Below are 57,671 nucleotides of genomic sequence, written 5' to 3' on the forward strand. Positions count from 1 at the left end.
CCCTCAGGCACTGCTCGACAGCGGCGTTCTCGGTCGGGGAGTCGTAGGAGATCAGGATCTTGAGCGGGCCGTTTCCCTGGGGGTCGTACCCCACCGGGAGCAGGCCGGCCACCTGGGCGCGGAAGCGGGCCAGGTCCTCCTCGGCGATCCTGCCCGCCGTCTGTCCCGCGGCGTGGGCGAGCAGGTCCGCCAGTCTGGGCAGGAGGTGGGTCCTGGGCGACTTAGGGTCCCGCAGGAAGCCCTTGACCCAGGTCTTGAGCCGTTCGCGCAGGGCGCCCACGGCCTCGGCCGGACCGCTTTCCAGGACGGCGCCGAAGGCCTCCGCCCAGAGGCGCGGCCCGAGGAGCGCCTGGACCAGCTCGGCGTCGGTGGGGGAGGCGTGCAGCTGCCCAGACTCGTGCAGGTGCCGTACCACCTGCTCCCGGACCCGCGCGAAGAACGGTTCGAGGTCGCCGCCGGACGGGGGGAGGAGGTAGGAGACCCCGGTGCGCTGCCGGTAGAGCTCGCGGGAGAGCCGTTCGAAGCGGGGGCGGTCGGCACGGGCGTGCTCGTCCAGCTGCTGGACGAGCGCGGGCAGGTCCCGCGCCATCTGCGCGGTCTGCTGCTTCCACCGGGGCTCCGCCGCCGCCCAGGCCTCGCTCCAGGCGGTCCGTGTCTGCCAGTCGTACCAGGCGTCCTGGCGCGCCCGGGCTGCGGAGGGCTCGGGGTCGGCGAAGCGGATCCTGCGCAGGCCGCCCAGCCGGTCCCGCATCTCGGGCAGGGCCGGGAACCCGTTCATGCCCTCCGGGGGCGGGGGTGCGTCGCGGCGCCGCTGGATCAGGCCGAGGACCCCCAGCTGCGCCGTCGGATCGCTGCTCCGGGGGTCGCCCGAGAGCACGCGCAGCGCCTGGAAGGGGTCCAGGCCGGAGAGCAGCGCGCGTACCCCGGCCCGGTGGTCGAAGCTCCGGGCCAGGTCGGGAGCCTCGCGGGCGAGGCGGGAGCGCAGGGCCGCCAGGCTGTGCTTCATGGCCTCGCCGCGGTCGTACAGGGCCCCCGCGACCTCCTTGGCGCCGTCCGCGGGCTGCGGTTCGGCGAAGCCGATGCCGGTCCGGGCCAGGAGCGGGTGCAGCTGGGCCTCGGAGAAGAAGTTCCGCAGCGCCTCCTGGATCTGCTCCGGGGGGAGCGCGCGCATCGGCGCCTGCATGTCCTCCACCGCCGAGCGCAGCAGCCGGGAGCCGATGATGTCGGCGATCTCGTCGACGGGCACGGTCATGGAGGCGACCAGGGCGGTCGACACGCCCTGGTTGCCGATGCCCGTCTCGGCCGAGGAACCGCGCTTGCTGTCCCCGTTGATGAAGCTGTCCGCGAAGGACTGGTACTCCTGCTGCGCAGCGGGGGCCTCCTCGGCCTTGTCGTCGGGGTCGGTCCCGGCCAGGGACAGCATCAGGGAGACCACCGAGCGGTGCAGGTCCTCGCGGTCGGTCCCGGTCGGCCTGTTGAACAGGAACGCCGTCTGCATCGTGGAGGACGCCATCTGGACGCGGCCCTCCACCGGGTAGTGGACGCAGGCCTCCTCGCGGCTGCGGAGCGAGGGACGGGTGTCGTCGGCCAGCTCCAGGGAGGCCTCGCGCCCGTTCTGGTCGTCGACGAGGCGGAACAGGTCCAGGAGGGCGCGGCCCGCGTTGAGCCGGGCGTTGCGCCCGCCGCCGAACCCCTCGTCGAAGGACGAGGGCATGAGGACCAGGGGGTAGATCTGGATGCGCATGCCCGAGCGCTCGAAGGCCCGGGCGATCAGGTGCAGGTAGTCGTAGAAGATCCCGGCCCCCGTGCCGCCCGCGACGGAGAACGAGACGAACACGTCGCACGCGCGGGGCAGCGCGCCGCCCAGCGCGGCCAGGTCCCCGGCCGAGGTGGCGAGCCGGTTGATCGCCTCGTGCAGGGGGGCGACGGCCGGCCCCACGCCGCCCCGGAAGGTCTCGAACAGGGCGGCCCGGCCCACCGTGGGGAACTGCCCGGCCCCGTGGTCCAGCGGCGCCACCCGGGGTTCGCCCGCCTCGGGCGGGAGCCAGTGCCCCACCGTCTCGCCCGCGCTCAGCCGCAGGCTGCGCGCGGCCTCCGGGTAGGTGCGGACCTCGGGCAGCAGGTCGCGCACGTAGTGGGCGGTGCGCTCGACCGCGGGGAAGTACTGGCGTCCGGGCACCACGCTCGAGGGCATGGCGTCCAGCTGGCTGCGGCTGACGTCGGCGTAGACGAACTGCACGCAGGACGGCAGCTGGTAGGGGAGGAGGTCGGCGCCCGGGCGGCGCCTCTGGAACTCGGTCCCGTCGGGGCCGCAGAACTCCTCGCGCATACGGCGTTCGAGCTCGGCGCCGATGCGGCAGCCGGTGCCGCCGAGACCGACGTACAGAAGCGGCTGGTAGAGCTTCATCGTCATGGAGAGGGGAACCCTTCGGCTGTGCGTCGTTCCTCGGGAGGGATCAGTCGAGCTGGATGCCGCCGGCCGGCGGTCCCTGCTCGGGGGCGGCCGCACCGGGGCCCGGCGTCCGGGGGTGCGCGTGCTGCGCGGGGGGAGGGGAGGGTTCCCTCCGGCGTGTTCGGCCGTCCTCGAAGGAGACGGTCAGGCCGCCGGACAGCGGCTCGCCGGCCTGGCCGAAGCGCAGGAGCCGCTCCCGGCCGTCGGCGGTGCGCAGCAGCACACCGCCCGAGCGGTGCCGCCGGACCTCGTGGACGGGGGCCGGACCGGAGCCGCGGGGGTGGTCCGGCCGGGGGTCGAACCCCTCCTCCTCACGGACGGTGAAGGCGAAGACCGTGCTCCGCCTGGCAGGGGCCTTCAGGGGCGGGAGGAGGGCGACGCCGTCGCGGTGGAGCGTGACGGCGATCCCCCTGACGTCCCGTCTCTCCTGTGCCTGCCTCAGGCCCAGCAGGAGCGCGCCCCCGCCGAGCAGGGCCAGAGCGGCCAGCGGGGCCCATATCCACCAGTACCGCTCCAGGGCGCCGGGGGCGGCGCGCACGGTCGTCGTGATCGTGGGGGAGGTGTGCAGGACCTCGCCCCGGGCGTCGACCGCCAGGACGTTGAGGGTCGCCGTGCCCGGTTCGGAGCCCTCGCCGACGCGGACCGTGAAGTCGCTGCGGCTGCTCCCGGGCGCGAAGCCGGAGGTGTCCTGCGCGATGGTGGCGAGCAGGCCCTCCGAGGGGGCGAGCACCAGCTCGACGGTCTCCTCCCGCGGCCCCTGGTTGGCGACGGTCAGGGTTCCGGCCACCTCCTGGCCGGACCAGACCTGTTCGGGGAGTTCCCCGAAGGAGACGCTGGGCCGGAGGCTGCTGCCCCCGGGGTCGAAGGTGTACACGTACTCGTGCACGTCGTCGGGCACGCCGGGCCCCTGGACCCGGCTCGTGAAGGTCACCTCGCCGGTCCCCTCGGGGACGGAGACCGTGCCGGCGTACTGCCCGTCCCCGGCCGCGGAGTCGGGGGCCTCGCCCCCGTCGCCGATCTCCACGGGGGTGGAGGAGCCGTCGGGGAAGGCCGCCTCGGCGGAGAACTCGAGGTCGGCGAGGGCCTCGGGGGAGGTGATCGGGCCGCGGCGGGTGCGGATGTCCACCCGGACCACCAGCTCGCCGGGGTCCTGCCCGCCCTCCACCCGGAGGAAGGTGTTGATGAAGCCCTTCCACTGGGCGCGCGCCGTCACCAGCTCCTCGGGGGTCCCCTCGGGCGAGGTGAGCCGGACGCTCCAGGTGCCGGGCATCGGGTCGACGAGGCGCAGCACCTCGACGGGGCTGTTCTCACCGCTGACGGTGATCGCGGAGCCGCGGTGCCCGGCGGCGCCGGTGTCCACCGCCTCGCCCTCGGGGTCGAGGTACTCCACGCGGATGGCCGGGTTGTTCTTGGTGACCATGAGCGCGCCGTCGGTCGCCACGAGCGGGATGTCGACCTCCAGCGTGGCCCGGCCCCCGCCCGCCAGGGTCTCGTCCGCGGGCTCCCCCACCTGGGAGCAGGACGCCGCGGCCAGGGCCTCCTGGAGGGAGCGCGCCACGTCGGAGGAGTCGTCGGCCACGCGGGCCACCGGGGCGGAGACGTCGAGGTCGTTGCAGGTGTCCTGCGAGCCGCCCGCGGCGAACGCGTCGAGCTGGTCCCGGTCGATGGCGCTCCCGAACCCCAGGGGCCAGATCCGCACACCGTTCTCCGCCGCCTGTTCCAGGTGCTCCCCGACCAGGGCGGCGGCGTTGTCGTTGCGGCGCTCGGCCGCGCCGTACTGGGGGCTGTCGCGTACGTCGAGCGCGCCGTCGGTGAGCAGGAAGACGATCTTGGACGATCCGTCCGGTGAGTCCGCGCCGGTCAGGTGGCCCAGCGCCGCTCCCAGCGCCTCGGCGTGGTCGGTGTCGTTGCCCTCGGAGTCCTCGCGGCGCTCCAGGCCGTCGACGCAGTCGGCCAGGTACTGGCGGCCCCCGTCCTCGTCGACGAGGGTGGGGCGGCACACCTCCCGGGCGGCGATCTGGCCCGACTCGCCGTTGTTGCTGCCGAAGCCGACCACGGTGACGCGTGATCCCGGGTCCAGGACGCTCTGCGCGATGGTCGAGGCCGCGTTGGCCTCCGCCTCGACGTCGTCCCGGTCCAGGGAACCGGACTCGTCCACCAGGACCACGATGTCGAGGGGGACCGGGGCGCTCTCCCCGGGCTGCGGCGCGCGTGCCCCGGAGTGGGCGGGGAGCGGGACAGCCGGTCCGAGGAGCAGGAGAAGTGTCGCGACGAGGGCCGTGCGGCTCCCGGCCGGCTTCACGCGGGGGGTCGTGGCCAAGCCACCTGTTCCCTTCTCGTCGAGGTGGTGAGAGAAAGCGATCCTTTTTTCACGTGAACAAGATGCTTGTCAATGGAAAACTATAGGGGAGGCATACTGTACTGCTTTCCGAGAGGTGCTTCAACGGATTCCGGTGCGGTTTTCTGTTCCATATATGTGGCCGATGGGATCTCTGGGGTGTTTCTTTATTTGTGGTGTTCGGGTGTGTCTCTGGGGCCGTGGTGGTCATTTTTATCGGGGTTGTGGCTTGTTCGGTGTTTTCCGGCGGGGGTTTCGGTTTCCTTCTCGATCGGGTCTCGGCGGCCCCTCTGGGGCGTTCCCCCCGCGGGGTCGGGTTCCGTGTGCGCCGGCGGCGGCCGAACGCCGCCCATCTGCTCTTCGGTGGGGGTTGCGGCGTCGCCGTCCGGCGCGGGAGACCGGCCGGGGGCGACGGCGTCCAGGCGTCAGGGGCGTTTCAGGTCCTTCGGCCCAAAGGGAAAGGGGGCGACGGGCGGTCGACGCCACGGAGACGCCCACGCGGGTGGATTCGGCCCGCGCCGCCGCACACGGGAACCCGTCGCAGGGGGCGGGGTGAAGGGAGGAGAGGGATCGGGCGGCGGATTTCCCGCTCCTTTTTCCGAGGGCTCGCCGGGGCGGGCGCGGCTTCATCGGTGGATCGACCGGTCCTGCCCCAGTGCGATTGACAGCCGATTTCCGGTGTCGAATATTCGGGGGACAGCGCGCCTGAGGCCGCTGTCCCCGCACCCCCTGAGGAGACACGAGATGGAACCGCGCACACCCGGCCGCCGGACGGCAGCCGTCCTCGTCGCCCTGCTGGCCGCCGCCCTCCTCCCTTCGGCCCCCGGCACGGCCGCCGCCGACCGCGTGGAGGCCGCCGGCGGAACGGGCCCCTACGACGCCGGGTACGTCACCACCCTCCGCCTGCGCGACCACACCGTCTACCGGCCCGTCGACCTTCCGAGGAACGAGACGCTGCCCGTCGTCGCCTGGGGCAACGGCGCCTGCCGCGCGGACGGGACGTGGTTCGAGAACATCCTCACCGAGTTCGCCTCGCACGGGTTCCTGGTCATCGCCAACGGCCGCCCGGGCGGGACCGGCAGGACCGACCCCGAGATGCTCACCGAGGCCGTCGACTGGGCGATCGCGGAGAACAGCCGCCTGTTCAGCGAGTACCGGGGGAGGATCGACACGGAGAACATCGCCGTCATGGGCCAGTCCTGCGGCGGGCTGGAGACCTACGAGGTGGCCGACGACCCCCGGATCACCACCACCGTGCTCTGGAACAGCGGGCTGCTGAGCGACTCCGACAACCACCTGCTCGACGACCTGCACGCCCCGATCGCCTACTTCGCCGGCGGGCCGACCGACATCGCCTACGAGAACGCCCTCGACGACTGGGAGCGGATCCCCTCGGACCTGCCCGCGTTCATGGGCAACCTCGACGTCGGGCACTTCGGGACCTTCGCCGAACCCAACGGCGGCGAGTACGGCAGGGTCGGGACCGCGTGGCTGAAGTGGCGGCTCAAGGGGGACGAGGAGGCGGGGGGCGAGTTCGTCGGCGAGGACTGCGGCCTGTGCTCCACCGAGTGGGACGTCCGTCAGCGCAACCTCTCGTAGACGGGGAGCCGGCCGTACGGAGCCCCGTGCCCCGTCGCCCGCCGGCCCCGGCCGGAACCCCGGCTCATCGCCCCGAGAGCTGCGTCGATGCGTGACTCCGCCGTCACACTGTGCGAATTTTACGGAACCGGCCCGCGCTCTTCCCGCGGGCCGGTTCTCGAACGGGGGCGGGGCACATGGGGGACTTCCTGACCGGGGTCGAGGGCGGCCTGACGATCGACTGGGCGACCATGCCCACGTACAACACCGTGATGTCCGTCGCCGCGGGCGCCGGACTGCTGCTGGTGGTCGCCCTGGGCCGCGCGCTGCTGCGGGGCGGGCGGATCGTGCCCGACGGATGGGCGCTGGCCTTCGGGGCGCTCGGCCTGCTGCTCGCGACCACGGGACTGCACATGACCCTGACCTGGCCGCTCGCTGCGGGCGGGTTCCCGTTCGACAACATCGTCTTCGGGGAGCCGAGCCTCGTGTTCGGCGTCCTGCTCCTGGCGGCGTCCCTGTACCTGTGGAAGCGCGGCGAGGCCCTGAACGGGCACGAGAACCCCGCCGCGCACGCGGCGCAGGTCGCGGGCCCCCTCTCCGTCCTGGTGTTCGGCATCGGCCTCGCGGCGTTCGGCATCGCCGCGGCGGGGTGGGCGTTCATGCTCTTCGCGGCCCCTCCGCAGGAGCCCATCTCCGGGGTGTTCGGCGCCTACCCCTGGCTGGAGGCCACCTTCATCTCCGGCCTCTACGTACTCGTGGGGGTCGGCGCGGTCCTGTTCCCGTTCGGACTCAGGTCGCTGGGCTCGGGGCTGTGGACGGTGATCGGTGTCGCGTGGGGCGTCGCCGGGGCGGCGTTCCTGCTGTTCGGGGCGTTGAACTACTACACGCACATCGGTCTGGTCATCAACACCATGTGACCTGTCGGCCCGCCGGGCGCCCGTGGCCGGGGCCCTTCGGTCGCCGTGTTGGAGCCCGCGCGTCCGGGACCGCCCACGGCCCGGACCGGCCACAATGGGGGGATGTCGCAGCGAAACCCACGCACCAGCCCCCGACCGCGCACCACGGCAGCAGGCGCCCCCTGCCCCTGCGGGAGGCCGGAGTCCTACGGGGACTGCTGCGGCCGCCTGCACAGCGGGACGGCGGCGGCCTCCACCGCCGAGCAGCTGATGCGCTCGCGCTACAGCGCCTTCGCCGTCGGCGACCGCGACTACCTCCTGCGGAGCTGGCACCCCCGGACCCGGCCCTCCGGCCTCGACCTCGACGCCCGCACGCAGTGGGTGCGGCTGGAGATCCTGTCCACCGGCGGGGGCACGCCCTTCCACAACGAGGGCACGGTCGCCTTCCGCGCCGTGTACCGGGAGAACGGCCGGGAGGGCGAGCTCGTCGAGCACAGCCGCTTCCTGCGCCACGACGGGGCCTGGGTCTACCTCGACGCCCTCCCGGAGTGACCCCGCGGGGCCGGAAGGGCCGGAGGCCCCTGCACCCCGGACGGCGGGCCCGGCGACCGGTGAACCCCCGGCGACGGGCGCGCCCCGCGGTGCGCACCGCCGCCCCGGCACGGTAGGAAGGGTGCGCGAACGTCGCCGAACGGACACGGAGAGCACCATGAACGCCTCGACGCCCGGCCCGCTGGAACAGGGCCCCCTCCTGCAGGACCTCGCGGGCCGGCTGGTCTCGGCCGTGCCCGAGGGGTGGCAGCAGCTCACCTACCTGACCAGGGTCATCGGCGCCCACACGGACGAGACCCTCGCCGTCCAGGACGCCGACGGCCAGGTGAGCCAGGTGGAGGCCCCCGAGGGGGTCGGCGAGCTCGTCGGCGCCCTCAAACGCGCCGGGTACCAGGAGGGCAAGGGGACCTGGCTCTCCATGATCGTCTCGGTGCACCACACCCACCAGCTCAACGTCGAGTACAACCACGACACCGAACCCGAACTGGCCCCCGGAGCCGCCCCCCTCGCCTACGCCCAGGAGCTGGAGCGCTTCCCCCGCGACGAGGAGGCCGTCCCCGCATGGCTGCGCGCCAGGCTCGCGGAGGCGCGGGAGCTGCCGACCGAACAGATCACGGCGGACTTCGGCGCGGCGCTGGTCGAGGCGTGCGCCGCGGAGGGGCTGCGCGCCGAGTACCTGCCGCCGACCGGCCTGCGGGTCTCCCTCCCCGACGGCGGGGTCCTCATGGACAACGACCTCAAGGACACGTTCGACCAGGCGGCCGTCCTGCCCCCGGAGCAGCGCCTCGGCCTGGCCACCCACTTCGGCGGGTACATCGCCCGCGCGGCAGGGGAGCGCGGAGCCCCCGCGGCGGACTCCGGCGCGGACGACGCGGTCGCGGGCGCCCTCGTCTCCGCCTTCCGCGAGGAGGGCGTCGAGGTCTCCTTCGAGGAGGCGGACACGCTGGTCGTGCCGCTCCCCGACGGCAACCGGGCCACCACCGACATCAGCGGATTCCGCTCCGCCCTGGCCGACGCCGCCCCCGACCAGCTCGCGCACCACGCGGCCGGGTTCGCCCGCGCGGCCGTCGACCAGCTGGCAAAGGCCACCCGGCCGGACGGCGCCACCGGGGCCCCGGCGCCCGACGGCGACCCCGGGGCGGACGGGGCCGGGCGGCTCCGGGTCCGCCTCTACCCCGCCTCGGCCTTCCCCGAGGGGATCCTGGAGGAACTCCTCGCCCGGGAGATCGCCCCCGGCCTGTGGCAGACCGTCGTGGTCGACAGCCCCCAGAGCCTGCAGCCCCTCTCCCGCAAGGCGCACGAGGACACCGGCCGCCCCGACGACGAGGTCTTCGCCGAGGCCGTGGCCGGCTCCCTGGACGAACCCGTCGAGGTGAGCGAGCACGACCTCGACGGGGTCCGCCTCGTGCACATCGGCGGACCGCACCCCTACGTGGCCGCGCAGGCGCACGCCCTCGGACGACACATCGGCGAGGCCCCGCACGGAGCCCTCGTGGCCTTCCCCGTCCCCGAGGTGCTCATCGCCCACCCGCTCGGCCAGGGGCACCCCCTCGCCGCGATGGAGAACCTGCAGGAGATCGCCGGGAAGTTCGCCGCCGACGCCGCCAAGCCCATCGGCGCCCAGCTCTACTGGTGGCACCCCGGCTCGCTCGCCGCGGGACAGGACGCCGTGCCCGACCTGCGGGCCGTGGGGATCGAGGTCGACCACGAGGCGAAGTCGGTCTCCGTCCGCACCTCCGACGAGGAGTTCGGCCCCGTGCTCGACTCCCTGCTCGGTTAGCCCGCGCCGCCAGGGCGCGGACGGCCTCAGGGGCGGTCGCGGTCCTGGGCCCGGTGCCTGCCGCGAACGCGCCACGGGTTCCGGGGGCGCCGCCGGAACCAGTTCCGGACCCGGAACCGCTCCCTCCCGGCGTCCCGCCCCGTATCGGGGGCCTCCGCGGCGCCGCCCTCGTACCCGGGGTCCGCCGCCCCTCTCGACCAGGGCCGGAACGGGTTGCGGTGGGCGGGAGGAGAGAGCCCGGGCCGCCTCCGCAGCTGGGCCGCCGCCCGGGCGCGGACGGCCTCGCGGGCCCGGGCGGCGGTGGACGTGTCGGGGTGGTGGCGGCCGACCGCGTCCAGGACGGGGAGCGTGTCGGGGTGCTCGGGGCTCCAGAGGCGGTCGGTGTCGTCCAGGACGAGCTGCTCGATGTCCGGAACCCCGTCGGCGGACAGGAACCCGGGCAGGTCCTCGGGGCTGCGCTCCGCGGCCGCCGCGATCATGTCGATGACGACCCAGTGCCCGTGCCCGGCCATGACCCCGTCCACGTCCTCCGGGGACAGCGTCCCGGAGGTGAGCAGGACGACGGCGGCCAGGCTGACCACGGACGGGCGGTCGGAGGACAGGAGCGCGCGGAGCTCGGGCCCGATCTCCGAACTGGTCGCGTCCAGCACCTTCGTCCCCGTCCAGCGGCGCAGCGCCCGGCCGGGGCCGTCGGTCACCGCGACGATCTGGCGCAGGGCCGCGGCGGGGGTCCGCTCGTCCAGCCACGGCAGGACCTCGGCGATCAGGCGCTCGGGCGGCAGTGTCCCCAGGGCGTCGAGGAACCCCGCCGCCCCCGCCCCGGCGAGGCTGCCGACGAGCGGCGCCTCGACGCCCTCCTCCTCCAGGAAACCGCGCACCCCGTACCGGCCCAGGGGCGTCAGCTCCACCGCCGGGTGACCGTGTCCGGCGCACCGGGGGGCGGCCCCGTCGGGGCCCGCGTCCTCCGCGGTGACCAGGGCCACGGCGCCCGTCCCGAGCAGCTGCCGCAGGGTGCGCACGACCCTGCCGGTCGCCCGCCGCCGGTCCCGCGACGGAAGGGGGAGGTCGGGGCCCGGCCCCTCGGCCGGTTCCCGCAGAACCGCCCCGACCAGCACCGGGAGCGGGACCCGGAACCCGTCCGGCGCCTCGTAGAGGAAGCGCAGGACGGCGGTGACGAGGCAGGGCTCGTCGACGCCCGGCCAGGGGGACCCCGCCGAGAGGTCGTCCCGCGCGCGGCCGACGGAGGCCTCGAACACCCCGGTCCACCAGCGCAGGACCTGGTCCGGGTCGCGGACCCGCTCCTCCAGCCCCGGTTCGGGCCCGGCCCAGTCGGCGGTCGCCTCCAGCAGGCCCAGCCGCACGGCGGTCCGCCACGGGAGCGCGAAGCGCGCGGCCTCGACGGACTCGGCGTCGACCCAGTCCGGCCCCTCGGAGGCGGCCTCCGCGTCGAGGCCGTGCGACCACAGCCCCAGCGCCTCGTCCGCCGCGCGGATGTCCGTCGCGTACGGGAGGCCCTCCGGGGTGAGCGGGGTGGCGGGGGCGCTCCAGCGCGCCAGGCGCAGGGCGTCGCGGAGCAGGGGGGTCGTCAGGGCGGCACACGCGAGGACGTCCGCGGGGAGGAGCGACACGGGCCTCGCGGAGGAGGGCTCCCGGCCCGGGGCCGACCGGTCATGAGAGGGCATGTTCGCTCCCGGGTCTCCTGGTGGTGCGCGGACATCCCTTCTACCCCTCCGAGGCACGGCCGTGGGGCGGTTTCGCGAACCCGGTCGGTCCGGTTTCACGGCCGCGGACGCCACCGCCGCCCGGGAACCGGGAACGCGGACCCCGAAAGGCGCTGGTGGGGGGTGGCGCCACCGGTCCGCGGCGCCCGGCCGCCGCCCGGCCGGGCATTCCCGGTCCGGTCCAGGTGCACGAGCGCCGCGTCACGACTCGGGAGGGGTTTTCCCCAGGGGTTGAGCGGTACCCGGCCGGGTCTGCCACCATGTCCGGGGAGGTACGGATGGGCACGGACAACAGGAACCGCCGTCAGGCCGCGCGCAGGAAGGAGCGTGAACACAGGCGCCACCGCTCGGCGGCACAGACCGGATCGGCCACGGGGCCGCAGACGGGTTCCCAGCCGGGGTCCCGGACGGGGCCGCCGCCGTCCGGACAGTACCGGCCCGGCGACGCGGAGCAGGTCCTCGCGCTGGTCGGCCAGGCCGTCCAGGCCTTCCACCACGGGCGCCCCGGCCCCGCCCAGCGCGTCGTCGGCCTCCTCGCGGACGGTCCCGCCGGGTGGCGTACGACGGTCGACCGGATCCTGTTCGCCGAACTCCAACAGGCCGTGGCCCAGGTGTGGCCCCGGGGCTGGCAGCCCGCCGAACTGGTCCGAGGCGCCCGCCGGGAGACCGGGACCGTGGGCTCCGACCTCACCGCCGACCTGGTGGTGGCCCAGTACCGCAGCTACGCCGCCGCCCGCGTCGCCCCGGAATGGGCCGAACAGGTCCGCGCCCTGGGCGAGCCCTGGTGGGGGCGGGACGCCGACCACCCGCAGCGGTTCGCCGAACGCCACAGGCTGCGGCGTCCCGCGGCCGTGGACACCGCGCTGCGCGTCCTCACTTTCCTGTACGCCGTCCCCGCGCTACAGGTGCTCTGCCCCCTCCCGGGCCACGCCCGCACCGTCTCCGCGGGCGCCGCCACCCGGGCCGACCCGGCCAAGCTCGCCCGCATCCGCGCGCTCCTGGCCAAGGCCGAGGCCACCGAGTTCCCCGAGGAGGCCGAGGCCCTCTCCGCCCGCGCCCAGGAGATGATGGCCCGGCACAGCATCGACCACGCCGCGCTGGCCGCCCAGGCGGGGACCACGGGCGACACCCGGGGCCGCCGCCTGCCGGTGGAGGCGCCCTACGAACAGCACAAGGCCTCCCTGCTCTCCGTGGTCTCGGAGGCCAACCACTGCCGCTCGGTGTGGCACAAGGACCTCGGCATGTGCACCGTCATGGGCGCCGCCGGGGACGTCGACGCCGTCGAGCTCCTCTTCACCTCGCTGCTGCTCCAGGCCACCAGGGCCATGCGCCAGGCCGGCGCCACCCGCGACGCCTACGGCCGCTCCACCACCCGCTCGTTCCGCACCTCGTTCCTCACCGCCTTCACCGCGCGCATCGGTGAGCGGCTGGCGGAGGCCGCCGTCACCGGACGCGACCGGGCCGTCGACGAGTACGCCGAGTCGGGCACCGACCTGGTCCCCGTCCTGGCCCGCAGGGAGCGCGAGGTGGAGGAGGCGTTCGCCGAGGCCTTCCCCGAGCTGGTGGAGGTGCCCGTGGCCAGCTCCTCCAACGCCGAGGGCTGGACGGCGGGCCGGGCGGCGGCCGACGCCGCCGACTTCGGCGTGCGGGACCGGTTGGGCGGGTGAACCCGACGGTTTCCGGGCCGGGGGCCCGTGCGGTGGGGATCGCGGTCCCTCGGGCGGCCTGCTTCGTGCTCACCGGCCCTGGTGAGGCAGGGGGCGGAGCAGTCGATCGCTCCGCCCCGGGGGCCTTCCGGACAGGGTCCGGCCTCCTCCAGGCGCCCTGTGGAGGGGGTGCGTCAGTCGCTGGGACAGGTCTTGCACCGCCTCTGCGCCGAGCGAGAGGTGTCGCCCTCCGTCGCCTGGAGCGGTTGGCCCTCACCGATCCGCAGCCACTGCTCGGCGGCGGCCTCGGGGATCCAACCCCATCCGGGGTGCTCCCCGGAGCGGATACGGGGCTCGTCGTTGTGCCAGCACCCGACCTTGTGGGCCATGTCGGTCGGGGAGATCAGGATGGCGTTCGGTCCGAACGGAAGGGTGTCCATGTCGACATGATGTCGATCGTCCGCGGGGTCTGACCCAGGACCAAGGTCCTCTTCTTCCACGGAGTCCGGCGATCGTCCCGACAACCGGTGCGGGACGAGGCCTCGTGGCGGACCGGGAGGGGCGCCGCGCGGACAACCGGACAGAGAACAGGGAGCGCCGGCCCGGAGGTGCGCTCGCCCCCTGCGCCGCGGCCTCCTACAGGCCGGCCCGGTCCAACTCCGTGAGGAACCGCCGCTTGCGCCGGTGCTCCCGGCGCAGCCCGGCCACGAACTCCACGGCGTCCTGCGGCCGTCCGAGGCGCCCGTACAGTCCGTGAACCCTGCGGGCCAGCTCGGCCGCCCGCGGGTAGAGCACCGTACTGGTCAGTGCGACCAGCCGGGAGACCTCCCGCACGTACACGTCGAGGGAGTCACCCGGATGCTCGTTCTCCCTCAGTTCCGCGAGCCTCAACCACTGCTTGTCATCGCAGCCGTGTGCCGTGGCGGCCTCCCACGCCTCGTCCCCGCTGCCCTCCCAGAGCAGTACCTCCACCAGGGGGCACGGGAAGTGCCGGGTGCTCCGCCTGGCAGCCGACCTCCGCAGCACGGCCAGGGCCTGGCCGCGGACACGGGGCCATTCCCCCGGCGCCTCGTCGTCGCGCAGCGCGCGGTAGCTCTCCACGTCGGGCGAGCGCTCGAACACCTCCCAGCGCACCCGACGCAGGTCCTCCCACCTCTCCGCGGCGCGGTAGGCGCCCACGACGTGCTCCACGAGCTGCCCGTCGGGGCGTCCCTCCTTCTCGGCCAGCCCCTGCTCGGCCCACTCCAGGGCCTCGCCGTCGCGCCCGGCGGAGAGCAGGGCGTCGACGATCGCCGCGTGGTACACCCCCTCCCGGCCCTGGGAGTACACGCGCACGAGCAGGTCCACGTCGCCGCTGACCCGCGCGAACTCGGCCATCAGGAAGCGCGAATCCCAGTCGTCGGCGGGGCGGTCCGCCCCGATGCCGGCCAGCCTGTTCCCGTAGTGCTCCAGCCCCGCTTCCCCCAGGACCCCGGCGTAGGACTCCAGCAGGAGTTCGGGGACGCCCGATCCGTTGAGCTGCCGGTCCAGGAGCCACTCCGCCAGCTCCACCGGATCCGGGGCCGCGTTCGCGCACGCCTCGACGTGCGCCTCCACGACGCGGAGGGCGGCCTCTCCCACCTCACCGTCGGAGTCGTCGGCGAGGGGCAGGTACTCGCCGAGCCGCTCGACCGCGTACCGGGAGAGTTCCTCGGCCGTGTCGTGCAGGCCGTCCTCCAGGAGCCGTTGCAGCTGTTCGGCGACGTCGGACACCGTTTCCGCGTATGCCGGGGCCTCGCGGTAGTCCACGAGGTCGTCGATGCGCAGGGCCCGGTCGACGAAGGCGCGCAGGGCGGCCATGGTCATATCGCCGCCACCGGAGCCGGTGACGGCAGCCGAGGCCGCGCGCACCTCCAGTCGGCGTTCGAGCGCCTCGTCGGTCCCGGCCGCCGACACCAGCAGGTCGACCAGGTCGGCGTGGGCGAGCGACTCCAGGTAGGCCCGGATGTCCGGCGGGGCCGCGGCGGCGGGGACGGGCGTCCCGCGCTCCACCGCGGAGAGGTACACCAGGCCGAGCGCCACGCAGTGCTTGCAGAAGTTGCCCTCCTCCGCCCACGGGCAGTCGCACTCCCAGGACATCCGGGACCGGCCGGGCGTGAGTTCCACCCGGTAGGCGTGGGTTCCGGTGACCGTGCCGCGCACGGTCGCCCTGTCGGTGGACAGGCCCTGCACGGCGGGGACGTAGGAGGCGCCGCGGTCGTAGGACTTCCGTCCGGCCAGTTCGAGGAGTTCTTCACGGGAGAAGGCACGCATCCGCCCATTGAACACCGGATCCGGCGCACGGTCCCGCGAACCGCCTCCGCTGTGGTCGCCCCCACCGGAGCCGCGCGCCGGGTCACGCAGGCGCGGTCAGAGCAGGGCATCCAGCGCGTGCAGGGCCGCGTCCCGCCGCAAGCGGTCGTGGAAGTGCTGGTTGCGGTAGTTGCGCAGGCAGCCGTAGCAGGACGTCTCGGAGCCGCAGTCACAGGAGCCGACCCGCGCCCGGGCGGCTTCGAGGACCTCGGGGAATGCCGACGCGATGCGGGTGGCACCTCCTGCGCCTCCCGGGACCGTGTCGAACAGAACCAGTGCCATCGTGCCCGCGGCCCGCCTGAAGGTCGCACCGTCGATGTCGTCACGGCTGATGTCCAGAGCCGAGGAGGCTCCTTCGAGCAGCGCGTACAGCAGGGAGTAGCGGGTCTGGTCAGGGCTGCGCCCGATGTCGAGACGGCCTCCGAAGGAGATCTCCACGATGTCGGTCTCGTACCGGTGGGCGAGGGACAAGTGTGAGAGCGGACCCGAGCACGAGGACCCCTTCAGGGGGTTGGCATGTTCGGTCGGCACCTTGCCGCTCGCCGTCCCCGTTCCCCAACCGCACCAGCCGCAGATCCGGTACCCCTGTCCTGCGGGGCCGTCGGAGATGGCCACCAGCTCACCTCGGCTCCCCGCCCTGCACAGGACCTCGCCGCCGCCCGGCAGCGGCCAGACGTGGTCCTCGGGTTCGGCGGCGAGCCTGAGCACGCTCGTGAAACCGTGCCAGGAGCGCTGCGGCGGTGTCGTTCCGGCCGGTTGCACGGAGGCGCTCGCGACGAAACCGAACTCGGGGACGATGTACTTGGTCCGTCCGCCCCGGGCCACCACCCCGCAGGCCCGGCACACGCCGTCGAGGGGGTCCTTGGACTCGTCGTAGTAGCCGCAGGCCGTGCACACACGGTAGTGGTGAGGGTGCAGCTCCCGTCCCGGGAGGCGGTAGACCCCCGCAGAGGTCCACTTCTTCCCGCCCGCGATGATGGAACCCCCCGGGGCGTACTCGTAGATGGCCGAACTCAGGTCCCGGGCCAGCTCCAGCCTCCTGCCGACCGGTTCCCCGGAGTGATGCGTGCGCAGTTCGACCGTGTCCACCGGGAACCCGTACTTCGGCAGCACGTTGCGGGTCGCGAGGAAACCCAGGAGCGGCCTCTTCACCACCGTGTTGATGGTCTTGCCGAACCGCTCCGCCAGAGCGTCCCTGCGGGCCTCGAATGCCTCCACCCGGCGGCGTTCGAAATCCTCCACGTCCTGATCGATCTCCAGACGCAGGGTTTCCAGGAGTTCGGTGAGTCCGTGGACCCAGCCCTCGCCTTCGACATCGATCTCCTCGGCGATCTCCTCCGGAAGGATTCGTCGCAGGGCGTCGGTGACATGCTCGGGCACGGGGGACAGGTACTCTCTCACCCGGGTGACAGGGGCCCGACCGCCCTCGGTGTCGCCCAGGAAGAACTGGCCGACGGCGCCCCAGGACTCACCGGTCTCCTGGAACCAGTGGCGGAAGAACGCTGCCAGCGCCACCGAGTGGGCGTGCCGCCGGTCGATCCGGACGTTGGCGAGAGGGACGTAGGGCGCCCGCACCTCCCCGGAGATCATCTTCTCCGGTTCCTGGTAGCGGAACAGGTCGTGGGAGCGGCGCTGCGCGTAGGTGACCACCAGCGCCGCCGAGTCGGACCTCCGCCCGGCCCTGCCCGCCCGCTGCACGTAGTTCGCGGTGGTGGGCGGCATGTTGCGCATGAACACCGACTGGAGTTCGCCGACGTCCACACCGAGCTCGAACGTCGTCGAGCACGAGAGGGCGTTGACACGGCCCTTGACGAACTCCTGCTGGATGCGCGCCGCCTCCTGGGCCGACCACTGGGCGGTGTGCTCCTGCGCGGAGAGCGGGACCGGGTTCAACGTTCGGTAGAGGTGGCGGTAGTGATCCGTGTCCTTGTCCGGGTCCGGGATCTCGTAGGGGTGCAGAGTCCCGGGGCAGTTCATGGTCGGGCACACACCGCGCACCGACACCGGGTGCAGGCGTCGGCAGGCATCGCACTGGTAGGGGGTGGCCTCCGGAGTCACCAAGGACAGCTCTAGCCCCTCATGGTCCACCTGGAAGACGGTCCCGAGGCCCCGGACCTCGGACGGGACGAGCCACCCCTCGGACGTGGACCTGAGTAGCTCCCAGACCTTCTCCAACACCATCACCGGGTTCGCGGTCGCTTCCAACCGCTCCAGCACCCGGCGCAGGTAGTTCAGCCGGCGGTTCTGTCCCGAGGTCGGCAGCCAGCTGATCACCTTGCGTGTACGGTCCGCCCCGGTCTGGCGCACATAGACGGGGCCCAGACGAGGAGCGAACACTTCGTCGTCGGCGGCGACGTCCTCGGGCATGGTAAGCGCACCCTGCTGGCGCAGCGTGCGCACCAACTCCCCGAACAGGTCCCACACCTCATTTTCGGCCAGCCCGAGACGGCTGGTGAAGGCCGGGGGCAGCTTCACGCCCTCGGGGCGGGTCATGCCGACCCGCAGGAGGCCGCGTCCCTCCAACGACTGGCGGTCGTCGGTGCTGACCAGCTCGCTCATCACCCAGGGAGCGACCGTCGCCGTGCGCTGACGCCTGGACACCTTGCGGTCGAACTGGCCCGCGTTCTTCGCGGTCCGCGCGGTTGCGTCGACGAGGTCGTCCACCCGGAGATCATCATCGGGGTCGTGGATCTCCGTCATCCCGTCCAGGATGAGTCGCCGACGCTGGAACAGCTGGTAGCTGCCCTCCAGGTAGGGGGCGAAGAAGGCCGCGGACTGGCGGCTGTCGTTGAACATCAGGAGTTTGCGGCCTCCTCCCGGCTGGTCGGCGACCCTGTCGTCGGCGTCCTCGGGCAGGGCCTGGTACAGCGCCGTGGCCACGACCGCGGCGGAGGCGTCGTTGCCGCTCTCGAACCGGCGAAGGGTGTGGGTGCCGAGTGCACCACAGCTCAGGCACCGGGCGGCCCGGTCACCCCGGGTCTTGATCAGGCGGCCTTCCCGCAAGGAGCGCTCGGTGCATTCGACCGCGCACGCACCGGTCGGCGACTCCGACAGCGTGCCGCAGCCGACGCACAGGTAACGGGTCTGAGGGTTGATCTTGTGCGGGGCCTCCAGGGTGTCGTCATCGTCGTCGAGTGTGATCGGAGTGCTGCCCAGGTGCAGCCAGTCGGGGGCCTTCTGGTGGGGGCTCTGCGGCAGCAGCCTCAGCCCGGCCCCGTAGGCCTCGATGCTGCCGACCAGGTACAGGTCACCGCAGCGCTTGCAGGACCCGACCTCGAACGCGGATGCCGAACAGGCGGGGCACGTCTCGTGGCGGGCCAGCGACACGTGCGGACCCTGCTCGGTCAAACACGTGAACGCGCCGTCGGTGGCGCGGGTGAACAGGTGGTAGCGGGCAGACAGGAGCGGATTGCCGTCCGCGTCGCGGATCGCACTCGCCAGCGCGACCAGGTCGGTCAGCACCCGCAGGCGGTCGGCTGCGGTGAGTTCCCCGCCCGGCCCTTCGGTCCCGGGGACGGCCTCGAACAGCTCCTCTGCCAGCTCGTCTAGGGGCCGGGGTCCGCCCCGGGCCAGGAGAACCCGCAGGTGCTGGATCCGTCGCTCCCCGGCCAGGAGGGCGAAGGGGTCGGTGCCCTTCGCACCGTGCTGCGAGGCCACCCCTCGCAGAGCCAGGCCCGGATCGTCGGCTCTGCGGACGGCCTGGTAGTCGAGGGCGGACAACGGCCCCCACGTGGAGTCGGGCACGGTGTCCCGGTGGGTGGCCCGGATCAGGTCCTGTTGCGCGGGATCGCCGTCGTCCCACATGAACGGGGCGTCGAAGAGCCGTTGGGCGAAGGTCGTCACCGCCCCGGGGTCGTCGCCGACGGTAGCGCTGGTCGCGATGCACTGGAGCTCCTGCCCCGGGGCGACGCGGTCGCGCAGCCTGCGCAGGAGCATGGCCAGTTCGGCGGCCTTGGCACCGTCGTAGACGTGGGCCTCGTCCAGGGCGATGAACCGCCAGTGGCCGGCGTGCTCGCCCTCGAACAGGTCCAGGTCGGCGGGACGGAGCAGCAGGTACTCCAGCATCGCGTAGTTGGTGAGCAGGAGGTGGGGCGGGTTCCGCCTCATGTGTTCACGGCTGAGGAGTTCGTTGGGGAGGGGGGCGCGGCCCGGGTGCAGGGCACGGAAGGAGTCCAGCGCCTGCCGCTCGGTCTCCTTGGTCTCCCCGGTGTAGCGGCCGAAGGTGATGTGGGGGCTGTGCGCCAGCAGGGTTTCGCGCAATCGCTTGAGCTGGTCGTTGGCGAGTGCGTTCATCGGGTACAGCAGGATAGCCCGGACACCCGGACCGAGTTCTCCGCGTTCATGCTGGGCCTCGAGCTCGTTGAGGATCGGTAGGAGAAAGCTCTCGGTTTTGCCCGACCCGGTTCCGGTGGCCACCACGAGGTTGCGGCCCTCGCGTGCCTTGCGGATGGCCTCCTCCTGGTGCGTGTACAGCGGCCGGTCCAGGTGGACAGCGGGACCTGAGAGCGAGCCGAACCCGGGGGAGAGGACCCCCTCGGTGATGAGTTCGCGCGGCGTACGCCCGGTCTCGTAGGAGGGGGTGGCCTCCAACAGCGGTCCCTTGCTCAGCAGGGGACTGTCGGTGATCTGGTCGGCGAGGGCCTCGGCGAGCGCGGTGTCGCGCACCGGCAGCAGTGAACGCAGGTAGCGGCGGTAGCCACCGCTGATCATCGCGCTCACGTCGATGGGGTCGATCTGGGAGGTCATCGGGTGTGCTCCTTGGTGAAGTGTGCGCGCTCGGCCCCGGCGAGGGTGAGTTCGGCCAGGACGATGTCGATGCGGACGAGGTCGGGCGCACAGCGGGCGAGGTCCCCCCAGACAGCCCGCTGACTCCGGACGAGGGAGGTGAACGAGGGCTCTCCCCGTGCGGCCAGCCGGGCAGCCAGAGCCAGGGCGAGTGAGGCGGCGGGCAGGTTGCGCCATCGGGCGGCGCCCGGAGCGTGGCGCGGCTCCAACAGGGTCAGGGCCCGGCGTCGGTAGGGCTCTTGCAACCGCTTGACCAGGTGGAGGACGGCAGAGGTGATATCCGAGGCGTCGCGCCGCATGCGGTGCAGTTCGGACTGGTTGCGTGCGGTGAACAGCCCCAGGGCGGCCTGTGTACGCGAGTCCTCGTCGAGCAGCGCGCGCGGTACGACCCGCGCAGCCTGCCAGATCGCGGTGACCTGGTCCTCGGGCATGCGGGACAGGTGTTCGGTGTTGGCGTCGAACCTGCCCGAGCCCGAGGCCGGGTCCGGAGCGCCTCGGAGGAGGTCCGCGGCGATGGAACCGCACTGCTGCTCCATCTGCTCCAGGAGTTCGACGTGGTCGGGGTCGGCGGACGCGGCATCGACCAGGGGCATGAGGTTGCTGGTGGCCAGGGCAGCGGCGGCGGGCAGGCGGTGCCACAGCTCCGCTGCCTGCCGGGTGGGAACGCGCTCGCCCGCGGGCACAGCTGCGAGCCCTCCGACGACCAGTGCCCACACGCTCTTCGCGGCGGACAGTTCGGCGCTGCCGTGTGCCAGGAGCGCAGGCAGCGGGGTGTTGCCCAGTGCCGCGGCACAGGCGTCGACCCGCTCCCTAGGCACACCCGACCTGATCAGGAGGTCCGAGGAGCCCAGCACCCGCCACAGGCGCACGGCGTTGTCGTGGGTGAGGGAGAGGGTGTCCAGACCGGTACCGGTCGCGAAAGCGGCGCACAACCGCTCCTCGTCCGGGTCGGAGCCCGCGGGGCGGCCGTGGGCCTCGCAGGACAGCACGTTCGGGTCTCTGATGGTCGGCCAGTGCGGCCAGTCGGTAACCGACCACGGGTCGTCGACGGCGAGAAGGAGGCGCATGCGCCCCGCATCGTGCAGTTCCTGTGGAAGCCGGATGTGCCCGTCGGTGGAGACGGGCAGGACTACAGGGGGCCGCCACGGTGCGCCGTAGGAGTACACGGCCGCGCTGACGTCCTCGATACCGGCGAAGCCGTCGAGTTCGACGACCCCGTCCCGAAGCTCGGCACCGCCGGCCAGCCGCCGGGGGCGCACGACGGCGACGGGGACCGGTGCCGTGCCGTGGCCGATCAGCAGCCGCAGGTGGCGCCGTGCGGCGGCCGTCTCGACGACCTGCCCGAGCGGATAGCGGTGGGTGTTCGTTCCCAGGGTGGCGTTGGAGCTCACCCACTGGACGACGTCGTCACCGTGCAGGACGCACAGCGGGCCGGGCCGGACTCCGCCCTCGGGCACGCGGACGAGCAGGTCGCCCGCCTCCGAGATGGACTCGCAGTCCAGGCGGAGCGGTTCGGCGCGCCACTGCGGGGCCCGTTCTCCTGTGGTCAGCAGGCGGATGTGCGGAGGCTCCACGACGAGGGGGAGCACCGACGTCCCGGCACGGACCGATACCGGGTGCGCCGACTCGTCGTGGCCGAACCGCAGGTGGTTAGGAGCGGCCTCCGCACCCTCCGGAGCTGTCAGGTGCGTGTCGGAGCTGACCAGCCCGCGCGTGTCGAGCACGCGTACGTCCGGCGTGTGTCGGGCGGCAAGTCCCTCGGCGACGGTGACCTGCCGGCTCAGCCCGCGGCCCAGCGGACCCCGGACGTGCACCATGAACGAGCTCACCACGGGGGAGGGCAGGTCGTTGAACAGTCGCAGGTGGTCACCGGACCGCGCACGGGTGCGTGAGACCAGGCGCCCCTCCTCCACCGACCGGGTCTCCACCAGCCACTCCACCGGCGCACCCTCCGCCTCGGGCAGTACCACGACGGGCAGTTCGGCGTACACCGGAGCTCCGTGCGGAGTGGTCACACCGGTGACCGGTGCCGGAAGCTCCAGCCGAGGCCGCTCTCGGCCCTGAACGTGGTGGGAGGGCCCGTCCGCGAGCCGCACCCAGTCGTTGCGGCGCAGACGTGCACGGAGCAGTGTCCAGCCCTCCCAGCCGTAGGGCACGTCGAACTCGCCGAGGTCCTTCACGGCCTCAGACCGGACGAGCGCGTGCGCGGTCGGGTGGAGTACCCAGACCGGTCCGGGCGGCAGCGCGAGGTCGGTGCTCACCAGAGCACCGGAGTCGTCGAAGATCAGCAGCGGGTCCGCCGGGTCGATGAGGGGCAGCTGTTCACGCGATCCCACTCCCTGCGCGGTCACGCTCACGGTACGGGTGGGGCGGGGCAGGGCGAACACGGTCTGCTCGGCCGCTCCCGCTCCCCAGCGGCGGTGAGCACGCACGGTGCGGGTTCCGTCGTCGGTGGTGACCTCCCACAGCACGTCCAGGTTGTCGCCGTCCTCGACCGTGGGCAGGACGACGTGTACGCCGTGGACAAAGGGATCCAGGTGGATGCGCGGTCGCGTGACGCGCGGGCGGGCGGCAACGGAGGCCTCGTGCTTGGGGAGCGCACCGCGGGAGGCCGCCCGTTCCAGCGCCTCTCGGGCGGGCTGCTGGAAGCGCCCGGGCAGTCCCACGTCGCGGGCGCTCGCGGAGGGATCCTCTCGGAGGGCGTCGAGCAGGTGCATGCACCGCTCGATGGTCTCCAGGGCGTAGTCACCGCCCGAGAAGATGAAGCGCTGGGCCGGGATGTCCAGGTCCTTCAGGCGATGGTGGCCCGAGACGGCCCACTGGTGGAATCCGTGCGCGTCGGAGCCCGGGGCGACAGCGGCACGGTGCAGCAGCAGGTCGAAGAGGTCTCCCAGACAGTACGTGGGGATGCCCGAGTGCATGAGGATTGGTCCGACGTACTTGTGGTTCATACCGGGGAAGGCGTCCAGACCCAGGATCTCCAGCGCGCGCAGGAAATTGTCCCCCCACGCTCCGCTGTCCTGCCGGGCCGAGGACACCCCGGTGGTCTTCCACAACGGCGGCCAGAAGGTACCGCTGCCGTAGCGGCTGGTGGCGGTGCCGACGGTGACCGCGGCGGTACAGGCGGGCCACCGGTGCAGGGCGGCCTTCTGGTACACGTCGAGCTGGGTGCTGAAGACCTTGCCCAGAGCCCGTGCGGCTTGGTCGAGCTCCCGCTGGTTGAACGGGGCCTCGGAGACGAGGGAGACCGATTCCAGGCGGGGACGCCACTCGGATTCACGGATATTGAGCAGCTGCTCGGGGGTGACCTTCGTGGCATTGGCCGGGGGCTCCTCCTGCTCGAAGGGCAGAGGCAGGGGCATGGACATCGCCGGCTCCAGGGGGTGTCGTTGGCGCTGCGTGTTATCTCCGATGCAGTCAACATAGAAGTAACGTGAAAACATTGTCAACCCGCAAGCTCTTGTGGTGTACTGTCCTCAGATCACGAGAGGAGGCCCTTGATGGTGGAGACCTCACAGGTCACTGCGGCCGACATCGCACGGATCGCGCAGGTGAGCCGGACCACGGTCAGCAACTGGCGCAGGCGCCACGGAAACTTCCCGCAACCCGTCGGGGGGAGCGGGAACCGATCGCTGTTCGACCGGGCTCAGGTGGAGGCTTGGCTCGCCGGAGGCGGGCGCCTGCCCGAGAAGAAGCCTCACGAGCGCGTCTGGGAGCAGGTCTGCGCCGTCGCCGCGCGGGGCGGGGACCTGGGAGATGTCGTGGCCGTCGCCCAGGAAATGTTGCTCGGTCTGTTTCGGAACGGTGCTGGGGGTCTGTCCCAGAACGACACGGCGGCCGTTGGCACGGCAGAGGAAGTGGCCGGGGAAGCCGTGGAGGCGCGGCTGGCCGCGCACCCGGACGGGCCCGGTCTCGTCCACGCCGTACGGGAGGCGGCCCCGACACCGGAGCACGCCCGTGAACTCTCCGAACACCTGCATGAAGCCTACCTAGCCGCACTGGGCGGCAAGGCGCACATCACCCCTGAGCCGCTGTCCCGCCTGATGGCCGACCTGGCCGGGGTGCGCGGCGCCGAGGTGTTCGACCCCGCCTGCGGAACCGGCACACTCCTGCGGACGGCCGCGGAGGAGGGCGCGGTCGGCCTGTACGGGCAGGAGGTGGCGGTGTCCACCGCGCGCCTGGCCCGCGCGCGGGTGGGGATGGTGTCCACCGGCGCACCCGGTGGGATCGCCGAGGGCGACTCGCTGATCGACGACGCCTTCGCTGAACGCCTCTTCGACGCGGTGCTGTGCAACCCGCCCTTCAACCAGAAGGCCTGGGGGATCGAGCAGCTCGCCTATGACGAGCGCTGGGCCTACGGGGTGCCGCCCCGCGTCGAGTCCGAGCTCGCATGGATCCAGCACTGCCTGGCCCACACCCGCCCCGGCGGCCGGGTCGTGGTGCTCATGCCCCCCGCGGCCGCCTCCCGGCCCTCGGGCCGGCGCATTCGCCGGGAACTGCTCCGGCGGGGCGCGCTGCGGGCCGTCGTCGGGCTGCCCGCGGGAGCCGCGGCGCCCGTCCATGTCGGACTGCACCTGTGGGTGCTGGAACAGCCCGCCGCAGAGGCTGCGGAACCCCGTGTGCTGTTCGTCGACACCGCGATCGATACCGGTGAGACGGCGGACGGAGACAGTGACGGGCGCCGTCCCGTCGAGTGGGAGAGGGTGCGCGGGGTCATCGGTGATGTCTGGCGGACCTTTCTCACCGAACCGGCCAGAGCCGAGAGCGTCCCCGGTTTCTGCCGTACCGTGCCCGTGATCGAACTGCTCGACGATTCCGTCGACCTCACCCCCGGCCGCCACCTGCCGCTGGCCGTGCTCGAGACGAACGCCGAGGAGGCACGGATAGGAGTCGGCAAGGTGCACCGAAGAACCCTGCGCGCCCTGGAGCGCGCACGTACGACCGTCCCTGGGGAGACCTGGGGCGAGCGGGAGGCCGCGGAGTGGCGGATGGTGACCGTCGCCGATCTGGCCCGTTCCGGTGCGCTGGTCCTGTACCGGGCCTCGACGGCGGCATCCGGGCTGTCCTACTCGGAGGAGGAAGCAGGGGGAACCGGTCTCCGGGTGCTGACTCTGGGCGACGTCCTCGGTGACAGGGAGCCGAGCGGACGCCTGGCCGAGGGCTCGGGGGACACAGGAGGCTCCGGGGACGCCGGGGAACCGGACGCACGGGTGGAGATCCGGGCCGGTGACGTTGTCGCCCCCTCCACACTCGCGAGGAGGGACCTGTCCCGGGCCCGGGTCGCCACCGACACCGATGCCGGGGCACTTCTGGGGCCGAACCTGCACCTGCTCAGACCGGATCCGGCGCACATCGACACGTGGTTCCTGGCCGGGTTCCTGGACGACGAGGACAACCTACGCCGCGCCGGACAGGGGTCGACCATCGTCCGGGTCGATCTGCGGCGGCTGCGGTTGCCTCTGCTGTCGTTGGACGAACAGAGGCGCTACGGCACCGCGTTCCGTGAGCTGCACGACTTCCGGGCCGAACTACGGCGTGCCCAGGAGGTGGCGGCGGACCTGGGTGAGCGCCTGTCCAGCGGGTTGCGGTCCGGGCTGCTGGCACCGCCGTCACCACCCCCTGCCGAACAGGAAATGGAGCCCCCGCACATCCGCCAGACTTGAGACACACCCCGCCCCTCACCCCTCAGACACACCCCTTCGGAATGTGCCTGACTCTGTGCCAGAAGGTAGTGGGCTCCCAGCTTGCGATCGATCAGGCGTAGGTTCTGTGTCTGCTCCTCGAAGAGATGGATGAGGCCCTGGTCGATCGAAGCGACCTCCAGACGCTCTGCCACCTCGTTGTCGGCAGCCGATGATTTCGCGTCAGCAGCAGGAGCGATGCCGTCGCCCGCAGTGGAATGCTTCCTTTCCACGAACGGTTGTCTGGGCACCAGGCCGAACAGGATTCGGGAGGGATCGGGCATGTCGAGTCCATCCGCGATCCGCTCGATCAACTGCAATGAGCTGACCGTTCGCCTTCCGCTCAGGATCTCGCTCACCCGACCTTGAGCGATACCGGTCGCCGACGCGATCCGGGTCTGACTCACACCATGGGCTTGGGCCAGACGCAGCAGACCGGCGATATCGCGCTCACGTAGGACCCGCCGTGTCTCCTTCCATTCCCAAGACCGGGCCGGGATGGTGATTTTCTCCCAAGAGCAGCTGGGCAAAGCTTCCATCCCCTCGGCAGTCGACGTGGACACGGCCTCGATTATCTCCGAGCGGGATATCCACCAGGAATGGGAGGAGCGGTGCCCGTAACGGGATCGTCGCCTGTGACGCAACCTCCCCGCTCCATCGCGAGCGCCGTCACAGGAGCCTGTCCATGGACGTTCCCCTGATTTCCGAGACCCTGTCGACGTACATCGGCACCGACACCACCCTGCGAGTGAAAATCCTTGACGCCTGCGGCATGACCTGCACCTTTTGTCACAACGAGGGCACCCCTGTCGTGGTCGACAACCGCAACCGCGGGCCCAGTCCTTTTCTCACCTCCGGTAGCTCAGGGCGGATGTCGATCTACGCCGCCACCAACGGCGCCACCTTCCTGCCCGCCACCGTCCCGGCCGACGAAGGCTTCATGGCATGTACCGGCTGGGTGACCACATGGGCTTCACCGAACTCCACCTGACCGGAGGCGAACCCACACTCCATCCACGCCTGCCCGACCTGGTCCGCCTCGCCTCTGGGCAGGGATACCGGGTGTGCATGACCTCCAATGGCGAGAACGGGGCCCGACAGATCCCCGCCTGCGCTGACGCCGGACTCGACCGCGTCAACTTCTCCATCTTCGGCACCACCCCGGGCGAACTCGCCCAGGTCCAGCACGCCCGCTTCCGCGACCAGGCCAAGGCCGCCGCCAAGATTGAGGCCCTACACGCCTCCATCCAGGCCTGTGTCGACCAAGGGATCCAGGCCAGCGCCAACATCGTCGTCCTCGACCACACCCACACCGACCGCGTACACCGGATCCTGGACACCTACGCCCCCGAACTGTCCGTGCGCCTGCTCAACTCCCTCGACCACGGGCAGGAGTCCATCGACGCCATCGGCGAGGCTCACCACCTCACGCCCGGGGTCTCCGGAGCGCGTACCGCCTACCGCATCGACGGCGGGCGACGCCGTATCCACGTCAAGTGGATCCGTCCGGTACGCCTGCCCGCCACCTGCCAGGGGTGCTGTTTCAACAACGACACCGACTGCCAGGAGGGCTTCTACGGCCTTCGCCTGTACCGGGACCGCTACGGGCGCTACCTGGTGGGCTTGTGCCTGCAGCGCATGGACTTGTGGCAACCGCTCGAGGACTTCCTCAACGGTCCGGTCAGCACCGAGATCCTCGGTTTCCGTCAGGACGACCATGACGGGCTGGTAGCCGTTCACCACGGTCACACCATTCGTCCGAAGACGCCAGCACGTACCAAGGAAGGGAATCCCAACCCATGGGTGAGATCGAGTACGAGGCCAAGGTCCTGGACATCGATGCCGATCAGGTGGCCCGATTGATCCTGGACAAGGGTGGTGTGGAGGTCGGTGAGGCGTTCCAGCGCCGCTACGTCTACGACATTGAGCCCGGCGATGCCTCCCGGTGGGTGCGTCTGCGCGATACCGGCAGCGAGGTGACGCTGACTGTCAAGGAGATCGATTCCGACGCCATCGGTGGTACCCGAGAGACCGAGACGGCCGTTGGTGACTTCGCCACCGCCAACGCGTTGCTGGGCAAGCTGGGCTACGCCTCGAAGGCCTACCAGGAGAACCGCAGGCGCAGCTTCACCCTGGACGGTGCTGAGCTGGAGATCGACTCCTGGCCCCGTATCCCCGCTTACCTGGAGATCGAGGCGGGCAGTCGTGCTGAGGTGGTGCGTATCGCCGCTCTACTTGGCTATGGCGAGAGCGATCTGACGGGGGAGAACACCACCAAGGTCTATGCCCGCTACGGCATTGACCTGGCCGCGATCACGGATCTGCGGTTCTAGGAGCGCTGACGCCAGAGCGCTGTGTGCCCACCGTACGACGGGCACACGGCGTGATCGGTGATGTGAGGACGACAAGCGAAAAAGGGTGATGACTGTGGCTCGCACCGAGTACTACGACGACCCGGCGGCTCCCGTTCCCAACAGTCTGGTGGTCGCGGCCAGTGCGGCCGTCGTCGACGACGAGGGCCGCCTGCTGTTGCTGCGACGGGTGGACAACGGGCTGTGGGCGATGCCGGGCGGGGCGATGGAGATAACCGAGAGCCTTCCGGAGGCGGCCGTGCGGGAGGTGCGCGAGGAGACCGGCTATGAAGTGGAGGTGACCGGGTTGGTGGGCACCTACACCGACGCCCGGCACATCATCGCCTACAGCGACGGTGAGGTGCGCCGCCAGTTCAACGTGTGTTTCCGGGCCCGGGTGGTAAGCGGTCGCCTGGCGGTGAGCGATGAGTCCCACGAGGTCCGCTGGTTCGGCCCCGAGGAAGTGGCGGGGCTGGAGATGCACCACACCCAGCGACTGCGTGTGGAACAAGCGCTGGCCGGGGGCGCTTCCCACGCGGGCTGATCCCCGTTGCACGGGACGCCTCGGGTAGCGTTTTCACGCTGGTTGTCAACGACAGGACTGGGCCCGTCCCCCGGCACTCCTTCACGGAGACGGGTGAGTCTCCTTCGTCCCTCCACCAGCACACACGGAGGGGGCCGCGCACCGGCGAATCCCAGGGTCTTCCACGTGTGGGTCAGTGACGTCCCGACGCGGCGGCCTTCTTCTGGCGGTCGCGCCTCCGGGTGACCACGGCGATGGCCACTGTGGTGGCCAACCCCAGGACGGGCAGGGTGATCCAGGTGATCGCCCATGTGAACTGCCGTCTTCCGGCGCTGTCGGCCACGTACGTGGAGGCGAGACCGAACTCGGTGTTCCTGTTGTCGCAGCTGATGTCGTAGGTGCCGCTCTCGGTGACCTCCAGGGTCTGGACCAGATGCCACTCCTCGGCCCCGTAGTCGACGCTGCGCACATGGCGGCGTTCGCTCATGCCCGGCGTTCCAGAGGGGGTGGTGAACGAACAAATGCCATCGAACGACAGACCGTAGACCCCGATGACGTCGAGGTCTTCCTCATCGACCTTCAGTTGGGCCTCCAGGTTCGTGCCCACCTCGCTGATGAAGTCCGGTGCGGGGTGACGGACCCAGGGACCCAGCGCGAGCAGGACCCCGAAGACCACCAGCGTGACGACCGCGGAGACCAGGCTTGCGACGTAGCCGTCGCGCAGGCGTCGCCTGCGCGGAGCCTGCGGGGAGCCGGGGGACATGGAGGGGGAAGGGGAAGACATGGCCGACAGTATGTCAGTGGGTCACGACCAAAAGTGAGCGGCAAGTGAGCGATGCGTTTCGTGTGGGCGCACCGACATGACCCGAATCACCATGACCGGCAGTGTTCTCGGCACCTGCGCCTACATGTCCCCGGAACAGGTTTTGGCCGGTGGGGTCAACCTGCGTAGCGACCTGTACTCCCTGGGCTGCATCCTGTACGAGGCACTTACCCATCAGCCTGTCTTCTCCGCCGACTACACCCCCTTCAGGCTCCAGCGCGCCCACGTGGAGGAGGAGCCCAAGCCCCCTCCTTGCACCGCCCGGACCTGTCGGCCAACCTGGACCGACTGGTCACCGACCTGCTGGCCAAGGACTCCGAAGCCCGCCCCGTCTCCGCGCAGGAGGTCTACGACCGGCTCGTTCCCCACTTTCCCCAGACCGGTCCCGCCACCCCCGACAAGCCCCTGCCGCCAGGGGCACTGCCAGACCCCACCCGCCCCTACCGGCGGCCGATGGCACCCCGCCCCAAGACACCCGCACCTGCTCCGATCCAGCTGCTGCCGCCCACCCCGGTCGAGCCGACGGGCAACGTGATCCCGGGAATGGCACCCGGAGAGCTGGCCGAAGCCGACCGCCACGCGCAGGAACTCATCGACGAGGGCCGTTTCGCCCAGGCCGTAGGCGTCCTCGACGACGTCATCTACCCGGCGCCGGCAGCGCTGGGCAGCGAGTCCGCACAGGTCGTCGAACTGCTCTTGCTGCGCGCCACCGCCCTGCTTCTCAGCGACGACGCCGGACGCGCCCTTCCGGAGTTCACCGCCCTCGTCGGCGTCCTGGAACGGCAGGCGGGACGCGACGACGAACGCGCACTGCTCTGCCACCAGCAGACCGCCTACTGCCTGGCCCAGCTCGGTGAGACCACCCGCGCCCTGCACACCGCCGAGGAGGTCCTCACCCGTGATCAGAGCCGTCGGCGGAGAGCGCTCCGACGACGCGCTCGACCTGTGCCAGGCGATTGCCATGTGGCGGCTGCGCTCCGGTGACACCGGGCAGGCGGCGCGTGAACTTCACACGCTGTACGCTGACCTGCGCGCGCAGTACGGAGCCCAGGCCCTCGAGGCACTCCAGGTGGCGGAGATGCTGGACCGGCTGCGCGGACGCGGCACACCGTAGGGACAAACCCCCGTCCCCGTGATGTGCCCCCTTCGACCTTCACCCCCGTGGAAGGAGCCCTGCCCCATGCCTCAGCTCGCCCTGGGCGACCAGTTCTTCAAGAGCGGTGAGTACGACGAACTCCCCCCGAGCGCTCGGAAGAACATCCGCCTCGCCATGGAGAAGTTCGGTCTTCTCACCCCCGCTGAACTGAAGGCGGACAAGGGCCTCAACTTCAAACCGCCCTCGGGTAGGCGCAGCCGCAGCATCTTCACCTTCAAGGTGGACAACTTCTATCGGGGCGTTGTCCTGGCCCCCGAGAGCGGCGACAGCTACGTGCTGCTCAAGGTCATGAACCACGATCCGGCCTATGACTGGGCGAACAAGCAGGACGCTGGCGTCAACCAGCTCACCGGCGCGCTGGAGGTCTGGGACGCCGAAGGACTGGAGCGCCTCACCCCCGGCTTGGAGGAGCGCGCGGCTCCCACCGCTCCCGAACAGCGGCTGTTCGCCAAGGTCTCCGACGGGGACCTGAAGGCCCTGGGCATCGAGGACAAGGTGCTGCGGGCGGCGCGCACCGTCGTGGACGCCGACGCGCTGGTCGACGTCGTCCCGTTCCTGCCCGAGGACCAGAGCGAGGTACTTCAGTACCTCGCCGCGGGGTTCTCGGTGGCGGAGATCTGGCGCGATGTCGTCGCGCACCGGCCCGCAGGGGGAGCGGGCCACGACCTGGACACCGCCATCCGCAACACCCCTACCCGTATCAAGCTGGTCTCCGGGCTGGACGAGCTGGAGGAGATCCTCTCCCAGCCCTTCGCCGTCTGGCGCACCTTCCTGCACCCGGCGCAGCGCAAGGTCGCCTACAAGGCCAGCTACCCGGGCAGCTTCCAGGTCACCGGTGGCCCCGGCACCGGGAAGACGGTGGTGGCCATGCACCGGATCAAACACCTGCTCTCCTACGCCCGCCCCGGCGATCGGCTGCTGTTCACCACCTTCACCAACGCGCTCGCCGACGCGTTGGGCGCCGGGGTCGGACAGCTCCTGGACGACCCCCGCCACCTCGACATGCTGGACATCACGACCGTCAACGCCCAGGCCAGCAAGGTTCTCACGGAGGCTGCCGGAGGCAAGCCCCCGCACTTCATCACGGACGCCAAGGAGTTGGAGCGCTGGCGGACCGTCGCCGAGCTGCTGGAGCTGGACTGGACCGCCGAGTTCCTGGCCCAGGAGTACCGCCACGTCCTCCTGGCGCAGCGTCTGGACACCCTGGAGGAGTACCAGAAGGCCGCGCGCGGCGGCCGAGGCCGTCCGCTGAGCGCCTCCCAGAGGCAGACGGTGTGGCGGGCGGTCACCGCGTTCACCGAAGCCCTGGACGCCGACGGGGTGCAGACCCACCTGCGCGGCTGCGACCTGGCCGCCCGAATCCTGGAGGAGAAGGGGCCGCTGTACCGGCACGTGGTCGTGGACGAGGCCCAGGACCTGCACCCAGCGCAGTGGCGGCTGCTGCGCGCCGCCGTGGCCCCCAAGCCCGACGACCTGTTCATCGCGGGCGACCCCCACCAGCGCATCTACGACGCCAAGGTCTCCCTCAAGGCCCTCGGTGTCAACGTGGTGGGTCGTTCCCAGCGGCTGCGCCGCAACTACCGCAGCACCCAGCAGATCCTCTCCTGGTCGAGTCCGCTGTTGAACGGGGAGAAGGTGGAGGCCCTGGCTGACGGCGGAACCGAGTCCCTCGCCGGATACCGCTCGGCGCTCCAGGGGCCCCGGCCCACCACGCACGCCGCTGCCGGCCTGGAGGACGAGTTGGACGCCCTGGTGGCCAAGGTCCGGGATTGGCTCGACGCCGGGATCGAACCGTCCTCGGTGGCGGTTGCCGTCCGGTTCAAGTGGATGGGCAAGAGGGCGGTCTCCGTGCTTACCGCCGCCGGGATTGAGGCGTGCGAGCTGCGCGGGGCTGGCGACGACACCCCGGGCGTGCGAGTGGGCACGATGCACTCGCTCAAGGGACTGGAGTTCCGGTGCGTCGCGGCGGTGGCGGTCACCGACAGGGCGGTTCCCAACCCCAAGGCGATCACCCCGGAGGAGGTGGACCCGCTCCAGCACAGGACGGACCTGATGGCGGAGCGGTGTCTGCTCTTCGTGGTCTGCACCAGGGCCCGGGACCACCTGCACGTCTCATGGCATGGAAAACCGAGCCCCTTCCTTGTCGAGGCCGGTATCGCCTGAGCCGATTGAGAGGGAATGAACCGACCCCCGCCCTCTCCCCGGAGTCATCTTGGTTCTCCCGGATGGCTTCGGGTGAGGGCTTGCCGGGGGAAGAGGCAGCTTGTTCGCAGGAAAGACCGGGCAGTGGCGCCCGGTGGTGCGCGCTCGGACAGTGGGGGATGAGCACTGGCCAGTGGTCGGACCTGCCGTGTGCGGACCTGAGGAAGCCTGGGTGCATTCTGGCACTGGTGGCGGGCCGATCGACCACCCTGCTCGGGCGGCCACCGTTCCGAGTGCTCCAGCGACCATGCCCGCGCCTTCGAGCTCCAGGCCCTGAAACCGCACCTGGTGCGCTGGTTCGGAGAGAGCACCCAGTCCTGCTGGGTCGCCACCCCCACCGGCCTCACCGAGGACCCCACCCCGGTGCCCTGCTTGTTCTCCTCGAGCCCGCCCCTGCATTCGCTCTTCCCCGACCAGCGACCAGACCGATTCGGGAGCGGACCAGGCCGTCGGTTCACCCCCGAATCGGTGTGGCCCATTTGCGTGCGGGAGACAGCCGTGGGACCTCACGGAAAGAGTCCCCTCGTGCGTGTGGATAGGGTTCTGCGAGTGATCTATGTTTTCACCCTTGATTCGACCACTCGCCGTGGTATCAGCAAGAACATCGACATGCACGGGTATTTCACGCATGTGCTTCCCCCAGGGCTCCCCGACCCCTACCCCAAGGGGAACATCGCTCTTCTGTTCGTTCGCTATGACAAAGAGGAGAAAGGCATTCTTCCCGGGGTCTACCTGGAGAAACTGGGTGTCGTTCTCAACCCGAGGGGCGAGAAGGTCGCTAAGGTCGGGAAGCGCATCAAGATCGACCTCCTGCGATCCATCGGCGGGCTCCTACCGTTGGACACCCTGGTACAGAGGCTCGGCTTCGACCTCGCGGCCCGGTTGCGGGTGGCCACGAAGGCGGGTGTCTACCCTATGGCAAAGGAGGAGGGAGAACTCGTGCTCTCCGCTCTGCGGAGCACGTCCGACTGGTTGAGTGACCTCCTCACCTACTTGGATGACGTCCTAGACCGCGACCACTTGGACGAAGAACATCCCGGGGACGCGTTCCGGCTGGAGGAGCGGGACGCCCTCCGGGTCGCCGCGCGCATCGGAGGGTTTTCCAGTGCGTCCCTGGAGGTCTGGAAACGGCCCAGGGACGCCGGCGCTCCCTACCTCGCGGGCCTCATCCGCGAACCGACCGAACAGGCCCTTATCGAACAGGATGTACACCCGCTCGTGGACTGGGCCGCCGACCTCGGACAGCGCCGTCGCTCCGACATCGACGTGCTCACCGATGGCGACCGCCGACTGGAGATTGCGAACGTCAACGCCACCTCTGTGGAGGCGAGGCTGGGGACGGACCTGATCTATTACCACCACAACACGCGGAGCTTCGTCTTCGTCCAGTACAAGCGTCTTCCCTTTGGCGAGAAGCACATCTGGGTCGACGAGCGACTGAGATGCCAGCTGGACAAGTTGGAGCGGGTCGCCGCTCTCAGCGCCCAACCCGTCTCTTCCGAGGACTGGCGGCTGAGTAGCGACCCCTGTTTCGTCAAACTCGCCCAGTGGACACCCGATGACGACAGCCTGAGCATGGCCCCTACCAGGGGCCTGTATCTACCGATCTCCTATGTGCGCCTGCTCCTGGCCGACCCCCGTACCCACGGCCCCCGAGGCGGTGTGCGTCTCGGGTACGACACCGTGACCCGCTACCTGGCCAACACGGAGTTCATCGAGCTGGTCAAGACCGGTCTGGTGGGCACCGTGGGAACCACCGTGGAGGCTCTCGACAAACTGGTTACCGAAAGGGTGGCCGAGGGGCGCGGCGTCGTCGTCACGGTGGAGAGGAGCAAAGAGACCGCAGCCGATCGCCAGGCACGCAACCGCTCACGAGGAGGACGCCGCAAAAGGAGTACCTCCCCGCCCAAGCACAGGACAGAGCCCTTGTTCTGACGGCGCGAGCCCGGCATGGGGAGGTGTCGGTTCGGGGTCGCGCATCGGTGATCCTCTTCTCCGTTCCCGTTCGTAGGGAACGCATTACGGAAACGGTCTGCGGGTACGAGCCGTGCGGTTCAGGAACGATACCGGTGGGATTCCTGCAGGCTCGTGGCATGCCGCCCCGCAGACACGTCCACCACAACGGGCTGCCTCCTTTCCGTGTCGTATGGGAAGAGAGCTTGACGACGTGGAAATCGGCGACGCCCGGGCGAGGAATGCTGCGGCCCTCGTGGAGGAACGGCAGCGCCTTGCCCGGGCGTGAGGAGAGGGCCAAGGCCGCAAGGAAAGCGTCTGGCAGCAGTTCGGGGTGGAACCTGATTGGACACCCGAACTACGCGAGACGGTCGAGGCCCTGCCGTCCTCGCTGCTGGTGAACGCGGCGGGGACGGCACCTCACACCCGGCGCGGGAGGGCCTCCGGAGCCCCCGTCTACTCGGGGTCCTCCCGGTCCTGGCGGTCGGACTGCGGCGGCCGGGTGGTTCGTTTCGACCGGCGGCCGGGGAGCTTCGCCGAACCGGTGCGTGCCGGCAGCGTGCCGGGTGTCCCGGTCGGATGGTCCTGGTCGACGTAGGGATCGCGCAGCACGGGCGGTTCATCGAGGGCTTCGGGCTCGACGACGGTTTCCGAGGTGTCGTGCTCGTCCTCGTCCTGGCGGCGTTCGTACTCCTCCGGGGGCAGGACCTTCTTCCACGTGCGTGTCCGCATCGCCGGGAGTTCTCCGGCGTCCTCCCGCAGGGCCCGATGCATGGCGTACATCTGGAAGTAGCCCATCACGAAGAACGGGAGGCCGACGAGGACGATGATCTTCTCGAGCGCCTCCAGCCCGCCGGACCCGGAGAACACCAGCAGGGTGGCGGTCACCACGGCGATGGCGACGGCCCAGAAGATGCGCTGACCCAGCGGGTTGAAGTCCTCGTGGCCGTTGGCCATCGTGTCGGTCACCAGTGCCGCGGAGTCCACCGAGGTGATGAAGAAGACCACCACCAGGATGATGGCGACGACCGAGAGGAGCGTCGGGGCCGGGTAGTGCTCCAGGAACGCGAACAGCGCCCCGGGGACGTCTCCCTGTTCCACGACGCTTTCGACCAGGCCGCCCCCGCGGTTGAGCTCGATGTCGAAGGCGGAGAACCCGAAGACGCCGAACCACAGCACCGAGAAGCCGGCCGGAACGAGCAGGACCCCGGAGACGAACTGGCGGATGGTGCGGCCCTTGGAGATCCGGGCGATGAAGATCCCCACGAACGGCGACCAGCTGATCGTCCAGGCCCAGTAGAACACCGTCCATTCGGTCTGCCATCCGGTGTTGGCGAAGGTGTCGTTCCACAGGGCCAACTCGGGCAGGTTCATCACGTAACGGCCCAGTGACTCGATGGTGCCCCGGAGCACGAAGAGGGTGGAACCTGTGAACAGGATGAACGCCAGTACGCCCACGGCCATCCAGATGTTCACGTTGGACAGGACCTTGATACCGCGGTCCAGGCCCAACGCGACGGAGATCATCGCGACCCCGCCGACGACGCCGATGATGACCAGTTGCCAGACGGCGCTCTCCGGGACGCCCAGCACGCGGTGGATCCCGCTGTTGATCTGCAGGGCGCCCAGGCCGAGGGAGACCGCGACGCCGAAGACCGTGCCGACGATGGACACGACGTCGATGAAGACGCCGATGGGCCCGTGGATCCGCTCGCCGAGAATCGGCTGGAAGATCGAGCTGACACGCGGCGGCAGATTCCGCTTGTGGATGAAGTAGGCGAAGCACAGGGCCGGCAGGGTGAAGATCGTCCAGGTGTGCAGGGTGAAATGGTAGAACGTGAAGTTCATGGCATCAGCGGCGGCATCTGCTGTTCCCGGTTCGATACCCAGAGAGGGTCCCCGGGGCGGATCGCCGAAATGGCTGATGGGTTCGGCCACCCCCCAGAACATCAGGATGCTGCCGATGCCCGCGGCGAAGAGCATGGCGAACCAGGCCGGTCCGGAGTGCTCGGGAACCTCGTCGTGGGGGCCCAGTTTCACCCGCCCGAATCTGCCGAGGGCGATATAGATCAGGAAAACCAGGAAAAGGGTGAGGCCGAGGATGTAGAACCAGCCCAGGTTGGTGTACAGCCACTCCGAGGCGACGGTGACGGCTGCGTCCAGCGGGTCGGTGAAGACGATCGTGACGAGTACGAACGCGATGATCACACCGGCCGAGCCGAAAAAAATCGGCGGCGAGGTCCGCAACCGTAGGACGTCGTGCAGACGGGTCAGCATGTGATCCTTTCTTTGAACCAAGGCTTGTATCGAAGCCGGATGTGTCTCCTACCCCGCCTGAGCGTTGTTCGGCATGCCCGAGCCCGAAAAGATGGAGGTCTCCGACACAGGGGTCATCGACCGAGAAGAACCGGAACGTCCGGAGATCTGTGCACACCCTAACGACGACGGTGCGGCCAGGGTCACCCGACGCGCAGTGGCGTGTACGCGCTGTTGCGTCGATCGTGGCGCAGGGAGCCCCGACTCCTGGTGCCGTGTGTCGGGGTGCCGGGGCGGTGCCGGCGGGCGGGCGCGGGCACCTCGCCCGTCCACCCGAACGTGTCGGTGGTCCTGTCGCCCCGACGGGGACGCACGGCCACCGCGGGATCACGCGGGGAGGTGGAAGCATGAACCCAAAACCTGACGACGCCTCCGCCTTCGACCGGCTCCGAGAAGCAAGCGGGGCATTCGGTGGGGAAGGCCCGCACGAGAACTTCGCTCTGCGCGACGGGATTTCGGCTGCGGGTCACCGGACAACGGCAAGCCCGCCGACAGCGGGGTCGATATCCGCACGCAGGTGGTGCGGTTGTACCGGGAGACGGCCACGTCCTCCCCGAAGAGAACGGCCGGTCATCGGATCAAAGGACACCTTGGGATTTTCTCACCGGTGACCCTTTCTGCTGGTCGGGCCATGGCCGCGGCGGTCGGCCTGTTCGCTGGGAACCACGATCAATCCCCGCCAGGGAATCCGTGGAAAAAGTGCCTTCCGCAAAGGGTTTTGGAACGTTCTTCCGGGAGTACACTCCTGGGGTCCAAGGTACTGCTGTGCTCCCGCGTACCACGGGTATGTGTCGTCCCCTTTCGTTCCAGTCCGGGAGTGGCGTTGACGGTCGAGATCTCTGTACTCGGCGACATTGAGATGCGGATCGACGGGCGCCCCGTCGATCTCGGGCACATGAGGCGGCAATTCGTGTTCGTCGGGCTGCTGGTCGACGCCGACCGCCTGGTCACGGTCGACCAGCTCATCGACCGGGTCTGGGGCCCACGCCCTCCCGACGGGGCCCGCTCCTCGCTGTACAGCTACGTCTCGCGGCTCCGCTCCGCACTGGGCGCGGTCGACGGGATCACGGTCGATCGGCGGCCCGGCGGCTACATCCTCAAACTCGACGACGATGCCACTTCCGTAATCGACCTGTACCGTTTCCGTGAGATTGTCGCGAGGGCGCGCAATTCGGCGAACGGAGAATCCGCCCTGGCCCTGTTCGAGGAGGCGCTGCGCCTTTGGCGGGCCGACGCGTTCGGGACCCTGGACAGTACGTGGGTCAACGAGCTCCGGGAAAGGCTCCGGCTCGAACGCTTCCGGGCCGAATTGGACCGCAACGACCTGCTCCTCCGCCACGGAATGCAGGCCGAACTCCTGGGCGACCTCTCCGACCTCGCACAGCGGCACCCGCTCGACGAGCGCCTGGTCGGCCAGCTCATGCTCACCCTGTACCGGGAGGGGCGCGCCGCGCAGGCGCTGGAACACTACGAGCGCATCAGGAGGATGCTCTCCGAGGCGATGGGGACCGACCCCGGCGCGGAGCTCAAGGAACTGCACCGCAAGATCCTGCACGCGGACCCGGCCCTGGACGCGCACGACGTGTCGGACGCGTCCGCGCCGGACCCCGATGCACGGCCGGCTCCGGCACCCCCGCCCCTGCCCATGCAGTTGCCGCCTCCTCCACCGCTGCTGGCCGGGCGTCGGCGGGAGATGGCCTTCCTCGACGACACGCAGGCCCCCGGTGCGCTGCCGGTCACCGTGGTCTGCGGTCTCGGCGGGGTCGGCAAGACCTCGCTGGCGCTGCGCTGGGCGCACGACAACCTCGACCGTTTCCCCGACGGCCAGCTGTACGTGAACCTGCACGGCTTCGCCCCGAGCGCGCCCGCCACGAAACCGCAGACCGCCGTCCACGACTTCCTCACGGCCCTCGGGGTGGACCAGCAGGCCGTCCCGTCCAGCGCCGAGGCGAGGTTCGGCCTCTACCGCAGCATCGTCGCCCACAAACGGATGCTGATCCTGCTGGACAACGCACGCGACGCCGAACAGGTCCGCCCCCTGATCCCCGGGTCGGCCTCCTGCACCGTCGTGGTCACCAGCCGCGAGCGGCTCAGCGGCCTGCTCACCACCGGGGGCGTCCGCGTCGTCGCCCTCGACCCGCTCACCTCCGCCGAGGCGCGCCAACTGCTGACGGCCCGTGTCGGGGAGCGCCGCGTGGCCAGGGAACCGGAGGCGGTGGACACCATCGTCGCCGGCTGCGGGCGGCTGCCCCTCGCCCTGTCCATCACCGCCGCCCACGCCGCCGGCAGCCCCCACCTGCCGCTCGCCGAACTCGCCTCCGAGCTGAGGGAGGCCGAGAGCACGCTCGACGCCCTGGACACGGGCGATTTCGCCACGTCCCTGCGCAGCGTCCTCGACGCCTCCTACCGGGCCCTCCCCGAACCCGCGGCACGGCTGCTGGGCCTGCTCAGCGCGGCGCCGGCGCAGGACATGGGGGTTCCGGCCGCGGCGGCGCTCGCCGGGCTCACACCCGCCCGGACCAGGCAGCTGCTGCGCACCCTGGGGTCGGCCCATCTCGTCGAGCAGCCGATGCCCGGACGCTACCAACTCCACGACCTCGTCCGCCTCCACGGCAGGGAGCGGACCGAACAGGACCGGTCCGAGGAGGAACGCCGCGAGGGCCTGTCCGCGCTGGTCGACTTCTTCGTCCGCACCGCGGCTCTCGGGAAGCACCTGCTGGCGCCCCAGGAGATCCTGTCGGACGCGGTCGTGGAGCCGACCGAGGAGCGCGCGACCGCCTACGGGCTGACGGGGGAGGCCGACGCACTGGCGTGGTTCACCACCGAGCGCTCCCTGCTGCCCGCCGTCATGCGCCTCGCACAGGACCTCGGCCTCCACCGCGAGGTGTGGCGGCTCGCATGGGACACGCACACCTTCCTGCGGCGCTGGGGGGACGTCGACGACTTCGTCGGCAACAGGCGTGTCGGCCTGGACGCGGCCACCAGGGTCGAGGGCCCGGACGCCCCGACCCTGCGGGCGATGGCCCACCGGGGCCTGGCGACCGCCCTCATCCAGGCGGACCACCGGGGGGAGGAGCCCTTGGAGCACCTCGCGCGGGCCGTCGCCCAGTTCGAGGAGTCCGGGGACCTGCTCAACCAGGCCCACACGCACCAGATCTACACACGCTTCGGGCTGCACATCCGCGACGAGGAGATGGCGCTGGAGAACGCGGAACGCTCCCTGGAGCTCTATCGCCGTGTCGGCAACGCCACGTGGGAGACCAGTGCGCTCAACAACCTGGGCTGGACCCTGGCCCAGTTCGGCCATTACGAGAGTGCCCGGTCCCACTGCCAGGACGCGCTCAAGGCCAGCCGCGACCTCGGCTACAAGGTGGGGGAGGCGGCCTGCCTGGACAGCCTGGGCTACATCGCCACCCGGGCGGGCCGCCACGAAGAAGCCGTCGAGCACTACCACGAATCCCTTCCGGTGCACCGCGTCCTGCGGGACTCCTACGAGGAGGCGAACACCCTCAGCGGCCTGGCGAAGGCGCACCTGGCCCTCGGCGAACCGGGCCCCGCACGCGAGGCCTGGACACAGGCGCTGAAGCTCTACCGCGAACAGCACCGCACGGAACAGGTGCTGGAGATCGAGGAGAGGCTCCGCGAGCTGCGGTGATCCTCCCGGTCCACGGGGGCCGCCCCCCGCGGCCCGGCGGGACCCGCAGGGCCGGCCGGACACGGTGCGACGGCCCCGGCCCCGGCCCGGGCACGGGCCCGGGGCCGCCGCTGCTCGGAGCCGCCGCCGAACGTGTCGTCGCTGCACAGGGGGCCCACCGCCACCTCCGGCGGCGCGGTCAGTCCGCCGGGGACCGCAGCGCCTCGCGCAGCCGGTCGACGGCCTCGGCCGCCAGGTCCTCGGCGGAGCGTCCGGGGTGGTCGAGGGGCAGGAGCTCCCGCAGGGGCTCCGGCGTCCCCCCGAGCCTGATGTACGACTGGAGGACGTCCCTCCACGTCCGGGGTCTGATCGCGAACGACACGTGCAGCGACGGCTCGTCCGTCGCGGCCCCGGCGTGCGGATGGCCGCGGGGGATGTAGAGGGTCTGCCCCGGCCGCAGGACCGTCTCCAGCACGGGGTCGAACTCGGGCCGGGCGTCGCCGCAGGGCGTGGCCGGCCACCGCTCGGAGGGGTCGCCGACCGACCAGACCTTGGATCCGTGGGTCTGGCACAGGAGGCCGCTGGCCAGGTCGTAGTGCGGGCGCGCACCCGAGTTCCCCGCGGGGGTCAGGAAGGCCGCGCAGTAGATCCCGAACCCCAGGTCCTCCTCGAGGCCGGAGGCCAGCGCGCCCACCTCGGGCACGAGCAGGCGCACCTCCTCGAAGATGATCGTCGCGCCGTCCTCGTAGGCCTTCAGCAGGGCCGCACCGTCCGCGAAGGGCTCCCGGCCGGGGCCGGGGCGCTCACGGGCCGCGGAGTACTCCTGCTGCGGTACCGGCGCGCCGTCCCGGAGCAGCCGGAAGCACGAGACGGGAAGGCCCGGGGTCCCCAGCAGGGAGAAGGCCCTGTCCAGGGGGAAGGCCCGCGCCACGTCCGCGGACGCCTCCGCGACCGCGGGTGCGCGTTCCCAGTGTTCGAGGAAGGCGTCGGTGTCACCGACCAGGCGGCCCAGGGTGGCGCCGTGGCCCCTGAGTTCCTGCCGATCGGTGGTTGTCGTGGGTGTCATGCGGTTCTCCAGTGGAAGGGTCGGACGAGCCCCGGCGTCGACCTCGGCGGGGCGTCGGGCGCGGGGGTCGTGGTTCGCCGGTCACGGAAGGGGGCGGGGGATCCGGCCCGGGCCCTGACGGGGCGTGACCGCTGTCGGCCGCGGGGGAGGGGGCCTCCTTCTCCGCGGCCGACGGCCTGGGCGTCCGGTTCCCGGGGGCCTCCGCGGAGCGGCGGGTCAGGAAACGGCGCCGACACGTGTCCCTCCCCCCTTTCCCCGGGGGCGCTCCTCCTTGGGCCGCCTGGTGGCGCGGTGCATCTGCGGCGGCGCCGACCAGAACGTCTCGATGGGGAGGGAGCCGTCACGCGACCGGACGTCGGCGCGGGCCGGCACGGGGAGGACCTCGAAGGCATCGCCCTCGACGCTCACCAGCCGGTTGTCGAAGGAGAACACGCCGGGCGCCCCCCGCGAGGCCAGTTCGCCCGGAACGGTGAAGGAGCGCCCGCTGTTGACGTTGGTGAGCATGGTGGGCCGCCCGGGGGCCGCGGCGATCAGCCATTCACCGCTGTGCGAGGAGCGGATCGCCGCCGGGACCGTGCCGAGCCCCAGCGTGTAGAGGGTGCCGGGCCGGTCGGCCTCGGTCCGGTGGAAGTGCGCGGTGTCGGGTGACTGCTCGGGGACGGACCAGACCCCGCCGAGCACCTCGTCGTAGCACGCCAGCCGGTGGTTGCCCGTGAAGGACAGGGACGAGGTGTCGGTCCGCGCCGTGCGGGGGTCGAGCTTGTGGACGGTGCCGTCCGCGAGAACGCACAGGATCCGGCGGCGGCGGTGCTGCCAGGCCAGGACCAGGGGAGGGGCGCCGAGCCGCTGGGACGACACGGTCCCGGCCGCCGAGAGCAGCGCCAGTTCCGACTCCGAGGCGGCGGCGACGAGGGTGGCCTCGTGGCCGGCGGCTCCCCCGGGTTCGAGGAGCAGTGAGCCGGGTTCGGCCGAGCACACGCTCCGGGTCCCCGCGTCCGGGCTCCACGACCGGACGTCCTCCCCGTCGTGGACCAGGAAGCGTCCCGTCCCGGACCCGGCGTGAACGGCGGTCCCCCGTCCCGCGTCGACGATCTCCCCGGAGCGGTCGGCCCCCAGCTCCATGGCGCGGACCAGGCCCCCCGCCGTGGTCCAGGCGCACCAGGTGCTGTCGTCGTCCACCGCGATGCCGGCCCGTCCGGTCATCGGGCCCCCCTGCCGGCGGCCACGGTCGTGATGGTGGGACCGATCCAGACCTTCTGGGGCGGGCAGGGACGCTCACCCTCCTGGATGCGCACGAGGGGGCAGTGCGCGCCCTGGCAGGAGGGCCGGAAGAAGCACGAGCGGCAGCCGGAGTCCTTGGCGTCGTCGTTGTCCACCCACAGGCTCATCAGCTCCGGGTCCAGACCCAGGTCGCCGTCGGCGCCGAGCTGTCCCACCGCGTTGCGCGGGTCGCGCAGGGCCACGGTGCACTTGTTGACCAGGCCGTTGGGTCGGATCACGAAGGACCACGGCGAGGCGGCGTAGCAGACGGATCCGTTCGGCTTCAGGAACACGTCGTCGGCGGGGTCCAGGCCCGCGTCCAAGGCGCTCGTGCACAGGCCGAGCTTGGTCATCTCCGCCTGCTTGCCGGAGAAGGCCTCCGAGTCCTCGCCCTGGGGGCCGCCCCAGTCGCCGACCGGCCGGTAGATGACCCGGAACCGTTTGTCGTGCGCGTACAGCCGGCTCATCTCTTCGATGAGCTCGGGCACGTGGACGCTGTTCTCCTCGGTGAAGTTCGTGCGGATGAGGGCGCGGAAGACCTTGTCCGTGCGCGACATCTCCGTCAGGTTGGCGACGATCTCGTCGAAGGTCTTGCCGCCGCCCATGAGGAAGCGCGAGGAGTCGTGGGTGTGCGCCGGCCCGTCCAGGGTGATCTGGTAGCTGCTGATGCCGAGTTCGATGCAGCGGGCCGCCACCTCGGGGGTCAGGAGCAGGCCGTTGGTGGTGATGCCCGCGCTGTACTCGACCCCCTCCTCGGCGCAGAAGTCGAGGAAGAACGTGCTGAGCTCCTCGATCACGTCGAAGGCGACGAGCGGTTCGCCGCCGAACCAGGAGACGGTGAGCTTCTCGATGCCGTGTTCACGGCGGTAGCGCCTGACCAGGGCCTTGACGCCCTCGCGCACATGGGTCGCCATGCGGCCCAGCGCGAAGTCCTCGTAGCAGTAGGTGCAGCGGAAGTTGCACGCCTCCGTCGGCATGATGATCAGTTCCAGGCGGTCGGTCCGGTTCTTGCGCCGGTCGCGCAGGTCGTCGGCGGCGGCCAGTTCGTCGTGGGAGGAGGAGACGAGGAAGCCCTTGGCCACCAGCGTGTCGAACAGGACCCTCTCCTCCGAGTCCGGATCCGGTTGGGAGAGCACGCTCTTGCGGTTGTGGAGCAGGGCGTGGACGCGCTCGCCGAGCGGGGACCCGACCTTGAAGACGCTTCCCCGCATGGAGTTGTAGAGGACGACCGCGCCGATGTCCTCGGCCTTGGTGACCACGTTGAATCGGGAGGGACGGAACGTGCCGTCGGGAGCCTTGTCGGGCATGGTCGATCCTCTGTTCGGAGAGTCGTACGAGCAGGGCCCCGCGGCGGGGTCTCGGGATCTTCCGGCCCCGCCACGGGGCCCGTGGTGCTTCGGTCGCCGGCCGTTCGGGCCGGGCCAGAGACGCCTGCTAGCAGTTGAAGTCGATGAACGAGACCTCTTCGTCAGCGGCGGACTCGGTGATGATCTCCTCGAACTCCTGCATGGGAACCATTCCTCTCTGAGATTCAGCGAAATTGACTCGGGAAGTCCAATGTGGCCGGCGCTGTCTTTCCCGGGTGAAGCTTTTGCCTTTGCGGGGCGGGTTCGCGAACAGTGCTCATATTAGGACGCCATATTTTTTCCTGTCAACCCTCTCCGAAGTGTTTTCCGGTTCGTGTCCGGGGGCCTTTTTCGGGTACGTCGAAAAAGCCGAACGACCTCTCTCGTGTTCGGCTTTCGGGGCTCTTGGGATATCGCTTCTGTAATTCCTCCTGATGTATCTCGCCTTTTTATTGTCCTATGTGTTCCCCGTGTTACTCTTCGCGGTTTTTCAGCGAGCCGTTCCCGGTGTTTCCCCCGCCGTGACCGACGAGCGCAGCGCGCGGCGGTCGGGCTTGTCGGTCCTCGTGCGGGGGAACTCGTCGAGCAGGTGGATCTCCCGCGGCCTCAGGTGCACGGGGAGGTGGTCGCGCAGCGCCGCGCGCACCTGGGCGAGCGCCGCCCCGCCGTGCCCCGGATCGGCCACCGCGAACGCGACGAGCCGGTCGCCCCTGGCCTTCCCGGTGGGCACCCCCACCACGGCGGCCTCCCTCACGGCCGGGCAGGCGGCCATGACGTCCTCGACGAACCGCGGGGGGAAGGTCTCCCCGTGCACGACCAGGGACTCCTTGATCCTGCCCTCGATGGTCAGGTGGCCGTCCCCGGCGAGGGAACCGCGGTCCCCCGTGCGCAGCCACCCGTCCCCGGTGAAGGCGTCGGAGTTCGCCCCCGGATCGTCCAGGTACCCGTCCATCAGGCCCGGGCCGCGGAGGTGGACCTCCCCCGTGTCCGGGTCGATCCGGGCGGAGGAGCCCTTGACGAGGGGGCCCACGGTGCCCGGCCGCCAGTCGTCCGGGACCGACTGGGTGACCCACGCGACCGTCTCCGAGAGTCCGTACCCGTCGTGGATCGGGCCGCCGACCACGTCCACGTAGCCCTCGACCAGGGAGACCGGGAGCACGTCCCCGCCGCACCCCCGGAACCGCAGGCCGCCCAGGGCGGAGGCCAGGTCCCGGTCCTCGCGGGCCGCCGCGAGCAGGGCGGCGTACATCGAGCCGACGCCGTCGAGGGTGGTGAACGCTCCGCCGCGGAGCAGCCCGGCCAACCGGTCCATGCTCAGCCGCGACTCCACGTGCAGCGCGAACCCGTGCGCCAGCCAGTACTGGACCACACCCCACCCGTAGGAGTTGAGCAGCGACATCGGCACCAGCATCCGGTCCCCGGACCCGACCCCGGCATGGGCGGCCACCGTGTGCCGGTGGTAGTCGATCGCACCGCGCGACAGCTCCACTGCCTTGGGCTCACCGCTGCTCCCGGAGGTGTAGAGCAGGGTGTGCGTGGTCTCGGCGAACCCCGGCCGGCCGTCGTCGGCGACGGCCGTGACGGCCGGCGGACCACCACCCGCCCCGGGCGCAACGACGGCGGCCACGCGCCGGGTGCACCCCATGCGGCGCCACCGTTCGCCCTGGCAGAGCACTGGCGCCCCCAGGGACTCGGCGGCCAGGGCCGTGAGCACCGCGGTGTAGGCGTCGTCGCGGCCCAGGACCACACCGTGCCCGGGGCCCGCACCGGCGGAGGACAGCGCCCGCGTCAGCGCCCCGGCGTCCTCTGCGAGACGGGGCCCGGACACCTCCTCCCCGTCGATGAAGAGCCTGCCCGTCATGTCCGACTCCTTCCGGGGGATGCCGCGGACCAGCCGCCCACCCGGGCCGGGCCCGCGCCGGCCGTCGTCAGGCCCCGGGCGCGGCCGTCGGGCGCCAGGACCGTGACGTCGAAGTGGTCCCTGGTCAGCCGCTCGAACAGGTTGCCGGGACCGATCACGTGGACCCGCCGCACGCCCAGCTCCCGGAGCCGGCCCACCACGAGCGGGAAGTCGACCGGGGTGACGCAGTCCTGGACCAGCGTGTCGCGCAGGTCCTCGGCCCTGTCCACCAGGACGCCGTCGGAACCGCGGACGAAGGGGACCCCCGCGTCCCGGAAGCGCAACGCCGCGGTGCCCTCGGCCGTCCGGTCCCGGAGCCCGGCGTTGGACGGACTGTGCTCGGCCTGGGGGAAGGTGAGGACGGAGACCCCGCCCCCGGCCCTGACCTCGCGTTCGAGGAGGGGCAGGTGCTCCGCCGACACGTTGAGCAGGTGGATGGTGTCGCTGAAGTGGCCGGCGACCTCGGCCCATCCGCCCTCGGACTCGACCCGGGACCGCAGCTCCGCGAGGCGGTCGCGCCCGACCCGGTACACGAAGTGGGACACCCTGCCGTGGTCGGCCGCGTTCCACACCTCCTCCGCCTCGGCCACGGCCTCGCCCGCCCGCATCATGTCCGCGAAGGACAGCGCTCCCACGTAGTGCAGCGCGGGGAGGTGGCCGATGCTCGCCGCCGTGCAGAGGTGGGCGTCCCCCTCCTCCGACCTGATCCGGTCGGCGAGGGCGGCGCACGTGACCAGGTAGGCCTGCCGGGCCTCGCGGGAGTAGGACTCCGAGGTACGTGCGAACCGCGGGAGGATGCCCGCGCCCAGCACCTCCTCGGCCTCCTCCAGCCGGGCACGGGCGTAGGGGTCGGTCTCCAGGAAGTCGCCGGTCTTGGCGTGCAGCGGCGGGACCGTTCCGCCGAAGAGGACCGCGCTCATCGGTGCTCCGCCATTTCTCGGACGAAGGACGGCGCCTGGTCGAAGCGGACCACGTCCGCCCCCTTCGCCCTGCCGATGAACGTGAAGGACTTGGCGATGAAGTGGCCGGGGCCGACGACGACGAACCGGGTGGTTCCCAGCTCGAGGAGGCGTTCGATGCCCTCGGCCCAGTACACGGTCCGCGTGTACTGGGTGATCAGGGCCTCGCGCACCTCCTGCGCCGTGGTCAGCGGGTGGGCGCCCATGTTGCAGATGAGGGGGACCCCCGGGGCGCGCGTCCGGTCGGCCTGGCCCCACTCGGCGGCGAAGCGGCGTTCGGCGTCCGCCAGCATGGGGGAGTGGCCGGGCGGACCGTGCGGGATGCGCACGCCGACCCCGCCCGTCTCCGCCGCCAGCTCGTTGACGGCGGTGAGGGCCCGGCCCTCGCCGGACACCACCATCTGGTCGTCGCCGGTGACGGCGCAGGGCGCCACCTCGAACCCCTGCCCAGTGAGCTCCCCGATCTTGGCGTACACGGCCTGGAGGTCCACGCAGTAGCAGAACGTGCTCCCGTAGTCGCGTCCGGCGAAGACCTCCTCCTCGATGGCGGCCATGGTCCGCACGGTGCGGACGGCGTCGGCGAACTCCAGCGCCCCGGCGGCCGCAGCGGCGGTGATCTGCCCCAGGCTGAGCCCGGCCATGTACGCGGCCCCCTCCCTGAGCCGCGCGGGCAGGGACTCGTACAGGGCGATGCCCAGGGCGACCGACATGGGCCGGATGAGCGGACCCTGGTTGACCAGGTCCGCGTCGGCGGAGTGGAAGGCCCCGACCAGGTCGGCGCCGATCGCCTCGGAGGCGTCCTCCAGCCGTCGGCGGACCCGGGGGAGGGCCTCGTACAGGTCCCGGTAGTCCCCGGGGCGCATGGCCACCTGGGGGTTGAACAGGACGGCCGTCCTCTGTCTCATCTGGTCTTCGCCATCCCCCGGATCACCGACGTGAGCCCGCCGTCCACGACCATGGTCTGCCCGGTCATGTAGCTGGCGCCCTCGCGTGCCAGGAACACGACGGCCTCGGCGATCTCCTCCGGCTCGGCGGGACGCTGCAGGGGGATGCGCTCGTTGACGATGATCTCCAGCTGGTCCTGCGGGAACTCCTGGATCATGCCCGTGCCGTCCGAGAGGCCGGGGGCGACCGCGTTGACCCGGACGCCGTGCATGGCGAACTCGGCGGCCAGGGAGGCGGTCAGGCCCGAGAGGCCGGCCTTGCTCGCGCAGTAGGCGCTCAGTCCGCCCTTGCCGACGAGGCCGAGGATGGAGGAGACGTTGACGATGGCGCCGGACCGCTGGAGCATCATCGGCAGGGCACAGGCCTTGATGCAGTTGTAGGCGCCCACGAGGTTGGTCTGGATGACGTCGTTCCACCCGTCGGTGGACTCGGTCGAGACGATGGTGCTCGCGGTGCAGATCCCGGCGTTGTTGACCAGGATGTCGATGCTCTTGTGCTCCCGGACCAGGCCCTGCACGGCCTCGGTGACCTCCGCGTAGTCGCGGACGTCGATCTTCACCGCCTGGGCCGTGCCGCCGAAGGCGCGGATCTCCTCGGCGGTCTTCTCAGCGACCTCGGAGCGCGAGAGGTAGCCGACGGCGACGCCCGCGCCGAGTTCGGCCAGGCGCAGGCACACCGCGCGGCCGAGGCCGCTGCCGCCGCCCGTGACCAGGGCGAATTTCGAGTCGAGTTCCATGTGCTTCTCACGGCTCCTTCGTGTAGGACCTGGTGATGTCGTCGAACCGCCGGTTCTGCATGTAGTCCCGCAGCAGCGCGCGGGCCTCGTCCTTGTCCGCGGCCGGCACGGTGTCGCCGAAGAAGGCGTCGCCGGTCATGCCGCTCTCGTCCGCGCCGTAGTATTCGTCCCGCAGGTACGAGGTGACGATCGCGTCGTGGTACTGGCCGTCGAGGAACAGGTAGTCGCGGAGGACCCCTTCGATGACCATTCCGGATTTGACCAGCATCCGGATCACCCGGGCGTTGAAGGCGGCCGTGATGAACTCGATCCGGTGCGCGTTGTGCGCGTGGAACAGTTCGTGGACCAGCAGCCAGGACGCCTCTCCGCCGCACCCGGAGTCCCACAGCTCGCTGTCGCCGATGACGCCGCCGACGGTGTAGCTCCCCGGGTACTTGCGCTGGCGCCACTGCACCAGGCCGACCGGGACGCCCTCGTGGGTGCGGACCATGGCGAACTTCTCGGGCCCCGACTCGATGGCCGCCCGGATGCCGGACGTGCTGGTGAACCGCTGGGAGCTGCCGGTGCTGAGGGCGCCGACCAGGCCCTTGCGGAACCACTGCGCGACGAGGGGGTACTCGTCGTCCTCGATCGCGGACACGCTGACCAGGGCGCCCCTCACTCGGAGCCCCCCTCGCGCCCCGCGAGGAACGCCGCGATGGAGGCGGGGGTGCGGAAGGTCTCGGTCGCGATCTCCGAGACGTCCAGGCCGTAGCGCTTCCGGAGGACGGCGAGGAAGCGCAGGACGTCCATCGAGTCGATGCCGTGGATGCACTGCGGGCCGAACAGCTCCTCGTCGCCGCCGATGGACTCCGGCGCGGCGTCGATCTCGAAGAGTTCGACGTAGACCTTCTTCACTTCGCTTTCGTAGGACTCGGTCGTGCGCATTTTCAAACCCCTGTCGTTCTGGAGAGCTTTGGCTCGGTGTGTATTCTTCTGCTGATTGCTGTTCATGGTCGGAAAAGCTTGGAGCGGGCAATGGAAAAGGAATCCGTCGTGACGGAGACAATGGTCCTGGAAATCATTCGGGAGGCCGTTGACGGTGAGGGTGGACATCCCGGGAGGGATGAACTCCTCCAGGATCTGGGGGTGGACTCCATCGCCGGGTTCGAAATTCGCCTGCTGATCCGGGAACGGTGCGGTGCGCAGGTGTCCGAGGAGGAGTTCGACGGGCTGCGCAGTGTGGGGGACCTGCTGGGCCTGCTCCGGTGCGGGGGAGACGCGCGGCGGGACGGGGCCGCGCTAGACGCCTGAGCCCTGCTGGCGCAGGCACATGCTTCCCCACAGGAAACCGGCCCCGATCACGGCGAACACCGTGTGTTCGCCGGGTCGGGGGCGCCCGTCCCCCCTCAACCGGTCCAGCACGGTGAAGATCGTCGCGGCGCCCGTGTTCCCGTACTTCTCGATGGTGGTCACGGCCTTGTCCATCGGCTGCCCCAGCGCGTCCATCAGCCCGGTCACGAGGTTCTTGTTGGCCTGGTGGAACACGAAGTGGTCGATCTCGTCCGCGGTGAGGCCCGCCAGCTTCAGGGTCTCCTCCAGGTTCGGGGGGATCTGGGTCATGACCTGCCGCCACACCTCGGGCCCGTCCATCTGGAGGAACTGCCGGCCCGTGCCGACCACCTCCGGCCCGAACGGCTCGCGCGCGCCCCCGGCGGGAACCTCCACCGCGTGGGACAGCGTTCCCCCCAGGCTCCACGACAGCACCCCGCTGCCCTCCTCCACGGGCCCGAGGACGGCGGCCCCCGCGGCGTCCCCGAAGAACACCCGGGTGGTGCGGTCCGCCGGGTCCGTGATGCGGGACAGGGCCTCGGCCCCGATGACCAGGACGCGTCGGAAGTGGCCGTTCTGGAGCAGGTGCACCGCCGTCCACATGCCGTACAGCCCGCCGGAGCAGGCCGCCTGGTTCATGTCGAGCGACACCGCCCCGCGCGCGCCGATCCGGTCCGCCACCGTCAGCGCCGTGGAGGGGAGCAGCTGGTCGAAGGTGAACGTCGCGACGATGACGCAGTCGATCTCGTCGGCGCCCGTCCCGGAGTCCTCCAGGGCGCGCAGGGCCGCGGCCATGCACATGTCGGACGTGTTCTCGCCCTCGGGCAGGAAGCGGCGCTCCCGGATGCCCGTCCTGGACACGATCCACTCGTCGCTCGTGTCCAGGTGGCGGCCCAGGTCCTCGTTGGTGACGACCACCCCGGGCACGTAGGAGCCCACGCCCAGGATGCCGACGGGGACCTTGTTCAGCAGGGTGTTGCCGGAGGTGGTCGAGATGTTCTCATCTGGTCTCATGGCGCTTCCTTCGCGCTGGGGGGCGCTTCGTCGGAGGACTTCCCCGCCGGGCGGTCCGGCTGCCGGGGGAAGGAGGTCAGCTCACGGGTGGCGGGCAGCGCGGTGACGAGCGCGGCCACGCCGAGCAGGAGCAGGGCGAAACCCGAGAACAGCAGAGGGGTGCCGGTGTACTGCACGCCGAACCCGGCCACCAGCGGACCGAGCGGCGCCACCGCCCCGGAGATGAACGTGCACGCGCTGCCCACCCGGGCCTGGAGGCGGTCGGGTGTGGTCAGCAGCTGGTAGGTGCCGAGGATGATGGAGAGCAGGGGCGCCATGGCCACGGCCACGGCCAGGGGGAACACCACGCTCCAGTGGTCGACGAGCGGGATGGCCGCCACCACCGTGAGGGGGAGCACCCAGAGGGTGACCAGGACCAGGGCCCTGGGGGAGAAGCGCCGCAGGAGCGCGGAGGCCCCCAGCGCCCCGCAGATCCCCCCGAGGCCGACCGTGCCCAGCACGGCGCCGATCGCCGCGCTCCCGACCCCCGCGTCGGCGCCGACCATGACGACCGTCAGCATCACCCCGTTGATCACCAGGTTCGGGGCGGCGCCGGCGAGCAGCAGGACCTGGAGCGGGGGGCGCTCCCCGATCCAGGAGAACGCCTCCGTCCACCGCCGGTGCCGCGGTCCCTCCACGGACGCCGCCGGCTCGCGGGGACCCTGCAACCTCTCCCGGACGAACACCAGCCCGATCGCCGCGACCGCGTGGCCCGCGGCGGCGGCGCCGAACGGCAGGACCCGCGACACCGCCATCAGCCACCCGCCCGCGACCGGACCGAGGATCGACGCGATCTGGTTGCGCGCCTCGTTCTGGCCCACCGCGGCGGACAGCTGCGAGGGGGGCACGATGTGCCGCAGCGCCGCCCGTTCGGCGAAGCGGTAGCCCTCGTGCCCCACCACGTCGACCAGTGCCACCGCCACCACCGCCCACAGCAGCAGCGTGGAGTCGCCGACCACGACCAGCACCAGGACCAGGAACCCCATGGCCAGCGCCCGGGACCCCTGCGCGCCGATCATCAGGGCGCGCCGGTCGAACCGGTCGGCCGCGGCTCCGCCGGGCAGCCTGGCCGCGACGGCGGCGGCCCCCAGGGCGAAGGTCACCGTGCCGACCAGGGCCGGGGTGCCCCCCGAGTCCAGGAGGACGAGGGGGTAGGCCACGGCTCCCATCCCGGGGCCGAACTGCGCGACGAACTGGCCGGTCCACAGGATGCGGAAGGACCGGTTGCGGCGCAGGGGGACCGGCCGGGTCTCAGGTCCGGTCACGGAGCGCCTCCGCAGGTGGGACGTCGCCCGCGCGCCGCGACGCGAGCACGGACACCAGCGTGGAGAACACGAGGGTGGCCCCGATGATCACGACGAGCACGGCCACGGGGACCGTGTAGGTCACCCCCGGCAGATCGACCCGCAGCGAGTCCACGAGGCCGGGGGACACGGCGAAGCCCAGCCCCACGCCGAGCGCGATGCCGCTCACCGTGACCACCAGCGACTCGATGAGGAAGAGCCGGCGGATCCCCGAACGCTGCATGCCGATGGCCCGCAGCACCCCGATCTGGTTGCGGCGCTCGGTGATCGACCTGATGCTCACCACGCCCAGGGCCGAGCACCCGACGACGAGCCCGAAGCCCATGAAGGCCATCAGCAGCCACTGCACGACCCCGTTGGAGGAGGCGCGGAACTCCACCTCCTCCTGGAGCGGCGTGACCGTGACCCCGTGGTCCAGCAGGGCGCGCCGGGCGGCGAGCGCGACCTCCCCGACCTCCTCCCGGTCGTCGGCGGCGACGAACCAGTGCGTGGGGGAGGCGTCCTCACCGGTGATCCTGGCCAGACCCTCGGTCGAGGTCACGACGTCCCCGAGGTACTCGGCGCTGCGGTCCACGACCCCGATGACGCGCAGCGTGGTGGTGCCGCCGTCGGGACCGGCCACCTCCAGGCGCAGGTCCCCCGGCAGCTCCTCGTCCAGGACGTCCACGCCCTCCAGCTCCAGGTCGCTCCCGCCGCCCACGAAGGCCGCCGAGTCGCTGGGGATCATGGTCCCGGAGACGACAGCGGTGTTCGGGGAGCGGCGCAGCTCGTCCCAGACCTCCTCGGAGGAGTCCAGACCCGGGGCCCGGAGGAAGACCGGGTAGCGGTTGCCGAGGAGGTAGTCCTCGTCGGCCCCCCAGACCCCGACCTCCTCAGCGCCCGCCTCGGCGTCGATCTGGCGGGCCCGCACGGAGACGTCGGCGTACCCGCCGATCCGGCCCACCTCCGAGGTGTCGATGTGCGGGCTCTCCTCGAACACGCTCCGCAGGTCCGGAGGCGCCCCGCCCGGGGAGACCCAGGACGCCTGGAGGTCGAACCCGCCCGTCACCGACCGGTGGTCGGCGTAGATCTGGTTGACGGCCGCGGTGACGAAGCCGCTGAGGGTGATCGTCAGGACCACGATGCTCAGCATCGCGATCGTCATCCCCGAACGGAGCCGGTTCCGGACGGAGTAGGCCACCGCGATGGGGACGACCGAGGTCATCCTCGGCAGCGGCGCCAGGAGGCGCCGCAGGGCCCGCTGCACGAGGTCGTCGTTGGACACGAACAGCCAGACGCCCGCGCCGACCAGGGCGATGCCGGAGAGGAAGAAGATCGTGATACCGGACCCGGTCTCGCCGAACAGCTCGCTCGGCAGCGACCACAGGACGATGACCGCCACCGCCCCCGCGGAGTGGGCGAGGCGCTGCGGGACCCGCAGGCGCGGAAGCCCGGCGCCCAGCGCCCCGAACACCAGGGTGAGCCCGGTGAGCGTCTCGGTCGCGGTCCCGTTCCGCACGCCCAGGGCCGCGGTCGCGAGTCCGGCGAGCAGGGCCAGGACCGGCAGGACCACGGCCCGGCGCCGGGACCGGGGCGGCGCCTCGGCCCCGCGCAGCGCCGCGACGATGTCCACCTTCGAGGCCCGCAGGGCCACGAGCGCGAAGACCACCGCGATGACGCCCACGCCGATGAGGTAGGCGGTGGCCATGGCCACGGGGTCGAACCCGAACTCCAGGCGCGGCGGAGGCAGGGCCGGGTCCGTGACCCGGTCGCTGAGCACACGCGACGCTCCCGCTCCGACCCCCCAGCCCAGGAGGGTTCCGGCCGCGGACGCCAGGACCGCGTACCCCAGCCCCTCCAGGGCCAGGACGAAGGCGAGCCGCCCGCGTTTCATGCCCATGGCCCGCAGAACGCCGAACTCCGCGTGGCGCTCGCCGGCCAGCATCATCACGACGAGGACGATCAGGAGCACGCCCGCCACCATGGACAGCTGGCTGAACAGCAGGAACAGGGTCGACAGTTCGGTCGTGAGCCGGTCCGCGCTCTCGTGCGCGGAGGCGCGCAGGGGCTCGGCCTCCCAGTCGTTGGCGCGGGCGAGGGAGGACAGTTCGCCGTGGACGGGGTCCTCCCGCTCCTCCCAGGTGACCTCGCGGTCGTAGGCCAGGGTGACGGCGTTGACCCGGCCGGGCAGGTCGGCGATCTCCTGGAGCTCGCGCAGGGACACGACCGCGGAGGCGGGAGGCGCCAGAGGGGCGCCGGTCTCGTACACGCCGACGACGCGCATGGTGCGGCCGGCGACGGTGAGGACGTCCCCCCGTTCCGCGCGCAGGTCGCGGGAGGCGGCTGCGCTGAGCAGGATGTCGTCCTCGCGGAGGCCGTCGCGTGCCAGCGGTTCGCCCGACGAGTCCACGAGCCGGACCGCGTCGTCGTTGTTCGAGGCCCCGACCACGGTGAGCCCCGGTTCGCCGCGCTCGGTGCGCCCGTGCTCCACGGGGACGGGAAGGCTGAGCAGGGAGGAGACCGTGGCGCCGGGCTCGTCCAGGGCGTCCTCGATGGAGCGGACGTCGTCGGAGTCCAGGGCGGGCGGCCCGGTGTCGGCGGCCTCCCCCGACTCCCCCGACTCCTCCGGCTCCTCCTGATCGTCCGGCTCCACCGGGGTCACGACCGCGTCGACCCCGCCCAGGTCCGCGGTCTGCTGGGCCCGCATCGCCTGGTGGAGTGCGGCCTCCAGGGTGAAGGAGGCGGAGAACAGCAGGGCGGCGAGGGACAGGCCCAACGCAACGAGAAGGGTCTGGGCCGGTCGGCGGAAGGCGTTGCGCATGGCGATGCGCACGCTCAGCCGGCCTCGCGGGGTGAGCGCCACCAAGGCGATCAGCAGCAGCGGAGAGGCCACCGCGACCACGAGGGTGAGTGCGTCGCTCATCCGTCACACCCCCGGCGAGGCGTCGGAGGGGCCGGAGGCCGGGCGCGCGGAGTTGTCCTCGACGCGGTCCACCCGGCCGTCGGCCATGTGGACCTCGCGGTCCCCGTAGGCGGCCACGTCGGGGTCGTGCGTGACCATGATCAGCGTGAGGCCGTCGGCGTGCAGCTCGCGCAGCAGGCGCAGCACCTCCGAGGTCGAGGCGGAGTCCAGGGCGCCGGTCGGCTCGTCCGCCCACACGATGGCCGGATCGTGCACGATCCCGCGGGCGATCGCCACCCGCTGCTGCTGGCCGCCGCTCAACTGCGAGGGGAGGTGGCGGGAGCGGTCGGCCAGCCCCACCCGCTCCAGGGCGGCGAGCGCCCTGGAACGCGCGTTGCCGGGGCGGGCCCCGCCCAGGAGGAGCGGCATCTCCACGTTCTCCAGCGCCGAGAGCACCGGGATCAGGTTGTACCCCTGGAAGACGAACCCCATCCTGCGCGCGCGCCGGACGGTCCGCTTGCGCTCGGAGAGGGCGTGGATGTCCTCCCCCTCGACGAGAACCTTGCCGCCGTCGATACCGTCCAAACCGGAGGCGCAGTTCAGCAACGTCGACTTCCCGCACCCTGAGGGACCCATGATCGACACCCATTCGCCTTCGGCGACGGTCAGCGAGACGTTTCTCAGCGCGGAGGAGGCGGCCTGTCCCTCTCCGTACGTTTTCGTTATGTCCTTCACATGAATGACTGGGGTGGTCACAGATCGCCTCGCGGTCGTCGCGGTCGGTATGAGCATTGTCGTGGAGTGAATTACTTTGTCGCGTGTATCAGCGGCGCTCTCGCAGGTGACAGGCCTCGTGGCAGTCGGACTTTGCTCTCCGTGACGTCGTGGATTCGATTCTGTGGGCCTGATGTCAATGTGCTCTTGCGGGTGTATTGATAATCCGCTCCGCTGTGCCATGATGGGCGGATGCCAAAAGTTGTGGACAAAGAGGAAAGACGCCGTCGGATCGTCGAAGCGCTGTACAGGATCGCCGCCGAGAAGGGTGTGGAGGGGGTCAGTATTCGCGCTGTCGCAGCGGAGGCGCAGTTATCGGCGGGTGCGGTCCAGAGAGAGTTCGGCACCAAGGAGGAGCTGCTCCACTTCGCTTTCCAGGTGATCGCGGACGAGATCACTGCGTGCTTCGGGGTCTTCCAGGACGGGGTCGGGCGCCCTGCTTTTCCGGAGGTCCTGCGACAGGTGCTCGTGGATCTGCTGCCCACCGACGAGCGGAGGCTGGCCCAGGTGCGGGCCTGGAACGTCCTCTATGCGCGCGCCGTGGTCGATCCCGCGTTCGGGGAGGTGCTCTCGGTGCTGGACGACAGGCTCCGCGCCGGCTTCCTGCGGGCCCTGGAGCACGCACGCGACAAGGGCGAGCTGTCCTCCGTGAAGGACCCGGAGGCCGCCGCCGAGCTGCTCCTGGTGACCGTCGACGGGCTGTGGGCGGGGTGCGCGAGGCTGTCCGAGGGCGATCGCCCGGACCGCCAGCTGGCCGCGGTCGAGGCCGCGGTGTCCTGGCTGGCCCGGTGACGCCGCCGACCGTCCTCGGCGTGCGCGACCCCCGGGCGTCCTGAGGCGGTTCGGAGGTGGCGGGCGCCGAAGCGCGCCGGGGGGATGGCCTCCATCAGGGCAACTCCTCACTCTCTCCACGGGACCTGCGGCCGTGTGGACGGGCACAGGAGACGCCGTGGTCTACCGCCTGTTCGCGAGCATGGAAGCAATCTTCCAGCGGGGCCTTGCGCGTTCCTTGCGCGAACCTTGAACGGGGTTCGGGCGTGGGTTGCCCGGGTCTTCGCGCCGCCTGGCCGACTCTTCCCGGCCCTGGCTGAGGGCGTTGGCCGGGCCCGTGTATTCGGCCCAGACGCCGGAGAACGTACGCGGCGGGCCGGCCCGAACGGCCAGATTCTATGAGTGGGTGAGACCCTTAGCACGGCGTCGTTCCGGGAGACTCTAGCGAGGTTTTCCCGGTGGCCTCAGTTCCCATGCGTCGCCGAGGACGATGGCGGCTTGGTTGATTGCTTCGATTCGACCCGGACTCGAGGTGCCATGTTCTAAGGCCCGCGATCGCCGTTTCAACCCGGCCGCCGCACGTTCGCCCAGAGCACCTACCAGACAGTGTTCTCGGACTTGGCTGAGGCCACCGCTGCACTGCTACG

General features: G+C 71.1%; 38 protein-coding genes and 1 pseudogene (1 of these 39 only partly in view). 17 read left to right on the plus strand and 22 right to left on the minus strand.

Translation table 11 applies throughout. From position 1 onward, the window contains the following. Both ABZ234_RS06395 and ABZ234_RS06400 read right to left on the minus strand, forming a co-directional pair. Positions 1-2,413: the 5' portion of a tubulin-like doman-containing protein gene (locus ABZ234_RS06395; protein WP_355011250.1), read on the minus strand. Its footprint begins 875 nt before the window's first position; 2,413 of the gene's 3,288 nt are visible here — the first part of the coding sequence; the start codon lies at positions 2,411-2,413; its stop codon lies off the left edge, out of view. A 43-nt stretch (positions 2,414-2,456) separates the two neighbouring features. Next, entirely contained in the window at positions 2,457-4,772 is a 2,316-nt protein-coding gene (locus tag ABZ234_RS06400) for a vWA domain-containing protein (protein WP_355011251.1), read from the minus strand. A gap of 762 nt (positions 4,773-5,534) precedes the next feature. On the opposite strand from ABZ234_RS06400, the gene ABZ234_RS06405 reads away from it, so the two are divergent. The 4 genes from ABZ234_RS06405 (at position 5,535) to ABZ234_RS06420 (ending at position 9,596) form a co-directional block, all read left to right on the plus strand. Next, positions 5,535-6,389, plus strand: a complete 855-nt coding sequence (locus ABZ234_RS06405) for an alpha/beta hydrolase (RefSeq protein WP_355011252.1) — start codon at positions 5,535-5,537, stop codon at positions 6,387-6,389. A 176-nt stretch (positions 6,390-6,565) separates the two neighbouring features. Further along, entirely contained in the window at positions 6,566-7,285 is a 720-nt protein-coding gene (locus ABZ234_RS06410) for a DUF981 family protein (RefSeq protein ID WP_355011253.1), read from the plus strand. A 102-nt stretch (positions 7,286-7,387) separates the two neighbouring features. Beyond that, the gene (locus ABZ234_RS06415; RefSeq protein WP_355011254.1) at positions 7,388-7,816 is read left to right on the plus strand and encodes a YchJ family metal-binding protein; all 429 of its coding nucleotides are present in this window, start codon (positions 7,388-7,390) and stop codon (positions 7,814-7,816) included. 157 nt (positions 7,817-7,973) lie between these two features. Beyond that, positions 7,974-9,596 (plus strand): hypothetical protein, encoded by a 1,623-nt coding sequence (locus ABZ234_RS06420; RefSeq protein WP_355011255.1) that lies wholly within the window; start codon positions 7,974-7,976, stop codon positions 9,594-9,596. Positions 9,597-9,622: 26 nt separating this feature from the next. On the opposite strand, the gene ABZ234_RS06425 is transcribed toward ABZ234_RS06420, so the two are convergent. Then, positions 9,623-11,278 carry a hypothetical protein gene (locus ABZ234_RS06425; RefSeq protein WP_355011256.1) on the minus strand — a complete coding sequence of 552 codons (1,656 nt, stop codon included), beginning with the start codon at positions 11,276-11,278 and terminating at the stop codon, positions 9,623-9,625. A 317-nt stretch (positions 11,279-11,595) separates the two neighbouring features. On the opposite strand from ABZ234_RS06425, the gene ABZ234_RS06430 reads away from it, so the two are divergent. Continuing rightward, a complete protein-coding gene (locus ABZ234_RS06430; RefSeq protein WP_355011257.1) occupies positions 11,596-12,984 on the plus strand; it encodes a DUF2786 domain-containing protein in 1,389 nt (462 codons plus the stop codon). Between the two features lie 173 nt (positions 12,985-13,157). Here the strand turns inward: ABZ234_RS06430 and ABZ234_RS06435 are convergent, their stop codons facing one another. The 4 genes from ABZ234_RS06435 to ABZ234_RS06450 all read right to left on the minus strand — a co-directional run bounded on the left by ABZ234_RS06435 (position 13,158) and on the right by ABZ234_RS06450 (position 23,447). Further along, the gene (locus ABZ234_RS06435) at positions 13,158-13,403 is read right to left on the minus strand and encodes a hypothetical protein (protein ID WP_267949333.1); all 246 of its coding nucleotides are present in this window, start codon (positions 13,401-13,403) and stop codon (positions 13,158-13,160) included. A gap of 196 nt (positions 13,404-13,599) precedes the next feature. Next, entirely contained in the window at positions 13,600-15,255 is a 1,656-nt protein-coding gene (locus ABZ234_RS06440; protein ID WP_355011258.1) for a DUF6880 family protein, read from the minus strand. A 96-nt stretch (positions 15,256-15,351) separates the two neighbouring features. Next, on the minus strand, positions 15,352-20,040 hold the full coding sequence (locus ABZ234_RS06445; protein WP_355011259.1) for a DEAD/DEAH box helicase: 4,689 nt from the start codon (positions 20,038-20,040) through the stop codon (positions 15,352-15,354). Continuing rightward, positions 20,037-23,447, minus strand: a complete 3,411-nt coding sequence (locus tag ABZ234_RS06450) for a hypothetical protein (protein ID WP_355011260.1) — start codon at positions 23,445-23,447, stop codon at positions 20,037-20,039. The genes ABZ234_RS06445 and ABZ234_RS06450 overlap by 4 nt, the downstream gene beginning before the upstream one ends. 132 nt (positions 23,448-23,579) lie before the next feature. Here ABZ234_RS06450 and ABZ234_RS06455 point away from each other — a divergent pair, with 132 nt between their 5' ends. From ABZ234_RS06455 to ABZ234_RS06475, 5 genes are all read left to right on the plus strand, one after another. Next, on the plus strand, positions 23,580-25,742 hold the full coding sequence (locus ABZ234_RS06455) for an N-6 DNA methylase (protein ID WP_355011261.1): 2,163 nt from the start codon (positions 23,580-23,582) through the stop codon (positions 25,740-25,742). A gap of 703 nt (positions 25,743-26,445) precedes the next feature. After that, a complete protein-coding gene (locus ABZ234_RS06460) occupies positions 26,446-26,751 on the plus strand; it encodes a hypothetical protein (RefSeq protein WP_355011262.1) in 306 nt (101 codons plus the stop codon). Next, complete coding sequence (locus ABZ234_RS06465; RefSeq protein WP_355011263.1) at positions 26,727-27,623, plus strand: radical SAM protein; 897 nt, start codon at positions 26,727-26,729, stop codon at positions 27,621-27,623. Before ABZ234_RS06460 ends, ABZ234_RS06465 begins: the two co-directional genes overlap by 25 nt. Continuing rightward, positions 27,560-28,093, plus strand: coding sequence for a class IV adenylate cyclase (locus ABZ234_RS06470; RefSeq protein WP_355011264.1), 534 nt, complete (start codon positions 27,560-27,562; stop codon positions 28,091-28,093). Before ABZ234_RS06465 ends, ABZ234_RS06470 begins: the two co-directional genes overlap by 64 nt. 94 nt (positions 28,094-28,187) lie before the next feature. Further along, positions 28,188-28,655: an NUDIX domain-containing protein gene (locus tag ABZ234_RS06475; protein ID WP_355011265.1), complete on the plus strand. Its 468-nt coding sequence runs from the start codon at positions 28,188-28,190 to the stop codon at positions 28,653-28,655. A gap of 172 nt (positions 28,656-28,827) precedes the next feature. Here ABZ234_RS06475 and ABZ234_RS06480 read toward each other — a convergent pair whose 3' ends face one another. Continuing rightward, positions 28,828-29,418, minus strand: a complete 591-nt coding sequence (locus tag ABZ234_RS06480; RefSeq protein WP_355011266.1) for a hypothetical protein — start codon at positions 29,416-29,418, stop codon at positions 28,828-28,830. Between the two features lie 91 nt (positions 29,419-29,509). Here ABZ234_RS06480 and ABZ234_RS06485 point away from each other — a divergent pair. The 4 genes and pseudogenes from ABZ234_RS06485 to ABZ234_RS06500 all read left to right on the plus strand — a co-directional run. Beyond that, positions 29,510-29,641 (plus strand): annotated as a pseudogene (locus ABZ234_RS06485) (serine/threonine protein kinase); the annotation flags it as partial. Positions 29,642-29,709: 68 nt separating this feature from the next. Further along, a complete protein-coding gene (locus tag ABZ234_RS06490) occupies positions 29,710-30,441 on the plus strand; it encodes a hypothetical protein (RefSeq protein ID WP_355011336.1) in 732 nt (243 codons plus the stop codon). Positions 30,442-30,637: 196 nt separating this feature from the next. Further along, a complete protein-coding gene (locus ABZ234_RS06495; protein WP_355011267.1) occupies positions 30,638-32,776 on the plus strand; it encodes a UvrD-helicase domain-containing protein in 2,139 nt (712 codons plus the stop codon). A 588-nt stretch (positions 32,777-33,364) separates the two neighbouring features. Then, positions 33,365-34,750, plus strand: coding sequence for a hypothetical protein (locus ABZ234_RS06500; RefSeq protein WP_355011268.1), 1,386 nt, complete (start codon positions 33,365-33,367; stop codon positions 34,748-34,750). A gap of 474 nt (positions 34,751-35,224) precedes the next feature. Here the strand turns inward: ABZ234_RS06500 and ABZ234_RS06505 are convergent, their stop codons facing one another. Continuing rightward, a complete protein-coding gene (locus ABZ234_RS06505) occupies positions 35,225-37,045 on the minus strand; it encodes a BCCT family transporter (RefSeq protein ID WP_355011269.1) in 1,821 nt (606 codons plus the stop codon). Positions 37,046-37,907: 862 nt separating this feature from the next. On the opposite strand from ABZ234_RS06505, the gene ABZ234_RS06510 reads away from it, so the two are divergent. Further along, on the plus strand, positions 37,908-40,739 hold the full coding sequence (locus tag ABZ234_RS06510; protein WP_355011270.1) for a BTAD domain-containing putative transcriptional regulator: 2,832 nt from the start codon (positions 37,908-37,910) through the stop codon (positions 40,737-40,739). Positions 40,740-40,917: 178 nt separating this feature from the next. On the opposite strand, the gene ABZ234_RS06515 is transcribed toward ABZ234_RS06510, so the two are convergent. The 9 genes from ABZ234_RS06515 to ABZ234_RS06555 form a co-directional block, all read right to left on the minus strand. Beyond that, on the minus strand, positions 40,918-41,784 hold the full coding sequence (locus ABZ234_RS06515; protein ID WP_355011271.1) for a cupin domain-containing protein: 867 nt from the start codon (positions 41,782-41,784) through the stop codon (positions 40,918-40,920). Between the two features lie 216 nt (positions 41,785-42,000). After that, positions 42,001-42,987, minus strand: a complete 987-nt coding sequence (locus ABZ234_RS06520; protein ID WP_355011272.1) for a hypothetical protein — start codon at positions 42,985-42,987, stop codon at positions 42,001-42,003. Further along, the gene (locus tag ABZ234_RS06525; protein ID WP_355011273.1) at positions 42,984-44,351 is read right to left on the minus strand and encodes a radical SAM protein; all 1,368 of its coding nucleotides are present in this window, start codon (positions 44,349-44,351) and stop codon (positions 42,984-42,986) included. Before ABZ234_RS06525 ends, ABZ234_RS06520 begins: the two co-directional genes overlap by 4 nt. A 529-nt stretch (positions 44,352-44,880) precedes the next feature. After that, entirely contained in the window at positions 44,881-46,251 is a 1,371-nt protein-coding gene (locus ABZ234_RS06530) for a class I adenylate-forming enzyme family protein (RefSeq protein WP_355011274.1), read from the minus strand. Then, entirely contained in the window at positions 46,248-47,210 is a 963-nt protein-coding gene (locus ABZ234_RS06535) for an ACP S-malonyltransferase (protein WP_355011275.1), read from the minus strand. The genes ABZ234_RS06530 and ABZ234_RS06535 overlap by 4 nt, the downstream gene beginning before the upstream one ends. Then, on the minus strand, positions 47,207-48,154 hold the full coding sequence (locus ABZ234_RS06540) for an ACP S-malonyltransferase (protein WP_355011276.1): 948 nt from the start codon (positions 48,152-48,154) through the stop codon (positions 47,207-47,209). Before ABZ234_RS06540 ends, ABZ234_RS06535 begins: the two co-directional genes overlap by 4 nt. Next, entirely contained in the window at positions 48,151-48,930 is a 780-nt protein-coding gene (locus ABZ234_RS06545) for an SDR family NAD(P)-dependent oxidoreductase (RefSeq protein ID WP_355011277.1), read from the minus strand. The genes ABZ234_RS06540 and ABZ234_RS06545 overlap by 4 nt, the downstream gene beginning before the upstream one ends. A 7-nt stretch (positions 48,931-48,937) precedes the next feature. Beyond that, the gene (locus ABZ234_RS06550; protein WP_355011278.1) at positions 48,938-49,591 is read right to left on the minus strand and encodes a GNAT family protein; all 654 of its coding nucleotides are present in this window, start codon (positions 49,589-49,591) and stop codon (positions 48,938-48,940) included. Then, positions 49,588-49,857 carry a phosphopantetheine-binding protein gene (locus tag ABZ234_RS06555; protein ID WP_355011279.1) on the minus strand — a complete coding sequence of 90 codons (270 nt, stop codon included), beginning with the start codon at positions 49,855-49,857 and terminating at the stop codon, positions 49,588-49,590. The genes ABZ234_RS06550 and ABZ234_RS06555 overlap by 4 nt, the downstream gene beginning before the upstream one ends. A 108-nt stretch (positions 49,858-49,965) precedes the next feature. Between ABZ234_RS06555 and ABZ234_RS06560 the strand changes: the two genes are divergently transcribed. After that, positions 49,966-50,223: an acyl carrier protein gene (locus ABZ234_RS06560; RefSeq protein WP_355011280.1), complete on the plus strand. Its 258-nt coding sequence runs from the start codon at positions 49,966-49,968 to the stop codon at positions 50,221-50,223. Here ABZ234_RS06560 and ABZ234_RS06565 read toward each other — a convergent pair. From ABZ234_RS06565 to ABZ234_RS06580, 4 genes are read right to left on the minus strand one after another with little or no spacing between them, the layout of a single operon-like run. Beyond that, positions 50,212-51,255: a beta-ketoacyl-ACP synthase III gene (locus tag ABZ234_RS06565; RefSeq protein ID WP_355011281.1), complete on the minus strand. Its 1,044-nt coding sequence runs from the start codon at positions 51,253-51,255 to the stop codon at positions 50,212-50,214. The genes ABZ234_RS06560 and ABZ234_RS06565 overlap by 12 nt on opposite strands. Continuing rightward, positions 51,252-52,559, minus strand: a complete 1,308-nt coding sequence (locus ABZ234_RS06570) for an MFS transporter (RefSeq protein ID WP_355011282.1) — start codon at positions 52,557-52,559, stop codon at positions 51,252-51,254. Before ABZ234_RS06570 ends, ABZ234_RS06565 begins: the two co-directional genes overlap by 4 nt. Continuing rightward, on the minus strand, positions 52,546-55,500 hold the full coding sequence (locus tag ABZ234_RS06575; protein ID WP_355011283.1) for an FtsX-like permease family protein: 2,955 nt from the start codon (positions 55,498-55,500) through the stop codon (positions 52,546-52,548). Before ABZ234_RS06575 ends, ABZ234_RS06570 begins: the two co-directional genes overlap by 14 nt. Positions 55,501-55,503: 3 nt before the next feature. Continuing rightward, on the minus strand, positions 55,504-56,205 hold the full coding sequence (locus ABZ234_RS06580; RefSeq protein ID WP_355011335.1) for an ABC transporter ATP-binding protein: 702 nt from the start codon (positions 56,203-56,205) through the stop codon (positions 55,504-55,506). A 240-nt stretch (positions 56,206-56,445) separates the two neighbouring features. Here ABZ234_RS06580 and ABZ234_RS06585 point away from each other — a divergent pair, with 240 nt between their 5' ends. Then, complete coding sequence (locus ABZ234_RS06585; RefSeq protein WP_355011284.1) at positions 56,446-57,045, plus strand: TetR family transcriptional regulator C-terminal domain-containing protein; 600 nt, start codon at positions 56,446-56,448, stop codon at positions 57,043-57,045. Positions 57,046-57,671: the final 626 nt, after the last annotated feature.

Origin of the sequence: Nocardiopsis sp. NPDC006198 (assembly GCF_040613895.1) — a bacterium.
Classification (GTDB): domain Bacteria; phylum Actinomycetota; class Actinomycetes; order Streptosporangiales; family Streptosporangiaceae; genus Nocardiopsis; species Nocardiopsis tropica.

Excerpts from the sequence above, each read along its gene's own strand:
- ABZ234_RS06405 (WP_355011252.1), top strand. The coding sequence starts at position 5,535 with ATGGAACCGCGCACACCCGGCCGCCGGACGGCAGCCGTCCTCGTCGCC.
- ABZ234_RS06410 (WP_355011253.1), top strand. The coding sequence starts at position 6,566 with ATGGGGGACTTCCTGACCGGGGTCGAGGGCGGCCTGACGATCGACTGG.
- ABZ234_RS06415 (WP_355011254.1), top strand. The coding sequence starts at position 7,388 with ATGTCGCAGCGAAACCCACGCACCAGCCCCCGACCGCGCACCACGGCA.
- ABZ234_RS06420 (WP_355011255.1), top strand. The coding sequence starts at position 7,974 with ATGAACGCCTCGACGCCCGGCCCGCTGGAACAGGGCCCCCTCCTGCAG.
- ABZ234_RS06425 (WP_355011256.1), bottom strand. The coding sequence starts at position 11,278 with ATGCCCTCTCATGACCGGTCGGCCCCGGGCCGGGAGCCCTCCTCCGCG.
- ABZ234_RS06430 (WP_355011257.1), top strand. The coding sequence starts at position 11,596 with ATGGGCACGGACAACAGGAACCGCCGTCAGGCCGCGCGCAGGAAGGAG.
- ABZ234_RS06435 (WP_267949333.1), bottom strand. The coding sequence starts at position 13,403 with ATGGACACCCTTCCGTTCGGACCGAACGCCATCCTGATCTCCCCGACC.
- ABZ234_RS06440 (WP_355011258.1), bottom strand. The coding sequence starts at position 15,255 with ATGCGTGCCTTCTCCCGTGAAGAACTCCTCGAACTGGCCGGACGGAAG.
- ABZ234_RS06445 (WP_355011259.1), bottom strand. The coding sequence starts at position 20,040 with ATGACCTCCCAGATCGACCCCATCGACGTGAGCGCGATGATCAGCGGT.
- ABZ234_RS06450 (WP_355011260.1), bottom strand. The coding sequence starts at position 23,447 with ATGTCCATGCCCCTGCCTCTGCCCTTCGAGCAGGAGGAGCCCCCGGCC.
- ABZ234_RS06455 (WP_355011261.1), top strand. The coding sequence starts at position 23,580 with ATGGTGGAGACCTCACAGGTCACTGCGGCCGACATCGCACGGATCGCG.
- ABZ234_RS06460 (WP_355011262.1), top strand. The coding sequence starts at position 26,446 with ATGGACGTTCCCCTGATTTCCGAGACCCTGTCGACGTACATCGGCACC.
- ABZ234_RS06465 (WP_355011263.1), top strand. The coding sequence starts at position 26,727 with ATGGGCTTCACCGAACTCCACCTGACCGGAGGCGAACCCACACTCCAT.
- ABZ234_RS06470 (WP_355011264.1), top strand. The coding sequence starts at position 27,560 with ATGGGTGAGATCGAGTACGAGGCCAAGGTCCTGGACATCGATGCCGAT.
- ABZ234_RS06480 (WP_355011266.1), bottom strand. The coding sequence starts at position 29,418 with ATGTCTTCCCCTTCCCCCTCCATGTCCCCCGGCTCCCCGCAGGCTCCG.
- ABZ234_RS06495 (WP_355011267.1), top strand. The coding sequence starts at position 30,638 with ATGCCTCAGCTCGCCCTGGGCGACCAGTTCTTCAAGAGCGGTGAGTAC.
- ABZ234_RS06505 (WP_355011269.1), bottom strand. The coding sequence starts at position 37,045 with ATGCTGACCCGTCTGCACGACGTCCTACGGTTGCGGACCTCGCCGCCG.
- ABZ234_RS06515 (WP_355011271.1), bottom strand. The coding sequence starts at position 41,784 with ATGACACCCACGACAACCACCGATCGGCAGGAACTCAGGGGCCACGGC.
- ABZ234_RS06520 (WP_355011272.1), bottom strand. The coding sequence starts at position 42,987 with ATGACCGGACGGGCCGGCATCGCGGTGGACGACGACAGCACCTGGTGC.
- ABZ234_RS06525 (WP_355011273.1), bottom strand. The coding sequence starts at position 44,351 with ATGCCCGACAAGGCTCCCGACGGCACGTTCCGTCCCTCCCGATTCAAC.
- ABZ234_RS06530 (WP_355011274.1), bottom strand. The coding sequence starts at position 46,251 with ATGACGGGCAGGCTCTTCATCGACGGGGAGGAGGTGTCCGGGCCCCGT.
- ABZ234_RS06535 (WP_355011275.1), bottom strand. The coding sequence starts at position 47,210 with ATGAGCGCGGTCCTCTTCGGCGGAACGGTCCCGCCGCTGCACGCCAAG.
- ABZ234_RS06540 (WP_355011276.1), bottom strand. The coding sequence starts at position 48,154 with ATGAGACAGAGGACGGCCGTCCTGTTCAACCCCCAGGTGGCCATGCGC.
- ABZ234_RS06545 (WP_355011277.1), bottom strand. The coding sequence starts at position 48,930 with ATGGAACTCGACTCGAAATTCGCCCTGGTCACGGGCGGCGGCAGCGGC.
- ABZ234_RS06555 (WP_355011279.1), bottom strand. The coding sequence starts at position 49,857 with ATGCGCACGACCGAGTCCTACGAAAGCGAAGTGAAGAAGGTCTACGTC.
- ABZ234_RS06565 (WP_355011281.1), bottom strand. The coding sequence starts at position 51,255 with ATGAGACCAGATGAGAACATCTCGACCACCTCCGGCAACACCCTGCTG.
- ABZ234_RS06575 (WP_355011283.1), bottom strand. The coding sequence starts at position 55,500 with ATGAGCGACGCACTCACCCTCGTGGTCGCGGTGGCCTCTCCGCTGCTG.
- ABZ234_RS06585 (WP_355011284.1), top strand. The coding sequence starts at position 56,446 with ATGCCAAAAGTTGTGGACAAAGAGGAAAGACGCCGTCGGATCGTCGAA.